This is a genomic window from Arthrobacter sp. Z5-13 (assembly GCF_056499105.1).
Map to the genome: position 1 here is coordinate 3320009 of NZ_CP096460.1, position 55773 is coordinate 3375781.

Consider the following 55773-nt stretch of genomic DNA (forward strand, 5'->3'; position numbering starts at 1 on the left):
CACTCCGCCGGCCGGAATCACCGCGATAAAACGGTCCAACGGTGAATTCTGGTTTGTCACATTGTCGTCTCTCATCACGGCCTACTTTAGCGGAAGCGCCTCAGGCCAGCCCCCGCACCCCGCTTGTGAGCCCGCGCAACCCCGTCATGATGTGGCATTTGTCTCACCATTTCCTGAAATCCGCGCTGTTACTGGCCACCAAGGAGGGCCTAAATTGAATAAGCTGTGAGCGAAGCCTAGATTTAGGCCCGAGCTACGAGTGCTCTCGCAGCAGGCGTTCCCCCCGCGTGGATCCCACGCCAGCGCCGCTGTGTTGCAGGGAGGTTTATTCAGTGCCGACAAAACCAGCTGGCACCTTGTACCGCGGCCGTGAAGGCATGTGGTCCTGGGTAGGACACCGTATTACCGGTGTTGTGATCTTTTTCTTCTTGTTGGTCCATGTCCTGGACACCTCGCTGGTGCGCGTGTCCCCCGAGGCCTACGACCACGTGATCGCTGCCTACAAGAACCCGCTGATGGCCCTGGGTGAAACGGGCCTCGTCGCAGCAATTGTGTTCCACGCCTTCAACGGTCTGCGGATCATCGCCGTCGACTTCTGGAAGAAGGGTGCCAAGTACCAGCGCCAGATGCTGTGGACTGTCCTGGCTCTCTGGGTTGTCACCATGGTGGCCTTCTCCATCCGCCACCTTTCCCTCGCCTTTGCTGGAGGTCACTAACATGTCTGCACCTGAGATCCAGAAACCGCGTAGCGGTCAGATCAGTGGCAAGCCTGCTGCCGGCGTCGTTGCCCCCCAGTACCGCCGGACAGGTGGCTCCCGTGGCAACTTTGAGATGTTCGCGTGGCTTTTCATGCGGCTCTCCGGCGTTGTCCTTGTTGTCCTGATCTTTGGCCACCTCTTCGTCAACCTACTCGTGGGCGAAGGAATCAAGGCAGTCGACTTCGGATTCGTTGCCGGTAAGTGGGCCGATCCGTTCTGGCAGGTCTGGGATCTTGCCATGCTGTGGTTGGCCATGCTTCACGGCACCAACGGCGTACGCACCATCATCAATGACTATGCCGAAAAGGACTCAACACGTTTCTGGCTGAAGATGGTCCTCTACGCTGCCACCACGGTCATCATCATTCTGGGCACCCTGGTGATCTTTACGTTCGACCCGTGCCCCATGATCGACGGCGTCCCGCTGCAGGGTGGCTACTGCCCCGCAGTCTAGGGTCCGCCCAACTGCCTGCATCGGCGCAGGCAGGGTTTCACGTTTCAGGTTTTACGGCGCAGGCTCCGCCCGCCCGTGCTTTATAGCGAATTTTGAGAGAAAGAGCGTCTGGTATGCAGGTCCATAAGTACGACGTCGTTATCGTCGGTGCCGGTGGTGCTGGCATGCGCGCAGCGATCGAATCCGGTCAGCGTGCGCGAACAGCAGTATTGACCAAGCTCTACCCCACCCGCTCGCACACCGGTGCCGCGCAGGGTGGGATGTGTGCGGCGTTGGCCAATGTCGAGGAAGACAACTGGGAGTGGCACACCTTCGACACAATCAAGGGCGGCGACTACCTCGTTGACCAGGATGCCGCCGAGGTCATGGCGAAGGAAGCGATTGACGCCGTCCTGGACCTGGAAAAAATGGGCCTGCCGTTCAACCGCACCCCTGAGGGCCGGATTGACCAGCGCAGGTTCGGCGGCCACACCCGCGATCACGGCAAGGCTCCCGTCCGCCGGGCATGCTACGCAGCTGACCGCACAGGGCACATGATCCTCCAGACCCTGTACCAGAACTGCGTCAAGCACAACGTTGAGTTCTACAACGAGTACTACGTCCTTGACCTCCTGACCGTCGAAGAGGACGCTGTCCGTGAGGACGGCACGCCGTACAAGCAGAAGCGAGTGGCCGGCGTCGTATCCTACGACCTCGCCTCCGGTGAACTGCACGTTTTCCAGGCCAAGTCCGTGGTGTTCGCCTCGGGCGGCGCCGGCAAGGTCTTCAAGACCACCTCCAACGCCCACACCCTTACCGGTGACGGCATGGGCATCGCCTTCCGCCGCGGCATCCCACTGGAGGACATGGAGTTCTTCCAATTCCATCCGACAGGCCTCGCAGGCCTTGGCATCCTCCTTTCCGAGGCTGCCCGCGGCGAAGGCGCCATCCTGCGAAACTCCGAGGGTGAGCGCTTCATGGAGCGCTACGCCCCCACTATCAAGGACCTGGCCCCGCGTGACATTGTGGCCCGATCCATGGCCAACGAGGTCAGGGAAGGCCGGGGTTGCGGCCCGAACAAGGACTATGTGCTCCTCGACCTGACGCACCTTGAGCCGGCGCACATCGATGCCAAGCTGCCGGACATCACCGAGTTCGCACGCACCTACCTCGGTGTGGAGCCCTACACCGAGCCGGTTCCGGTTTTCCCAACGGCGCACTACGCCATGGGCGGCATCCCCACCAACATCACCACTGAAGTCCTGCAGGACAACGACACCGTAGTTCCCGGGCTTTACGCAGCTGGCGAGGTGGCCTGCGTGTCCGTGCACGGCTCCAACCGCCTCGGCACCAACTCCCTGTTGGACATCAACGTCTTTGGCAAGCGTGCCGGCATCGCCGCCGCTGAATACGCCAAGACGGCAGACTTCGTTGAGCTCCCGGAGGATCCGGAAGCGTACACGATCGAGCTGCTGAACATCGCCCGCAACGGGAACGGTGACGAGAAGGTGGCTGTGATCCGCAAGGAGCTGCAGGACACCATGGACGCCAACATGCAGGTGTTCCGGACGGCCGAAACGTTGAACCAGGTCCTACGGGATATCGCATCCTTCGAGGAGCGGTACAAGCGCATCAGCGTCCAGGACAAGGGCAAGCGGTTCAACCTGGACCTCCTGGAAGCCGTAGAGCTCGGCTTCCTGCTGGAGCTCGCCAAGGTTATGACCGTGGCGGCACTGCACCGGGAAGAATCCCGTGGCGGCCACTTCCGCGAGGACTTCCCCGAGCGTGACGACGAGAAATTCATGAAGCATTCCATGGCGTACAAGGACGAGCACGCACCTGCGGACGGTACCGGTTCCGCAGAGGCAATCGCCGGCATCAGGCTTGGCACCAAGCCCGTTGTCTTCACGCGCTACGAGCCGATGGTGAGGAAGTACTAAGATGTCCGCTGAACTTGCTGAGCCAGCCTCCAAGATCGAACTGCCCGCGCACGTTGGAGGTGGCGGAGAGATCCCCACATTCGACGTCACCATGCGCGTGCGCCGCTATAACCCCGAGGTCTCTGCTGACGCCACCTGGGACGACTTCAAGGTCACCATGTACGGCACCGACCGTGTGCTGGACGCCCTGCACAAGATCAAGTGGGAAATCGACGGCAGCGTGTCTTTCCGCCGTTCTTGCGCCCACGGTGTTTGCGGCTCCGATGCCATGCGCATCAATGGCCGCAACCGCCTTGCCTGCAAAACCCTTCTGAAGGACCTGGACACGTCCAAGCCCATCACCGTGGAACCCATCAAGGGCCTCCCCGTGGAGAAGGACCTCATTGTGGACATGGAACCGTTCTTCCAGTCCTTCCGTGAGGTCATGCCGTTCCTCATCAACCGGGGCCACGAGCCCACCAAGGAACGCCTGCAGTCCGCCGAAGACCGTGAGCGGTTCGATGACACCACCAAGTGCATTCTTTGCGCCGCGTGCACGTCCTCGTGCCCCGTCTTCTGGACCGACGGCCAGTACTTCGGCCCGGCCGCGATCGTGAACGCCCACCGCTTCATCTTTGATTCACGTGATGATGCCGGCGACATGCGCCTGGAGATCCTCAACGACAAGGAAGGTGTGTGGCGTTGCCGCACCACCTTCAACTGTTCAGAGGCGTGCCCCCGCGGTATCCAGGTCACGCAGGCCATCGCTGAGGTCAAGCAAGCTATTCTGTCCCGCAAGATCTGACGCGTTCAGCACCAAGGTCTACTAGCAAGGCTCTCTAGCGACGACGGCGCCCCTCACCCCAGCGGTGGGCAGGCGCCGTCGTCGTCTCGGCAGAACTGAAAGGCAAAGCGATGTCACGGTCAGAGAAGATCAGCTTCGAGGGAACCACCGGCGAGGTACTGTCGGGGATTCTCGACGTTCCCGAGGGCCCCGTTAAAGGTTGGGGTGTGTTCTCGCACGGATTCACGCTCGGCAAGGACAGCCCTTCTGCCTCGCGGATGTGCAAAGCGCTGGCGGACAACGGCGTGGGGATGCTCCGCTTCGACAACCTCGGCCTTGGCGATTCAGCCGGGTTATGGTCTGAAGGCTCCTTTAGCCACAAGGTGGCCGACACCGTTCGTGCTGCCGAATTTATGCGCGCGCAGGGAAAAACCATTTCGATCCTGGTGGGGCACTCCTTTGGAGGTGCCGCCGTACTGGCAGCTGCGCAGCACATTCCCGAGCTCGACGCCGTCGCTACTGTCGCGGCGCCGTTCTCGCCCAAGCATGTTGCCCACGTCTTTGACGCCGCCCTGGACAAGATCCTCAGTGAAGGCAGCGCCGAGGTGGACCTCGGCGGGAAGCGCGTAGAAATCCGCCGGCACTTCGTGGAGGATCTGGAAAACGCGGACCTCACCGACTGCATCAAGCGCCTGCACAAGCCGTTGATGGTCCTCCACTCCCCCACCGACAACACTGTGGGGATCGAAAACGCCAGCACCATTTTTCAGACGGCACGGCATCCCCGCAGCTTCGTCTCCCTGGAAGGCAGCGACCACCTGCTCACAGGCAAGGGGCAGGCGGCCCGTGCCGGCAGAATTATTTCGGCTTGGGCCGATCAGTACCTCGACGCCGGGCGGTAGCCTCCAGCGCGCGCTCGGGATCGACGGGTGTTTTACCGGGCTGCACCTGCCGGGGACCCCAGCCCGTCATCGTTCCGGCGGGCGCCCTTTGGAGGTCCGTCTCGCGCACCTTGGACCAGGCGGCAGCCATCAGATAGACCTGGCTGACCAGGTTGAACCAGATCAACAAACCAATGATGATCGCGAAGGGCGCCAGAATCGGGTTCCGGCTGGCGCTTGCCAGCAACTCGGTACTGAAGATCTGCAGGACACCGGTTCCCGCCGCCGCGATAACGGTTCCTTCCAGCAGCGCCCGGCGTGAGAGCCGCAGGCCGCCTGCCAATCGGAACATGATCACGGCCGTGATCCAGGCCAGGACCAGGGGCACGCCGATCTTGATGGATGTGGTCAAGGGCCAGGAGAGCAGCGCATCGAGCCGGAACTGCTCTGTCAGCCAGCCGGCCGCAGTGCCGAAGACCAGGGAGGCACCAGCGCTGAGAACCAGGGCAGCGCCGAGCAGCAGGAGTATCCCGGCCTCTTTCAGTTTGAGGATCACTGGATTCATTGTCAGCGGAGGAAGCTCATGGATTATGCGCAACCCGCCTCGCATGCCGCCTATCCAGCGGAGCGAAGTAACCACTGTTACGACGGCGGCGATGACGGCTGTCCAGCCCAGACCGTCAGGGTTCAGGAGTTCTTCCGGAGCTACCAGTCCTTCCCTGCCATCCGTTTTCAGCAAACCCGGAGCAGCTCCGGAGACGCTGCTGACGATTCTGTCCAGGAGCGCTGGCTGACTGCGCAGCAGCAGGCCTGCGATGGAGAAGCCGGTGGTGAGCAGACCCGTGATGGAAAAGAACATGTTGAAGCCGATGCCGGCGCTCAGGAGCGGTCCGCGCTGAAGGTTGTACTGCTGCATGGCCCGGACGGGGCGAATGGCGTTGACCCGGGCCACCAGCCACTGGAGCATCGCCGTCAGGGACTTAAGGCGGCCACCGGCCGCACGGCGGGTCTTACCCCACTCGAGCTTCCTGCGGATAATCTCCAACTGCAGCTGGGCCAGGTTGGTGGGCAGTGGGCGGTCAGCGGGACCGCGCTGAGCTGTCCGCGCCCCGGGGGTGGTCAGTTTCGATACCAAAATCCAACTCTTCCCGTAGCTGCCAGATGCCGTTGGTGTCGTGCTCGTAGAGTCCCATGCTAACCACAGGGAAGGTGGCCTTGTAGTCCTTCAACACCGTTTCGGCCTCGTCGAGGCTTTCGGGGGCAACATCGTGGGCGATGGTCACATGCGGGTGGTAGGCAAAGGGAAGGTCCCGCTCAAGAGGGCCTGTCTGCAGCCTTTCATGGAGATCCACACACGCGCCGAATCCGTCCTCCACGTTGAGAAAGACCACCGGAGAGACAGGGCGGAAGGAGCCTGTTCCGGCGATGCTGATGGTGAAAGGTTCCTGATTCCTTGCGACTTCGCGGACGTGGCTTAACGTCGCTTCCCAGTCGTCCGTCAACGTGGTGGTGATCAGGGTGATGTGGGCCGGGATTACATCAGCCATAGGGTCGCCAAACGATGCCCGCCACTGCTGCAGTTCCAGTGCGATGTCTGGCGGAAAACCCAGGATGACCCCAACACTCATGCCTTGTGTCTCTCTATCAAGATCACCCTGTGCATCATGGTCGCGCTGCCTGGAAAGGCCACGCTGCGTGTTCTTTCGCGTCACAGCGTCATCAGATGACTTTCCCGCGCCACGCCCGGTGGTGTTGGAGACTTGGTGTGATGTGACTTTACTCGCAGCGGACATCGGGTTAGCGGACTCCTTTGGCTCCGGCGTAGGGCAGGAAACCCACCTTGGTGTAAACATCCTGCAGCGTGGCACTCGCGATGGCACGTGCTTTGTCGGCCCCGTGAGCCAGCAGGCGGTCGAGTTCAGCCGGATCTCCCAGCAACTCGTTGGCGCGCTCCCTGATGGGTGAGAGGTGCTCGGTCACGATCTCGGCCAGGTCGACCTTCAGGTGGCCGTACATCTTGCCCTGGTATGCCTCAACGAGGGCTTCTACACTCTGGCCGGTGATCGAGGAGTAGATGGTCAGAAGGTTTGACACGCCGGGCTTGGTCTCCCGGTCAAAGCGGATCTCGGTTTCGGTATCCGTGACTGCTGACTTGATCCGCTTGGCAATGAGCTTGGGCTCGTCCAGGAGGTTGATGAGTCCGGCCGGGGACTCAGCCGACTTGGACATCTTTGCGGTGGGGTTCTGGAGGTCATAGATCTTTGCCGAGGCCTTCTGGATGAAGGGCTCGGGCACCGTGAACGTTTCGCCGAAGCGGGTGTTGAAGCGGGTTGCGAGGTCGCGGCTGAGTTCCACGTGCTGGCGCTGGTCCTCCCCCACCGGCACGCCATGCGGCTGATAGAGGAGGATGTCCGCCGCCTGCAGGACGGGGTAGGTAAACAGCCCAACGTTGGCCTGGTCCGAGCCGTGCCGCAGCGACTTGTCCTTGAACTGCGTCATACGCGAAGCCTCACCGAAGCCCGTGATGCAATTCAGTACCCAGGCAAGCTGGGCATGTTCAGGCACCTGTGACTGGACGAACAGCGTGCACTTGTCCACATCGACGCCACCGGCAATGTACTGTGCGGCTGTAATGCGGGTCCGCTGGGCCAATTCCGCGGGGTCGTACGGGATGGTGATGGCATGCAGGTCCGGAATGAAGAATACGGCGTCGTATTCGTCCTGCATCCGGACCCAGTTCACCAGCGCACCGAGATAGTTTCCAAGGTGCAGGGAATCAGCCGAAGGCTGCATCCCTGAAAGGATGCGGTGCCGCGCAGCCGTTTTGCGTTGACCGTCGGCAGAAGGCAAGGGCTGGGCGGAGGCCGCGGGGTCGGTCACAGTGGAAGGAGAGGTCATTCGGAGAAGCCTTAGGGGTTAGAGCCGGTAGTCCACTACCAGCGGTGCATGGTCGGAGAAGCGGGTATCCCATGACGTGGCCCTGTCCACAACCGCCGAAAACGCTGCGGCGGCGAGGCCGGGAGTAGCCAGGTGGTAGTCGATGCGCCAGCCTGTGTCCGTATCAAAGGCCTTACCGCGTTGCGACCACCAGGTGTACGGGCCATCAACGTTTCCGGCCAGGCCCCTGTGGACATCCCTCCATCCGATTTCATCACCGAAAAAGCGGTCAAAATATGCGCGCTCCTCAGGCAGGAAGCCGGCACGCTTTACGTTGCCCTTCCAGTTCCTGATGTCCAGTTCGGTGTGTCCGACGTTGAGGTCGCCTACCACCAAGGCGTGGTCACTGTGCTTGGCCAGCTCCGGCAAACGGGTGCTCATGACGTCCAGAAAGCGGAACTTGTCATCCTGCTTCGGCGTGCCGGCCTCGCCCGAGTGGACATAGGCGCTGGCAACCGTCAGCTGACCGGTTTTGCCTGCAGTGTCAGTGACATAGAAGTCCGCCTCCACCCAGCGGCCGGTGGTAACGAAGTAGTCGTCACCGATACCTGAGCGCGTGCCCACAGGCTCTGACCGGGAAGCTATCGCCACGCCGGCACGGCCTTTGGCCTCGGCTTCAGCGTGGAGAATGTGCCAGCCCTCGCCCAGCAGCTCCCGCACGATGGCGTCGGGGGCCCGGACTTCCTGGAGGCAAAGGATGTCGACTTCGCGGGGCTCCAGCCAGGCGGACATGCCCTTCTTGTAGGCAGCACGTAGCCCGTTGACGTTTACTGATGCGATGCGAAGGTAATCCTTCTTCAATGCCGAGCTCACCCGCACTACTCTAGTCGATGATGGTTCCGCTGACCGGCTGGTCATTCCCGCCCGAGGACTTGATCATGTCCCTCGCGTTGGTCGCGGTGATCTCGATTGTTTCCAAAGCCCGGGCAATGGTGTCCTGGTTCGCGGCCGCACCCTTTTCCCGTTCCTTTTCCACCACACGCACCTGGACCTGGACGATCTTGAAGGAGTGATCCAGCTTCAGGTCCCGCACCTCATCGGCGTTACTGCGCTCTGCCACCAGACGGGTCCCGCCTCGGCCGGAGCTCGACGGCGAAGGTGCCAGGCCTGCGGCGGAGTTGAACGCGTTCTGCGCCTCTGTAATCTTGGCTCCCGCTTTTTTGGCAGCCCTTTGGATGCTGAGGACCACGAAGGCCGCCAAGGCCAGCCAGAAAAACGCGATGATGGCGATGACCCAGCCCACGACGTCGTTCTGGTTTGCAGCGAAAATGACAGCCACCAGGAAGGCGATGATGAAAACCGTCATCCCCAATCCGCTGATGCGGAACATACTGAACCCACGCCTGGCGGGTTTGGAGTTGCCTGGTTGGGAGGGGGAAGCGGGATTGCCCAGAGATCGCATATACCAAGTATGGCAAATATGGCACTGGCTCCATGCCCGCTTCCACCGCTGGCGAACGCCTCAGCTGCTTTATGAGCTACTTCCGCAGCTACTTCAGGAACAGCTTGCGGAGCCGTCCGGTGGTCAGGAGTACACCCAACACGATCATCACGAGGTAGTAGCCGACGTGGATGGCAGTAGCCGCGGTGAATACGCCCACACTGATCTGCCGCAGCAGCTCTACCCCATGCCATAGCGGCATCGCCTGAATAAACCACTGGATTGGCTGCGGGTAGACGCTCAGCGGATAGAACGTGGCGCTGAAGAGGAACATCGGGAGCATCACGAAGTTGATCCAGTCCATCTGCTGGAAGGTCTTCATGAAGCTGGTAATACCCATGCCGAAGCTGGCAAACCCGAAAGCTATCAGCACAGCCGCGGGAATCATCAGGAGCGCCCACGGCGTGGTGATCAGGCCCATCAGCCCCATCACGGCTGTGAAGCCTGTTGCATACATCAGCCCGCGCAGCAACGCCAGGAAGATCTCCCCCATGGCCACGTCCAGTGGACCCAACGAGGTGTAGAGCATTCCCTGGTACAGCTTGGCGAAGTTCATCTTGAAGAACACATTCCAGGTGGAGTCGTAGACCGCTCCGTTCATGGCCGATACCGCCAGCAATGCCGGGGCGATGTAGGCGCTGTAACTGATCTCCGAACCGCCCGGCCCCTGGACAGTGCCAACAATCGCGCCGAGCCCGACCCCCATGGAGATGAGGAACAGCACAGGTTCGAAGAAGCCGGAGAGCATCACCATCCAGTTGCTGCTCTTGGTAGCCATGAGGCCCCGCGCCACTACTGCCTTGACGTTGCGGGAATAGAGAGGGCCAAAAGACCTGTTGCGCACAGCCTCGGTAACGCTGTGGCCCTCGGTGAGGACGCTCATGACGCCATCCTTTTCTCGAACTGCCGTTTGGTCAGGATCCATCCGACGATGGCAAGGCCGACGAGGAACACGATATGGAAGATCGTCAGGAGCGGTGACTCCTCGTAGCCGTAGCTGAAGACCCGCCCCAGCTCAGTCCCGTGCCAGATTGGCGAGATCCACCCGATCCACCGCACCACCAGGGGCAAGGTATCCAGCGGAAAGAATGTTCCCGAGAACAGGAACAACGGCATCACTATGAAGCGCATGACCATGGCGAACTGGCCCTTGTCTTCCTTGATGGAGGCTGAATAGGCCATCAGCGGCAGCCCGAAGGACAAACCCGCGAGGGTAGCTACCAGCACGGATACCCACCCCCAGCCGCTCGGCGAGGCACCGAAGAGGGCCACAACCACAAAGTAAAGGGCGGACTGGACCACGAAACGCAAAGTGATGGCCATGACGTGCCCGCCTGCAATTTGCGAAGGAGTCAACGGGGAAGCGTGGGGACCGTAAAACACCCGGCGCCACTTGAAACCGTCCATCACAGGGAAGGTAAATTCATTGGCTGCTGTCATCACCGATGCGGAAACCAGCAGCGCAGGGGCGATGAACACCAGGTAGCTCACCCCACCGAACGCTGAAGTGCTGTTGGCATCCACAAGGGTGGCCAACCCCACGCCCATGGCGAACAGATAGGCAACGGGTTGCCCCACGCCGTACATCACGATGGTCCAGCTGTAGCCCTTCATCACCCGAAGGACTTGTTCCATGTAGTAGAAAGCACCCCAGCGGCGGGCACGGGCGGCGGAGATTTCCGGAGTATGCGCGCGCCGGAGCGTAGCTGGACCAGCCCCGCCGTCGCCTGAAACAGTTGCTGCTTGCGGTTCAGTCAACGAGGCTCCTCCCGGTGAGGCGGAGGAACACGTCTTCGAGCGATGACCTGCGGACCAGCGACGTCAGGGGATGAAGGCCGCGGGCAGTCACCTGTTCAAGGGCGGCCTCCCCGTCCTCGGCGTAAATGAGCACACGGTCTGGAAGGGTCTCGATCCGCTCACCGATACCGTCCAGCTCTACGCCGATGGACGTGTTGCGTTCGGACCCAAACCTGAGTTCCAGCACTTCCCGGGTGGAGTACTCCCTGATCAAGCTGGCCGGGGATCCTTCAGCCATGATCTTTCCCTTGTCCACCACAATCAGCCTGTCGCACAGCTGTTCAGCCTCATCCATGTAGTGCGTGGTGAGGATCAGCGTGACGCCTTGCTCCTTGAGCCGGAACAGCCGGTCCCAGAGGATGTGGCGAGCCTGGGGGTCAAGGCCTGTGGTTGGTTCGTCCAGCAACAGGATCCGCGGTTCATTGATCAGCGAGCGCGCAATGGTCAGGCGGCGCTTCATTCCCCCGGACAGGGCATCCACCTTAGACTTCGCCTTGTCTGTGAGCTGGGCAAACTCGAGGAGTTCGTCCGCCTTCGGACGCAGGTAACTCATGGGCAGGCCGAAGTAGCGTCCGTAGACCAGGAGGTTGTCGCGGACGCGCAGTTCCTCGTCCAGGTTGTCCTGCTGCGGCACAACGCCAAGGTGGGCACGCACCTCAGGTCCATGCTGGTCGGGATCGAGGCCCATGATGGTGAGCTGGCCCGATGTGCGCTGCGAGACGCCACCGATCATCTTCATGGTGGTCGACTTTCCTGCGCCGTTCGGGCCGAGCAGTCCGAAGGCTTCACCAGCCGGGACATTGAAGGAGATATCGTCGACGGCGGTGACGTCGCCGTAGGTTTTGCTGAGGTTCTGCGCGGAAATGACGTACTCGTCTGCGTCTTTGCTGTCATTACGGGGAGGGCGGGAGGATGCTTTTTCTTTCGACACGAGTTCTGGCACCCACCTAACGCTAGTACTCATATTCGAACAAAGAAAGAGTTCTCTCTCGAAAAATCCATTCGATTTGGGATATTCCCCCAGAGCATCGCCGGTTCGTTAAAGAGGAAGGGTACCCGGCCACTGAACGTCCGGGTACCCTTCCTCATTTCACAGCTTGGCGGCTATACGCGCTCCTGGCCTGACCTGGGTCAGACCAGTCCTGCTTGCCGCTCCGCTGACTCCACAACATTCTCAAGCAGCATGGCACGGGTCATCGGACCCACTCCGCCCGGGTTGGGCGACAACCAGGCAGCAACATCGGCAGCCTCGGGATGAACGTCTCCGGTGACAACGGCCTTACCGTTGCCGTCGTCCACGCGGCTCACACCGACGTCGAGCACTATGGCCCCCGGTTTGAGGTCCTGTGCCTTGATCATGTGCGGCTGGCCGGCAGCAGCGATCACGACGTCGGCCTGCCGAATTTCGGCTGGCAGGTCCGTGGTACCTGTGTGGGCAAGGATGACCGTGGCGTTCACGTCCTTACGGGTCAACAGGAGACCGACCGGGCGTCCGATGGTGACACCGCGTCCCACCACCAGCACGCGCTTGCCGCTGAGGTCGATCCCATGGCGCGCCAGCAGCTCCACGCAGCCCTTCGGAGTGCAGGGCAGCGGGGATTTCATCGGTCCGCTGACGTTGGCCACGAGCCGGCCCAGGTTCATTGGGTGCAGCCCGTCAGCGTCCTTGTCAGGGTCCATGGCCTCCAGGATGACGTCCTGGTCGATGTGCTTGGGCAACGGAAGCTGGACAATGTAGCCGGTGCAGTCCGGGTTCTCATTGAGTTCCCGGACCACCTCCAGCAGTTCCTCCTGGGTGGCGGTATCCGGAAGGTCGCGCCGGATCGACGTGATGCCAACCTCGGCGCAGTCCTTGTGCTTTCCTGCCACGTACCAGGTGCTTCCGGGATCCGAGCCCACCAGAACAGTGCCAAGTCCGGGAACCACTCCCTGAGCCCGTAGAACGGCAACGCGCTCTGTCAGTTCCGCCTTGATAGCAGCAGCCGCGGCCTTGCCATCAAGAATCCGGGCTGTTTCCTGAGAGCCAGTGGAAACCATGCTTACCACTGCTCGTGCTGAGGATACAGCGGGAAGTCGGCTGCGAGTTTGTCCACCCGGGACTGGAGCACCTGGACATCGGTGGCAGTGCCAGACTTTAGCGCGGTGGCGATGATGTCTGCAACTTCGGTGAATTCCGCAGCACCGAAGCCGCGGGTGGCCAGGGCAGGAGTGCCGATGCGCAGGCCGGAGGTGACCATCGGCGGGCGCGGATCGAACGGGACAGCGTTGCGGTTTACCGTGATACCCACCGAGTGCAGGAGGTCCTCGGCCTGCTGGCCATCGAGCTGGGAGTTGCGGAGGTCAACGAGCACCAGGTGGACATCCGTGCCACCAGTGAGCACGGAGACACCGGCCTCGGCAACGTCCGCCTGGTTGAGGCGGTCAGCAATGAGCTTGGCGCCTTCAAGGACGCGCTCCTGGCGCTCCTTGAACTCGTCGGTTCCGGCGATCTTGAACGCGACAGCCTTCGCCGCGATAACGTGCATAAGCGGACCGCCCTGCTGGCCCGGGAACACGTTGGAGTTCAGCTTCTTGGCCCACTCCTGCTTTGCCAGGATCACGCCGGAGCGGGGACCGGAAAGGGTCTTGTGAACAGTGGAGGTGACGACGTCGGAGTGCGGCACCGGGCTCGGGTGAAGGCCCGCTGCCACCAGTCCGGCGAAGTGCGCCATGTCGGTCCAGAGCAGTGCGCCCACCTCGTCCGCGATGGAGCGGAAGGCAGCGAAGTCGAGGTGGCGGGGGTAGGCCGACCAGCCCGCAATGATGACCTGGGGCTTTTCCGCAATGGCCTGTGCGCGCAGCTTGTCCATGTCGATGCGGAAGTTGTCCTCTTCCACCTGGTAGGCAGCCACGTTGTAGAGCTTGCCTGAGAAGTTCAGCTTCATGCCGTGGGTGAGGTGCCCGCCGTGAGCCAGGGACAGGCCCAGGATCTTATCGCCCGGGGTGATCATGGCCGAGAGCGCCGCGGCGTTGGCCTGTGCACCCGAGTGCGGCTGGACGTTGGCGTACTCGGCGCCAAAGAGGGTCTTGACGCGGTCGATGGCCAACTGCTCGGCAACGTCGACGTATTCACAGCCGCCGTAGTAGCGGCGTCCCGGGTAGCCTTCGGCGTACTTGTTAGTCAGGACTGAGCCCTGCGCTTCCATCACGGCGCGGGGGGCGAAGTTCTCGGAGGCAATCATTTCCAAGGTGCCGCGCTGGCGGCCGAGTTCCTGGTCCAGGACTGCTGCGATTTCGGGGTCAAGCTCGGCCAGCGATTGGTTGCTGACCACTGACGAGGTCGTGGAAGTGGAAGTAGTCACGAAGAACTCCTGGCTAGGGAACGGTTACTGCTAAAGGTCAGGCTACCGGCTGGCGAATGGCTCCGCCCATTGGTTACAGGTGCCCTTGAACACAGGGCAGCCGCTACGGAGAACCACAGCAAGAGGCGGCAGCAAAGTGCACTGCCATCCGGCAAAACATGACCCTCGGCCCAGGCGTACGATCCGTGGTCTTCGTGAGTGCCGCTCCCTGGTGGTTAGCCACCCAACGCCAGTTGCGACCGGTTAAGCGTACAACAGGAGCCACGCCCGCGCGGGTAGGCTGGTGTCCGTGACTGAAGACCTGCTGAATGACTCGTACGTTGTAACCCTCTCCTGCCCGGACCGGCCCGGAATTGTGCATGCCGTGGCGGGCGCTCTCCTGCTGGCCGGATGCAATATTACGGACTCGCAGCAATACGGCAGCCAGGCGACCGGAACGTTCTTCATGCGGGTGGAGGCCACCACCGCCGCTTCCCACGCAGAGCTGCACGCCTCGTTGGATCCCGTAGCCCGCGCCTTTGAGATGCAGTTGACGCTCAACCCGGCCGGCCGCAAGGTCCGGACGTTGCTGATGGCCAGCAAATCTGCCCACTGCCTCAATGACCTGCTGTTCCTGCAGCGCTCCGGAACACTGCCCATAGAGATCCCTGCCATCGTCTCCAACCACCGGGACCTCGAAGGCCTGGCGGAGTTCTACGGAATCCCCTTCCACCACATCCCCGTCACCCCTGAGACCAAGGTGGGCGCTGAGGACGCGTTGCGGGCCATCATGGCCGAGCACGACGTCGAACTCACGGTGCTTGCCCGCTACATGCAGGTCCTCTCAGACTCCCTGTGCACCGAGCTCACAGGGAAGGCGATCAACATCCATCACTCATTCCTGCCCTCCTTCAAGGGCGCCAAGCCGTATCACCAGGCCCACGCCCGCGGTGTGAAGCTGATTGGCGCCACGGCCCATTACGTCACTGCTGCCCTGGATGAGGGGCCCATCATTGAGCAGGAGGTCATCCGTGTGGACCACCGGAGGACCGCCGAGCAATTCGTGCAGATGGGCCGTGACGTGGAAGGCCGCACCCTGGCGCAGGCCGTGCAGTGGCACGCTGAACACCGGGTACTGCTGGACGGCAACCGGACTGTCGTCTTCAACTGACTGGTCTTTCCACCCGGAGGTTTGGCGGGGCAGGCGTCCTCTAGGCTGTACGCATGGCTCCCCTGTACTCCTTTGGCGGCAACGTCCCCGACGTCCACGACTCCGTTTTTGTCGCCCCCACGGCTTCAATCATCGGCAATGCATCACTGGCCGAAAATGCCAGTGCCTTCTTCGGGGTTTCAGTCAGGGCTGATACCGCCGCCATCACTGTGGGAGCCGGAAGCAACCTGCAGGACAACGTGGTGCTGCACGCGGATCCGGGTTTCCCCTGCACCGTCGGGGCGGGCGTCAGCGTGGGGCACAGCGCCGTCGTCCACGGCTGCACCGTTGAGGATAACTGCCTGATCGGTATGAGCGCCACCATCCTGAACGGGGCAGTGATCGGCGCCGGTTCGCTCGTGGCGGCGGGCGCCGTCGTCCTTGAGGGGACGGTAGTTCCGCCGCGTTCGCTCGTGGCCGGGGTGCCCGCGAAGGTACGGCGGGAACTGAGCGAGGAAGAGTTCGACGGCGTCCGGCGCAACGCAGAGCGGTACGTGGAGCTTGCCCGGGCCCACCGAGCGGAACAAGCCGGGCTCTAGGTAGCCTCACCAACAAATCACCCACCGTGCAGTCAATGACTCTGCAGATGGCAGACAGCGTGGAAAATCGGATCGCCCGAGCCCGGCGGCACCCGGACCGACCGCGATTGGCCACAAATCAAGTTGTGCCAGGAAAAAAGTCCCCGCATCCGGCTCCGGCAACAATCCAACCCTCTCGAGGACAGCATTGTGAACCATCCCTTCAATCAGGGGATGCGCGGCACCCCACACCATCACCTATTCGATAATTAACTCAAGGCATGACAAGCTGGCCGGTTGAGGACACGTCCCTCCCTCTCGGGTATGGTGTCTGAATGGTTCGTAGACTCGCCGATATTGGGGCCGAGGGCGTCCTGCTGGCCGGGGCCGGGCGGGCAGTGCTGCTGCAGATTGCCAATCCCTCGATCGGCCATGCCGTGGCTGAGCACAGCAATTTCGCTGAACGGCCCCTGGAACGGCTGCGTACCACCATGAGCTACGTCTATGCCGTGATCTACGGTTCACCTGAGCAACTGGCAGCCATGCGCCGCAGCGTCAACCGCGCCCACGCCCCCGTCCGCCGTTCACCGGAGGGTGCGTCAAAGGGCTACAACGCTTTCGACGCCGAGTCCCAGCTTTGGGTGGTGGCCACCCTTTACGACACCGCCGTGACTGTCTACGAACGGATCCATGGCCCGCTCGACGACGATTCCGCCGATGTCATTTACCGCGAGTACGCAAAGATCGGGACGGCCCTGCAGCTGCCCAAGGAGATGTGGCCGGCTGACCGCTCAGCGTTCCGGGAGTACTGGAACCGAAGCCTTGCCAGCTTGAAGGTTGACGAGGTGGCGGTCCGGGTGGCACATGACCTGCTGCACCCATCGGCTGTTCCATTGTGGCTGCGGCTCACCATGCCCCTTGCCCGGCTCCTGACCGCAGGCCTCCTCCCTGGTTCGCTGCGGGAAGATTTCAGGCTGCCATGGAGCAAAGCGCATCAGCGTCGTTTCGAACGGTTCATGCGTCTGCTGGCAATTGCTAATCCACTCCTGCCCCGGCGCGTCCGGCATTGGCCGAGGGACCACTACCTGGGCGAAATCGACAAGATGGCTCAGATCCCCCACCCAACTGCACCATCAGGCGGGCTCCGCAGCGCAGATGCCTAGGGCTGCTGCCGGAGGCCAGGGTATTTCCACTGAGGAATCAGAAGAATCAGGAGCCCTGCAGCCGGCCATCAGAGCTTCATTCCAGGGCGACCGGGCCCAGATCCTCTAGCAGCTCACCCGGTCCAGGATTTTCCGGAGCCGACTCCCCGCCCAGATGGTTCACCACCCCCCAGACAGCGTTCAATCCGGTGGTCACGGCGCCTTCCGCCCAGCCGGCGGTGAAGGAGACGTCGTCGCCGGCCAGGAAGATCCCCCGCTGGTGCTCTGGAAGCTTGTCCTGCTTGAAGTGCGAAAAGAGCCGCTGCTGGTAGCGGTAATGCCCGGGCAGGTTGGCCTTGAAAGCTCCCATGAAGTTGGGATCGGCTTCCCAGGAGACGGTGATGGGCTGTCCGATGATATGGCTGGCAATATCCACACCGGGATAGATCTGTTGAAGCGAATGCAGCATCAGTTCCACGCGTTGGTCGGCATCCAGTGCCAGCCACTTGAGGGCGTCGTCGTTCCAGGTGTAGGAGAGCAGGATGACAGCAGGCTTGTCCGGACCGTTGTCGAGCAGGTACGTGGCCCGGTTCAGCCTGTCCGTCAGGGTCATCGAAAGGACTTCCCGGCCGGTGTCCGGATCAATGTCCTTCCAGAACGGCCTGTCCACCATCACAAATGTCTTGGACGACTGCATGTAGTGGGAGCGTTCAATTGCCGTCCACAGCTGAGCGGGAAACAGCGCCTCCTCGGTATGGATCCTGGTGGACAGCAACCAGGACTGGCAGGTGGTGACAACAGCCGGGTAGGCAGCCTCCCGGCCCCAGCGTTCCCGGACCAGGAACTTACCGGCAGGCAAATCGCCGCTGTTTGCCCGGGCGATCCTGTCAACCGCACCACGGGGCGAACCGGAATGCAGGGAGGAAAGGGAGGTGCCGTCCGGCCAGTGGGCCATGCCCGACGGCGCGTGCTTCCACAGTGCCTCCGGCAGCCGCTGCGCACCACCGGCTATGAGGCGGTGCTGGTCGTCGGCGTCGGTGTAAACAACCCGCAGGATTTCAAGAATGGAGTTGGGGAAGTCTGTATCCCAGCCGCCGGTCCCGAACCCCACCTGCCCGAACGCCTCCCGGTGCGCAAAACCCGCGTCCTTAAAGGATTTGCTGCCCGCAATGAACCCGTAGAAAGTTTGCTCATCAAGCTCCGGGAGCAGATCGTTCCAGATTTCCTTGATCCGGGCGGTGTCCCGCGCGCGAATTGCCTGCTGCATCTCACTGAACCGGGCGCCGTCGTTCACTGCATGCTTCCACGCCTCAGCCACCTCACGGAAGAACGGCGGCAGGTCCGCTGAAGTGGCGGCGTAGTGCTTCTCCCCCGCGAGCTCAATCACCGTACTGGAGGTGCTGGGGGCAAGCGGGTTGGGGAAATCCTGCGTCTGCAGTCCAAGCAGGTCCACGTAGTGGTAGAAGGCCTTGCCGGAAACCGGGAAGCGCATGCCGCCCAGGTCTGCCACCACGTCAGGCGCCGATGGGAAGTTGGCTGTCCGCAGCCTCCCACCGATCTGGTCGGCCTCGTACACCACAGGGCGCAGCCCAAGTTTCATGAGTTCATAGGCCGTGACCAGTCCGGAAAGCCCTGCTCCAATGACAGCCACCTCGGTTCCGTACAATTCCGGCGGCACTGAACCAAGCCCGGCAGGGTGGGCCAGATAGTGGTCGTAGCTGAACGGGAAGTCCGGGTTCAGCATGGTGATGGGGCCCGGGGTGTCCAGGGTGCTTGACGGATCGGATGCCGGCAATTCAGTGGCGGTGGTCATGGGGGTCTGCCTTTGTCAGTTCAGGAGTGGACTGGAGATGCGGGGGTAGTCAGGAGGACTGATGTTCGGAGGACCGGGGACGTGTCAGTTCACGGTATTCCTCCTGGCTCAGCGCGGCTACCCGTGAGTTGCGTCGACCATAGCTGAAGTATGCTGCGATCCCCACGAGCATCCACAGTCCGAAGACCACCCAGGTATCGGCACCGAGGTTGAGCATGAGGTAACCGCACATTGCCGCGCCGAGGATCGGAGTCAGCGGAAACAGCGGGACGCGGAAGGTCCGCTCAAGTTCGGGACGGGTGCGCCGCAAGTAGATGACAGCGACGTTGACCAGGGCGAAGGCAAAGAGCGTTCCGATGCTGGTGGCGTCCGCGAGGGCCCCAAGGGGCACCAGTCCCGCCGTGAGGGCGACGGCGATGCCCACGATGAGCGTGCCGGCCACCGGCGTTCCTGTCCTGCGGGAAACGCGGCCGAAGATCCGGGGAACCAGGCCATCGCGCGACATGGAGAGCAGGATACGGGTCTGCCCGTAGAGGACCGTGAGCACGATGCTTGCGATGGCCAGGACGGCCCCCACGGAAAAGACGAGCGCGATCCAGGGCTGGCCGGTGGTTTCCTCAAGGATCCGGACCAGGGCGGCGTCGGTTCCATCGAACCAGCCCCAGGGCCTGGCACCGATGGCGGCAACGGCCACGAGGACATAGATGGTGGTGACAATGACCATGGAAAGCATGATGGCCCTCGGCAGGTCGCGCTTCGGGTTCCGGGCTTCCTCGCCTGCCGTGGAAGCGGCGTCGAAACCGATGTAGGAGAAGAAGACGCTGGAAGCGGCTGCGGAAACACCGGCTGCCCCCATGGGCAGGAGAGGCTCGAAGTTTCCGGCGTTGAAGGCAGTGAAGGCCACGGCGCAGAAGAAGACCAGGATGCCTACTTTGACGGCGACAATCGCGGTGTTGATCCAGGCGCTCTCCTTGGCGCCACGTACCAGCAGCAACATGGCAAGAACCACGATGACCATGGCGGGGATATTCATCATCCCGCCTTCACCCGGTGGCTGCGAGATTGCATCCGGAAGGACGTTGCCGAAGACAGCCAGGGTTTCGTTGACGTACTGTCCGGCCCCGACCGCTACCGCAGCGACGGAAACCGCGTATTCCAGGACAAGGCACCAGCCGCAGATCCAGGCCATGCCCTCGCCCATGGTGGCGTAGCTGTAGGAGTAACTGGAGCCCGCGACGGGCACGAGGCCGGCCATCTCGGCGTAGGAAACGGCGGACAGCAGCGCGGCGAGACCGGCAATGGCGAAGGAGATCCAGATCGCCGGGCCGGCCAGCGGCACGGATTCGCCCAGGATCACCAGGATGCCCGTCCCGAGAGTGGCTCCCACGCTGATCATGGTCAGCTGCAGCACGCCAAAGCTGCGGACCAATTTAGGGGCGCCTTCCTTACCTTCGGCCTCACTGAGCATCTGGCCGATCGGCTTCCGGCGGAGCAGCTGGGCGGTCAGGCCAGTGCGGCGTCCGCCCCCTTCCGGGGAGGCCGCGGGCTTCTGTCCTGTGATGGTTGGCAGAGTCATCGTTGACGTCCGTTCGTGAGTAGTGAGTCAGTTTCCCTCGACCAATCTTAGGCATGTGAGCCACCTCTCAGAGTTGTGCAAAATAACCTAGACTGATCAGCCATGAGACAAAATGCACAGGCGCTCGCAGCTTCGCCTGACGCCGAAGCCGAAGGGCTGAGCGCGGTTACGCTCCAACAATTCCTGGCGCAGTTGCCACCGGAGTTAAGGATCCTGCACGACGGCGGCAACCGCACCAGGACCCTGCGGTGGGTTGAACCCAGCGAGCTCGAAGACCCAACCCCCTATCTGCTGGATGGCGAGTTCCTCCTCACCGCAGGCCTTCCGTTCGTCGGCCAGGGTGGTGCCGCGGACAAAGTGGATGCCTACGTGGAGAGGCTGGTTCAGGCCAGCGTGACGGCCCTTGGCTTTGGCCTTGAACCGTATTTCCAGGCGGTTCCGGACGCCGTGGTTCAGGCCTGCATCAGCCACAACCTGACCCTTGTGGAGATTCCGCACACGGTTCCGTTCGCAGCCTTGGGACTTGAATTCTCCCAACTGCTGGAATCGGATAAAGCCAGGCTGCTGCGGGAATTGGCGGACACCAACAGGCAACTGATGAGGGCCGTACTCTCGGCCCGGCCCGAGCACGAACTCCTTGCCGCCCTTGTCCAACGAGTTCCGGTCTGGGCTCTTCTGGTTGGGGCTGATGGAAGAGCGCGGGCCCGGGCCGGTACCACCCCGGAGCTCGGCAGGCTGCAGCCACTGCTGGGGCGCCTTCTTGCCGGAAGCGGACCCCGGGTGGAGACGGACACGCTGGACTCCCCCGGCTCCTCCCAGGTATTCGGGCACCCCTTGCGCAGCACCCGGGATGCCAACCTGGGCGGCCTGGTCCTGGGCAGTGACAAGCCCCTGACGCCGGCGCAGAACAGTGTGGTGTCATCCGCCGTCGGCCTCCTGGAACTTCTGGTGCGCCAGCGGACCAGCGGTTCCCTGGCGCCAAGCCAGCTGGCGACGGCGCTGCTGCTCCATCCCGCCAGCCTGGCAAGCGGCGGAACCCGGCACCTGAACGCCCTGAAGGACCTGCTGGCGCAAAGTACGGGCTCCTCGCGCTCCGCACCTCTTCGAGTCGTTCAGGGAATCAAGATGGATTCCCCCTCTTGGCCCGCCGGCGACAGCCCCGTCAGGGAGCTGCTTCAGTGGCGGCGGATGCTGGATACCAAGCTTGTGGAGGTCACCGATTACGGTTTCACCGCGATTACACGGCTCAAGGTGGACGACGCCCTACTGGCCGACGTCGAAAGGCTCGGCTGGCGTCTTGCCATCGGAGACACTACCGAATTGACCGGGCTGGCTGACGCCTATCAGCGTGTGACCTCGCTTCGATCCCGGGTCAAAACGACCCGTAAGAGCGCCAGGGTGGACGAGGTCAGCTGGTCAGTTGAAGGCCTATTGGGGCGCGATGCCGGGACGATGCTTGCGGCCCGGTTGTTGGAGCCGGTCCTCAATCAGGACACTGAGCGCCGCACCGCACAGCTTGCAGTTCTCCGGGCGTGGCTGGGTGAAAACGGGAGCTGGGATGCCACGGCAAAGGTCTTGGGCCTGCATCGGAACAGTGTGCGCCGGCAGATCAACACCCTTGGCGACCTTTTGGACCTGGACCTCAACCAAGCGGGGGTACGCGCCGAACTCTGGTTCGCGCTTCAGTACGCCGGTGACGTGGCCGGGCTGCCGGACGCCCCCGTTTAGTCCTCTGTGGCTCATTCCTCCCAGGAACGGTAAATGTCAGGCCTTCGCTCCCGGAGGTAGGGAACGGCTGCCCTCGCGGCTTTTGCTGCCGCGGGGTCCACGTTGGCAAACAGCAATTCGTCATCAGCACCTGCGGCAGCGAGCAGGGAGCCATCCGGCCCCGCGACTACGCTTCCGCCCAGGAAAGCACAGCCATCTTCAACGCCGCTGTGATTGGCATAAGCCACCGTCAGCTGGCTTTCGAGGGCCCTCGCGCGCAGCAGCACCTGGGGTACGGCGTCGAACCCTTCATACAATGCCGTAGGGACCAGGAGCAGTTCCGCGCCACGCACAGCTGCGGCGCGCACTGGCTCCGGGAATTCGACGTCGTAACAGATCAGAAGCGACGTTGGAATGCCAAGGAAATCAACGACGCCGGGAGGCGCCTCGGCCGGTGTGAACGCCTCGCGCTCCTCAGGCCCGAACAAATGTACTTTGGCATAGCTGATCAACTCGTTCCCGTGATCATCAAGGAGGGTTGCAGTGATGTGCCACTGACCCTCGTCGGTCACTCCAGGCAAGCTGTAGACGAGCGCGATCCCATGCTTCCGGGCTGATTGGGCGAGTGCTTGCCGAATGGCAGGAAGGCTCTTTGGATCCAACTCGTTCCGTACCCTAAGGGGGGCGTAGCCGACAGGAAAGAGCTCGGAGGTCAGCAGCAGGTCGGCGCCGGCAGCGGCAGCTTTGCCTGCGGCCTCATCAAGGGCTTGGCAGTTCGCTTCAACATCCAGCACAACGGAGCTCGCCTGCATTACGGCCAACAGCACCAGCACCACATCACTTTCCCTGTGCGGATCCGCTCACTCGTCAGATCTCCCTCTTCAGACTAGCGACGCTCCGCCTGAGTGTGTGCGTGCATTTGGACCCAAAAAGACCATCTCTTGGACGCTTTATCCCCTCAAGTTGTTGACTGTAAGCGAGGATGTTTGTGTTCGGGCCGATCACCAAGCAGTTCGGTTTAGGCACCACAGATTCAGGCTGCACAGGAGCCCTGGTTCCCCCAGTTCGCTAAGGGGAACCAGGGCTGCTGCCTATAAAAAGAGGGGCCGCAATCTACGAGATCGTCCTGCTCATGGCGTAGTTGGTCATGATGACCCCATCGCGGAGGAAGCTGCGGTGTTCGCCTACGGTGAATCCGTGCTTCTCAAAGAAATCTTTGGCAGCTTCACTGGCGTTGGTGCTGAGGCTCCTGGCCCCTCGTCTGGACGCTTCAACCAAAATCCAAGACATAAGAGCTGATGCCACACCCCTCCGGCCGTACTCCGGGGCGACAAACATCATGTCGATGTATCCCTGAGCGTCCACATCACTAAAACCCGCTACTTCACCGTCGACTTCCGCGACAACACCGTTGCGCGTGACCTGCTTGCGTCCCCAGGACTCCACGTCGATGTTCTCAGGAGCCCACACCGCAATTTGCTCGGCTGAATAGCTGGAGGCTGCAGTCACATGAACAGCCCGGTAGAAGATGTCCAGGGTCGCTGCAGCGTCCCGGGATTCATAGCGGCGAAGACTGATGGTCATCCGTCCAGCATAGGGATCTCGCTCTGTACTCTCTTCCTGGCTTCCTGCGAGAGGCGCTGTCGGATCCGCAAGAGAACCGGGGAAAGGACGAGCAGAGCCGCGCAAAGTCCGGCCACGGCCAGCATCGCTCCACGAAGGCCTGCCGCTTCGGACCAAAGCCCTACATACACGGGACCCAGTAGAAACCCCAGATAGGACACCGTCGCGAGGAGGGATGTGGCCCTGCCGCGGGCTTCCTCGCTGGTGGAGCGGGATAGCATTCCCAACAGCGTGGGATAAAGAACAGCAGTGCCGCCCGCCGCGACGGCCAGTCCGATCCAGGCGACGAAGGTCGTGGGCGCAGCGGCCAGGATCGCGGCGCCCACAGTGGCAGCGGCTGCTCCAACGATCAGCGTGCCGTGGGCCTGGGAAGGTTTCAGTACTCCGGCGCCAAAACGAGTGACGGCCACCACGGCTGCGAACACAGCAGGTGCCGTGGAACTCAACCCGGGACCGGTTCCCAGTTCGTCTTCAAAGAACACCGCTGACCAGCTTTGATGGGCGTTTTCGCCCGCGAAAGCGAGAGCCCCGAGAATCCCGAGGAGCAGCACCACCAGGGTCGGCACTCCCGCTCCTGCACTGCCGCGGCGATCCTGCGCTTCAGCTGCCTCTTCCCTTAGCGGGACTCCTGATGGAGTCCGGACAGGAAGCGTGTAGAGGAGAAACAAACCGACAATAGCCGATGCAGCAACAACTACGACGAAGGGGAACACGATGGTGGCGCCCAGCGTCGTTGACAGACCCGTTCCAAGGCTGGAGGTGACCACGAGGGCGGAAAAAATACCATGGGAGCGCGTGATTACCGGTCTGGCCGATCCCTGCTCCGCAGCCCCTGCCATCGCGTTGATTGCGACGTCGGCCGCCCCACTCGCCGCACCTAGAAGCAGCAGCCCACCACACAGGCTGGTTAAGTCCGTCGCTCCAAAGGCAACAACCAGACCCGCGGCGCCCTGGCCCATAAGAGCTGTCGCCGCGGTGTAGTTGACTCCGAATCTGTCAATGATCCGGCCAATCAGCAGCATGGCCGGCACCGCCCCGCTACCAATAAATAACAGCGCCGCCCCCAACTGGCCGTCTGAAATATCAGTCTGGTTTCTGAGGCCAGGAATCGACGCACCCCAAGTGCCCCAAAAGATCCCAAACGCGGCGAACGACAAGTAAGACGCCAGGGGCAGATTTCCACTCTGAATGACAGATGACGTGTTCATCTGTGTAACGATACACAAGTATGCTGGCTGTATGCCATCTTCTGCTTCGGGTTCCCGGGTCACTCTCACTGAAGTGGCCCGCGCGGCTGGGGTTTCCGTAATGACGGCCTCATACACCTACAGCACTCCGTCGCGAGTGTCCCCTGGCTCCCGGAGGAAAGTTCAGGCCGCTGCGGAAATGCTGGGATATCCCGGGCCTGATCCCAGCGCCAGGTCGTTGCGGCGGGGAACCAGCGGGGCACTCGGAGTGGTCTTAGGCGAGAGCCTCCCCTACGCATTCGACGATCCCCAGGCAACGCGGTTCCTTGCCGGGATAGCCGATGTTTGCGCCCGGCACGGACTAGCCATGACCATCCTTCCCACCAACGGCTCCACGGAGGACGCCCAGCGCATCCGGGCTGCGGCCGCCGACGGCTTTGTGGTGTGGACGACCACGGATGATGATCCGGTCCTTGACGCCTTGGCGATGACAGGCCGCCCGGTCAGCATCCACGGCGGGCCATTGAGAAGTGAATTCAGCCTAATAGGCATCGACGATCGGGCGGCAGCACAGGCTATCGCCGCGGAAGGGCTGCGCAAAAGCCGGCGTCCGGCGATCCTGAGCTTTCCGTTTAGCAAGGCGCGGGCCGAAACGCTAACACTTGGACCTGCAGCCGATGCGCCCACCTTTCCTGTCACAAGGAATAGACTGCTGGGTTTCCAAGACGCTATCTCCGCCGCAGGAATCCCCTGGCGGCAGATCCCAGTGGCGGTCTGTTCAACTAACAGCGCCCCCGAGGCTGCACGGGCGGCCGGAAAGCTGCTCAGAGGGGGCGACCGACCGGATCTCATCCTCACGATGAGTGACGAGCAGGGCCGGGGAGTCCTCAACGCCGCCACCGACGTTGGCATCCGTGTTCCAACGGACCTTGCCGTAACCGGCTGGGATGCGTCCGAGAGCGGGCAGGACCGGGGCCTCACGACAATAGAGCAGGATCTCCGCCAGCAGGGAGCTGTCAGTGCGGAATCCGTCATCGCTGGGAATCCGGTACTCCAAACGCAACCCTGGCGTTTGGTCATCGGGCGCACCACGCGCTAACCGCTACACGGCGCGGCACCCACTGGCACGGCAGCCAGCGGCACAGCTGCGGTGGCCGCTGCCGCAAGCGTGGGTTAAATAAAAAGGGCGGCGGTCCGGGGTTCTGCCCGGACCGCCGCCCTGTCGCCGGCCTTAGAAGCGGATCGCGTCGATGACTTTGACGCGTACCGCAACCGTTGCCGGTATGGCACCCGCGAGCGCCCCGACCAGGACGGCCGCGCCCAAACCGAGCATTGCCGCCTCAATGGGGAAGGGAGGGTACTCGGTGAGGCCGGGGGCAACCATGGACTCAATCCAGGGGTTTTTCACAATGGCCACCCCCAGCATTACTCCGATCACTCCGGCGACAGCCGTGGCCACTACCGATTCCATCATGACGCCGAGGAAGATCCGCCGGGACGTGGCACCGAAGCTGCGCCGGATGCCGATCTCCCGCACCCGGTACCGCACAGTGACCATCGAGATATTCAGCATGCCGACGGCGCCCAGCAGCAGCACCAGCCCGGCTACCCCGCCAATGGCGAGTTGGGCTACAGCAAAGGGATCTCCGTAGCTCGCGTAGTCCATACGGTCCACCTGAATGTGCATCCCGGGAAACTGCTGCTGCAGATCGGAGGTGATGGCGGCTTTGAGGGGTCCGGCCTGGGCGTCCTGCACCCAGAACTTGAACTGCCCGCCTCCGCTTGCGATTCCGGCCCGCTCTGCAGCACCCACCAGCATAAAAGCCTGTGGCGGAGCCTGGGGATACTGGTCGGCAACCACACCGATCATGACCGCCGTCGTTTTCGGATCTCCGGTAAGCGTCACCTTCGGGTGAGTAGTCAGGTTGGGCCGGCCGGCCGCGCTGTAGAACGCCTCGGACACCACTACCGCCGGGGCAAGGCGCTCCTCGTCGTTGGCGGCAAACCATGCCCCAGTGCTGACATCTGTGCGGTGTATCACTCCATACCCCGGATCCACAAGCTGCATCTGAACCTGCTGCACTCCATTGGGAAACTGGAAGCCGTGCTGCGTCTGACTGAGGTGGGTATAGTACTCCACTCCGTACCGCTTGATGATGCCGTTGTACGCCTGCTCGAGTTTGTCGGGATCAGGCATCGTTGTTCCGTACACGCCCAGGCCCAGGGTGGCAGACCGGCCGCCCTGGCGCTCGGAGCTTGCCTTCATCCCCTCGCGTGCCAGATCGCCTACGCCCACTACGGACGTCAAGGCCCCTACGGACAGAGCCACGCCAATGAGGGCGAGCAGAATCCTGGTTTTGTTGATCCGCAATTCCTGCCAAGCCTCAACGAGTGCAGACACAACCCCGGTCATGCGGACACTCCCAGCGGAACCGCGGTCGGCGTCAACACACCGGAGTCGAGCCGATAGCTGGCACGCGCAAGGGCTGCCACATTGACGTCGTGCGTGATGGTCACCAGCGCAGCTCCCGTTTCGGTGGCCACTGTATCGAGAAGGGCCATAACGGCCTGGCCGGTGTCGACGTCGAGAGCCCCGGTGGGTTCGTCGGCGAGGATCAGCCGTGGTCCCCGGACCAGTGCCCGCGCGATCGCAACGCGCTGCTGTTCCCCGCCGGAAAGCATGTTGGGGAAAGTCTCCGCCCGCCCGGCCAGGCCAACCCTGTCCAGCATGTCCATGGCGAGTTCCCGGCGCTTCCAGAAGTGGGAGCGGCCGCCATACAGGAGCGGGGTGATGACGTTGTCCAAGGCGCTGCGCCCAGGCAAGAGGTTGAACTGCTGGAAGACGAAGCCTACCGAGCTCCCGCGGAGCCTGGCCCTGGCATTGCCGCGGATCTGCTCCACCGGCGTTCCCTGAAAGCGAAGTTCCCCGCTGGTCGGCGTATCCAGCAGTCCCAAAAGATTCAGCAGCGTGGACTTTCCGCACCCGGAACGCCCGACGACGGCGGTGTGGTCACCGCTGTGCACAGTCAGGTCCACACCCCGCAAGATGTGGAGTTCCTGATCGTCCGGCAGGAGAACTGTCCGCGTTACTCCGCGCAGGGAGACGAGTTCCTCCACTGCTCAGCCTCCCATCGGGCCGGGGCCGAACTGCGCTCCGGGCTGCTCCTGTGCGGGGGCGCCTGGAACAAACTCGAGCACAGACTCCCCTTCAGCCAGTCCCGAAACGATCTCCACCACGGTGCCGTCGTTGAGGCCGAGCTGAACCTTCCGCTGTTCCGGGGGCGCTGCAGGCTCTCCCGCGGGCGGACCTGCGGCAGCACCGGCGGCACCCGGTCCGGCCGGACCTCCCTCGCTGCCAGCGGCCGGGGCGCCTCCAGCAGGGGCGCCTCCGGCGGGGGCGCTTCCGGCTGGAGCGATCCAGACAATTCCATCCTTAACACTGCCCTGAACTGCTGTAAGCGGTACGGTCACGACGTTCGCGGACTCCCCCGCCGTCACAGTCATAGTGGCGCCCAAACCTGCAAACACCTCGACGCCGGACGGGATGGCGCAGCTAAGGGTCCCGGTTGGGGTGGTGTCCTGCGCAGGCGCTGCTCCTCCTCCACCAGGGCCGGCTTGGGCGTATGGCACTGAGCGCCCAACGCTTCCCCCACCTGCACTGGCGAGCCCGCCGCCGGGAGCTGCCGGGGTGTCACTGGCAGCGTTGTTTTTCAGGACAACGGTGGGACAGGTGAAAGGCGCGGGTCCACCCACAACGGAAACCTGTGCAGAACCCGGCTTGGCAAGCAGCCGGTACTGCTGAGCGGCGTTGACGGAACCGGAAACGGTGAACGTGCCAGGGTTAACTGTTCCGGTCGCTTCACCCACGCCTACCTGCTGCTTTAGCAAAACGGTTAGCGTTTCCAGGGTTCCTGATACGGGAGCCAGCACATCGGTGTAGGTGTAGAGCGGAACGCGTGCCGCTACCTGCCGGGGAGCGGAAGCGCCAGGCTCGCCGGCCGCCGTCGGGCTTTCTGCCGTTTCCGCAGTGGGTTCCGGCGGAAGCTCCGTGCGGACCTGGTAGAGACGCTCGCCGAGCGCAACCTTGGCGCCCGGTTCGAGGAAGATGTGCGACACCACCCCCGCGGCTGTGCTTCGGACGCCCGCAGCGGCGTCACTCTGAACGGTCGCCTGGATTTCCACCGAGTTGGTGACGGTAGCCCGTGCCGCCTGGACCACGGGAATAGCGACTTGGGCGCTGGGTCCGGCCACGGCGTCGTCGGGCTTCAGGCCGTCTACAAAAGCGATTTTGACCAGGGTCACGGCAATGACGGCAAACACCGCCAGCCAGGCCACGGGCAAAATGACGCGCCTGAATACTCTCATCTCTTCTCCATTCGGTGACTCCCCACAGAACCTCTCTGCGAGAGATGCCCTCAAAGCCTAACCTTCGCCGGAGAGTGCTATTGGACGCGGGGTCTCACCACGCCCAAACTTTTCTCGATGCAGTGAGAAGATGGGCACCATGACTGCCCCGATCGCGAAGCCGTGGCTCTTCAGCCAACCTGACCAGGACCCTCGTACCGCCACCGGCCAGCGATTACGATGGGGCATCGTCGCCACTGGCGGCATCGCCAATTCGGTGTCCACGGACCTGGCGCTGCTGGCCGACGCCGAACTACATGCCGTCAGCTCCCGCACGCAGGGCGCCGCCGACGCTTTCGCGGCCCAGTTCGGAATCCCGCACGCGTTCGGCGATGAAGACGGCGCCACCGGCTACCAGCGGTTACTCGCCCAGGAATCAGTGGACGTGGTGTATGTGGCCACTCCGCACGCCAATCATTTCCAGATCACCTTGGCCGCGTTGAACGCGGGCAAACATGTGCTTGTGGAGAAGGCACTGACCATCAACGCCAGGGAAGCTGCCGAACTTATCGCCCTGGCAAGGTCCCGGAACCTCTTCCTGATGGAGGCTGTCTGGAGCCGTTTCCTGCCCAGCATGCAACGCGCCTTCGAGATTGCCGCGTCGGGAGAGCTCGGGCAGATCCAGTGGGTGACAGCCGATCTTGGTTTCCCTGCCGAATACTCCCCCACCGCGCGCCTCTGGGCCCTGAAGGATGGCGGCGGTGCGCTCCTGGATCTCACTGTTTACCCCCTGCTTTGGGCATTGGGCACTTTGGGCTTCCCGCAAACGGTAAGCGCCACCGGTTCAGTGAACGACGACGGCGTGGACGCCCAGAACGCGCTGACCCTTGGCTACCACCATGGTGCCCAGGCCCAGCTCACCTCATCGCTTTTGGCACATGGGCCGCGCGCCGCCACGGTAGCGGGAAGCCTGGGCTACCTTCGCACCATTGGATCCATCAACAACCCGCGGGAGCTCACAGTAAAGATCGGTTTCGAGGCTCCCCGGACTGAACACTTCGACGTCGTCGGGCGGGGCTACTCGTACGAGCTCCGGGAAGTTACGCGGTGCATCCAACAAGGCCTGACGGAAAGCCCCGTGATGCCGCTCGATGATTCTCTGAACGTAATGAGGCTTTTTGACGGTGTGCGGGCGCAGTTGGGCATCACCTACCCTAACGACGCGCATTAAGCGCTTTGTGACGTAGATTCTTCCATTCGCCTGATTTGTACCGTTTGCTATGGACTCTGGTAGGCGTACCGGCTTACGCTGTTGCCAAGTCGTCATATATGGGAGGGGGGCGACCATCCTATGGGTAGTTTCGGGCCTGCATGGCGTGCGCCCCGTTCCCTGCGTTCGCTGCTCCTTGGAGGAGCAGCCGCTGTGGCTTGGCTCGCCCTTTCTTCGACTGCGGCCAGCGCCGAGAGCGGTTCCCGTTCAGACCCAATCTTGGGCGGACTCACGTCGTCTGTTTCTGCACCTTTGCCCGTGTCATCTCCTACATCCGGCTCGAACGGCTTGCTGCAGCCGCTTGTAGGCAGCTTGACCGGGCCTGTTGATAATCTTGCGGCCACCGTTCCAGTCGTCAACCAAGTGGTCCCAAACCACACAGTTACCAACGTCATTTCGCCTGTGAGTTCCGCTGTGGATGATGCAGCCGGCAATCTTGCTGAAGCCGTCATCCCGCCCGCGAGCGAAACAATTCCGGCCCTGGAACCCGTCCTGAACCCCATCGCCGACGTCATTTCCGGTGGCGAACTGACCTTGCCGGAACCGGTGGCAGGTGTGGTATCGGAGCTTGTTGGCGAACACACTGAATCCGGCCCAAATCTCCTTGATTCTGTAGCAGTACCGGCAGCGGCTTCGGCCTTGGCGGACCCTGCTGACTCGGTTTCTGCCGCTGGCTCCTCGAAGGCGACGGCGGCCTCCGCCGCTGGGTTTATTGGCACCTTGTGGCAGCCATCCGTGTCGCTGGGACATACCTCCTCCGAAGCCGGCATTTCGGCCGAAACCGCTCCATATGGCGGGGACAACGGCCCTCACGGGCCAGAGGCGATTCCAGCTGTCCCAGGATCGGGATCAAGCAGCGGCCAATCATCCGGTGCATCTTCCGGCGGCGCTGCTTGCCTGACTGACGTCTTCCTAAATCTTCCGCAGCCTGGAAACACTCCAGCCAGCGAGTCCCTTCAGCATGCTCCTGCTCCGGTGTCTTTTGACCCCGGTTCTTCTCCTGACTAGTTGGTGCCCTCCTGCCTTTTTTCGGGCAGAAACGGCCATCAGGGCAGCCACAGGCTCCCCTCCACCAACTCTTCAGGAGAACTTCTTATGCATGCACATCTTCGTAGAGGGTTGCTAAGCACCCTCTTTGCCGGCGGGCTACTTGCCCTCGGCGCCACCGCTGCCAACGCGGACACCGCCAGCGGAGCGGACGATTCCCTCACCGCTTCGGTCTCAGCGGCTGTAGCCGCAAACACGTCGTCGTTGGGCCTGCTGGGTGGCTCAACGCCGTCAACCTCCACTGCACTGAACGCCACGGTTGATCTGACGCTGGGTTCGGTTGCTCCTGCTACTAGCGGCTCAACGGCTGTCGTCGCTGACGTTGCAGCCGACGTAAACCTCGGCACGGGAACCGGAACGGGCATCCTCAACGACACCACTGTTGCCGCCGACGCCGCCGTCAACCTGGGCCTGGGCACAGGAACCCCCGTCGCTGACAACACGGCCGTCGTCGCTGACGTTGCAGCCGACGTAAACCTCGGCACCGGAACAGGAACCGGCATCCTCAACGACACCACTGTTGCCGCCGACGCCGCCGTCAACCTGGGCCTCGGCACAGGAACCCCCGTCGCTGACAACACGGCCGTCGTCGCTGACGTTGCAGCCGACGTAAACCTCGGCACCGGAACAGGACCCGGCATCCTCAACGACACCACGGTCGCCGCCGACGCCGCCGTCAACGTCGGTTTGAACGCCGGTACCGGTAACACGGGCGTAGGCACCGACGCGGCTCTGGATGTGTGCCTGCGTCTTGGCCTCGGCTCCGCTGCTGATTGCGGCGGCACTGCCCCCGGCACCGCTCCCGGTACGGGCACAGGAACGGGCATCCTGGACGGCACCACTGCCGCCGTTGACGCCGCCGTTGACCTCGGTGTGAACGCGGGTTCGGGCAACACGGGCGTGGGCACCGACGTCGCTCTGGATGTGTGCCTGCGTCTTGGCCTCGGTTCCGCTGCTGATTGCGGCGGCGCTGCTCCCGGCACCGACCCCGGCACCGATCCAGGTACCGACCCCGGAACAGATGACGGCACAACCGGCGGTACCGGAACCACTCCCGGCGGCAACACCGGCACTACCCCCGGCGGCAACACCGGCACCACAACAGGTACTACCGGCACAACGGGCACTACGGGCACCACAACGGTCACTGTTCCCGTTGGGTCGGGTTCAGGGCTGGTCCTGAACAGCGCGGGCCTGGTGAAGGCGCCTGCAGCAGCCGCTGCGGGTGCCGGTTCGGCTACAACAAGCCAGCCGACGTTGGCCAAGACCGGTGTTGACGCAACGCTGCTTCCGGTAGCACTGCTTCTTTTGTTCGCCGGCCTGCTGATGGTCCTTCGGCGCAAGAAGGCCTAACGGATCATTCACTCGTATTTCTTAGAAGGAAACCGAGGTAGGAAAGGGGGCGCCTAGAAGTCAGAAACGCACCTACGTCCTTGTTGCATCGACGGTTCGGTCGTGAAGGGTCCAGGACTCTTCACGGTCGGACCATCGGTATGCCCGGTTTGTTCCAGAAGATGGTCTTTAGGACCCTTCGGCAATGGGCTGAAAGCCATCACCGTATTATTCTTGAAGTACGGCGCGACATTGTGCCCAGTAGGAGATGGGGACGACGGTGGTGGATTCGCCAAGCGACACCAAGAGCGAGGTTGTCCGCGGACGCTACAGACTGGGAGACGTGATCGGGCGCGGCGGAATGGCCTCCGTCTACAACGCCCGCGACGAGAATCTTGGCCGTGATGTGGCCCTCAAACTGTTCGCCCCGCAGGCTCCGGACGCCGAAGAGCTCAAGCGTCAGGAAGCGGAAATAACACTGCTGGCAACCCTTAACCACCCCGGTCTGGTCACCTTGTTCGACGCCGGAATTGATAACCGGATTCCGGACGAACCAAGGCCGTTCCTCACCATGGAACTCATCGAGGGCGAGGACCTCCGGACGAGGATCCGCCGCGGCCCGGTACCGCTGGAGGAACTTGCCGTTATCGGAGCGGGCATTGCTGATGCCCTTGCCTACGTCCATGGCCTTGGCATCATCCACCGCGATATTAAGCCGGCAAACATCCTCCTGGTTCCCGGTCGTGCTGGTGAGCCAGACCGGCCGAAGCTCACGGATTTCGGCATTGCCCGCATCGTCGACGGCACACGTCTGACTGCCACCGGGACCATGGTAGGTACCGCCGCATACCTCAGTCCCGAGCAAGCAAGGGGCGCCGAGATGGGACCGCCCAGTGATATCTACTCCCTGGGCCTGGTCCTCCTGGAATCCATTAAAGGCACCGTCGAGTACCCAGGCAGCGCTGTGGAGTCCGCTGTAGCGCGGCTCCACCGTGCACCGGAAATCCCGCCGGATGTCACCAGCGAATGGGCCGACCTCCTGACGGCCATGACCGCACTCGATCCCCTGGAGCGGCCCACTGCCGCCGATATTGAAGTCGCCCTGCGGCAGGCCGTCTTCTCGCCAGAGTCCGTTCCTGGACAGTTGGTGGAAGAACATACACGCATGCTCCCCGCCATTCCGTCCCACGCTCCACTGTCCTTGCAGTCAGAGTCGCAGGACTACGCCTCGAGTATTTCACCGGACCCCGCGTCAACAACGGCCAGCGAGGACCATGAAGCTCGTAAATCGTGGATCCGGCACATGGGACAGCGAGGGCGGATTGCCCTGGTTTTGCTCGTCCTGGCAGTCATCGCTGCGGTGTCCGCCGTCGGCCTTTCCCTCGCCGCACCGAAGGACCCCGACGTCGTGCCCTACCCGACCGTCACCGGAACCTTGGGCGAACACCTCGAACAGCTGCAGAAGAGCGTGGAACCTTGAGCCCCAAAGCAATTCGGCGCGTGTGCGCCGCCGTCACAGGCGGTCTCCTGGTGTTCTCGCTGGCGGCCTGCGGACCCGCAGAGCCTGAGCTGGGGCACGACGCGTCCAAACGGCTCCAGTCCCGGGTCCTCACCGTGACCGATCTGGCGGCAGCGAACGATCCCGCTGGTGCCCTGGTCGCCTTGGCGGAGCTGGAAGAGCAACTCGAGGCGGCCGGGGCAAACGGCGAGGTGTCCTTTAAGCGGCATCAAAGCATCATGACGGCCATTGAGGCTGTGCGGACTGACCTGCTTGCCGCCCAGTCAGCCGCTCAAGCCAAGGCAGCGGCCGAAGCAGCAGCTGCTGCCGCATCCGCCTCCGCCACCCCGCCCCCTACCCAGGACGTGAAAATTGAGGAGTCTAAGAAAGACGAAGGTGGCAAGGACGACAAGGGCGGCGACGGGGAAAAGGGCAAGGGCAAGGACGACTAGCCATTCCTTCCGGTGACCCCCAAAGCGCTTTTGGTCAGCTAGCTTACTATTTTTTCTCATTCCGGCTACGTTGGTTAAGCAGGCCCATGAAGTCTGCAGAATCAGAACCGCGGACCGCATGTCCGCCAGCTGAAGGAGTGAACTACGCATGGCAACAGTTCAGGAATCCATCAACGTCAACGTCCCGATCACCCAGGCTTACAACCAATGGACGCAGTTTGAGGACTTCCCTCATTTCATGAGCGGCGTCGATTCTGTGACACAGATTGACGACACCACCGTCCATTTCAAGACCAGCATCGCCGGCGTCAAGCGGGAATACGATGCCGCCATCACGCTCCAGGAACCCGACAACCGCATCACCTGGGAAAGCCTGGACCAGCCAAGGAACGCCGGAACCGTCTGGTTCGAGGCGATTGGCCCTACCGAAACCCAGGTGACTGTTGAGCTCGTCTGGGAACCTGATTCAGCCGCCGAGAACATCGGCGCCGCTATCGGGCTGGATTCCCGCCAGGTAGCAGCCGACCTCAAGCGTTTCAAGAAGTTCATCGAGGAACGGGAAGTGGAAACCGGTGCATGGCGTGAAAGTGTGAGCGGTGGCGAGGTGAGCGGTGGCTCGGCTTCCGGCATGACATCGGCATCGGGCACATCAGGAACCACCGTACCCATGGAGGAAGAGATGGGCTACGGCGCCGTCCCAACCGAGCGTCCCGTGAACACTGATCCGGATATGGCTCCGGACGCACCATACGGCCGGCCAACCGACCGTTAAAAGTCGCTAAGACAACAAAACGCCTCGCTGCTCCCAGGAGCAGCGAGGCGTTTTTCGTTATTAACCCAGCCGGGCTACTTGAGCGCGGCAAGGACTTCGTTGAACTTTGCAGACGGACGCATTACGGCCGCTACCTTCTCAACATCGGGACGGTAGTAGCCGCCGATGTCTACGGGTGAACCCTGCACAGCGAGCAGCTCGCCTACGATGGCGTCCTCGTTGGACGTCAGCGCCTCGGCGATCGAGATGAAGGACTCGGCGAGCTCGGCGTCGTCGGTCTGCCTTGCCAGTTCACGGGCCCAGTACTGGGCCAGGAAGAAGTGGCTTCCACGGTTGTCGATTTCGCCGACGCGTCGGCTCGGGGACTTGTTTTCCAGCAGGAAGCTACCGGTGGCCCTGTCCAGGGTGTCGGCCAGCACCTGAGCGCGGGCATTGCCTGTGCTCGTGGCAAGGTGCTCGAAGCTGACGGCGAGGGCCAGGAATTCACCGAGGCTGTCCCACCGAAGGTGGTTTTCCTTCAGGAGCTGCTGCACGTGCTTGGGGGCAGACCCGCCTGCTCCGGTCTCGAAGAGGCCACCACCGTTGATCAGGGGAACGATGGACAGCATTTTGGCGCTCGTCCCAAGTTCGAGAATCGGGAACAGGTCCGTGAGGTAGTCGCGGAGGACGTTTCCGGTGACGGAGATGGTGTCCTCACCCTTGCGGATGCGCTCCAGGGTGAAGGCGGTTGCCTTCTCCGGGGACATGATTTCGATCTGCAGGCCTTCAGTGTCGAAGTCCTTCAGGTATTCCCGGACCTTGGCGATCAGGTTCGCATCGTGGGCGCGGGTTTCGTCCAGCCAGAACACTGCGGGCGTCTGTGAAGCACGGGCCCGGGTAACTGCCAACTTGACCCAGTCACGGATCGGCACGTCCTTGGTCTGGCAGGCACGCCAGATGTCGCCGGGGAATACCTGGTGCTCGATCAGGACGGTGCCTTCGCCGTCCACGAGCTGCATGGTTCCGGCAGCCTGGACTTCGAAGGTTTTGTCGTGGCTGCCGTATTCCTCGGCCGCCTGGGCCATGAGGCCAACGTTGGGAACGGTGCCCATGGTGGTGGGATCGAAGGCGCCGTGTGCGCGGCAGTCGTCCAGGACAACCTGGTAAATGCCCGCGTAGGAGCTGTCCGGCAAGACTGCAAGGGTGTCTGCTTCCTTGCCGTCCGGGCCCCACATGTGGCCGGAGGAGCGGATCATGGCCGGCATGGAGGCGTCCACGATGATGTCGCTGGGAACGTGGAGGCTGGTGATGCCCTTGTCAGAATCAACCATGGCCAGCGCGGGGCCTTCGTCCAGGCCCTTCTTGATGGCAGCCTGAACACCTTCACGGACGTCCTCGGGGAGGTTTTCGAGCCCATTCAGGATAGCTGCGAGGCCGTTGTTGGGGTTGATGCCTGCGGCGGTGAGCTGCTTGCCGTACGTCTCGAACAGCTCAGAGAAGTACGCCTTCACTACGTGGCCGAAGATGATGGGATCGGAGACCTTCATCATGGTGGCCTTCAAGTGAGCGGAGAAGAGCACGCCCTCTTCCTTGGCCCGGGCAACCTGGGCAGCAAGGAACTCATCCAGGGCCGCGGCACGCATGACCGTTCCGTCGATGACCTCGCCCGCAAGGACGGGGAATGCCTTCTTGAGTACCTTGACGGTGCCGTCTTCACGAACCTGCTGGATCTGGATGGTGCCGTCTGCAGGGATAACCACAGACTTCTCGTTGGAGCGGAAATCGTCCGCTTCCATGTGAGCCACATTGGTCTTCGAGTCCGGGCTCCAGGCACCCATGGAGTGAGGGTTCTGGCGGGCGTAGTTCTTCACCGAGAGCGGAGCACGACGGTCCGAGTTGCCTTCGCGCAGGACGGGGTTCACGGCCGAACCCTTGATCTTGTCATAGCGGGACCGGATGTCAGTCTCTTCGTCCGAGGTGGGGTTGTCCGGATAGTCCGGCAACTGGTAGCCCTTGCCCTGCAGCTCAGCGATAGCGGCCTTGAGCTGCGGCAGGGACGCGCTGATGTTCGGGAGCTTGATGATGTTTGCTTCGGGCGTCTTTGCCAGCGCGCCGAGTTCGGCGAGGTCATCGTTGATGCGCTGCTCGTCAGTGAGGAAGTCCCCGAATGCTGCGATGATACGGCCAGAGAGCGAAATGTCCCTGGTCTCCACTTCCACACCGGCAGTCGAAGCGAACGCTTCAATCACAGGCAAGAACGAATAGGTGGCCAGCATGGGCGCTTCGTCAGTGTGGGTATAGATAATCTTGGCCATTCAGGTGTCTCCCTGGTGTATGCGTATAGCTGGAGTCGTGTGTTATTTCAACAGGTCTAACTTACCCGAGGAGGCAAGGTTGGCGTCTACGCCTGTGTCCAAAAGCACTTGCGTTACCGTCAACGGCCGCCCCGGAGCGGCTGAGCGGTAAACGTTCTGGAGCGGGAAACAGCTGGACCTAGAAAGCAATCCGCCGCAACAGGTCCCTGAGCTGGGCACGTTCGGCTGAGCTGAGATTGCCCATTGCCTGGTCTTCCGCCTGCTGGGTGGCAAGGGCCGCCTGGGCAAGCAGCCGCTTCCCTTTGGCAGTGCCTTTGATGACCTTGGAGCGGCGGTCCTGAGGATCCGTTTCGCGTTTCACCAGCCCCCGCTGCTCCAACCCGTCAACCAGTGCCACGATCTGGCTCGGATCCAGCAGCAGGAATTCCGCGAGTTCGCGCTGCGACGGGGCTTCGCCACTGCAGGCCAGCGAGAGCACGGCGTACGACCTGATCTTCAGGTCCAGTGGCGCCAGCAGGGCGTTGGCCTTGGCACTTCCCAGCGCCCGTGCACGCGCTGTCAGGAATTCGATCTCGGCGACGAGGGGGCTTCCCAACAGCCGCTCAAGGCCTTCGGGCGGCGGGATCTCCGTGGTGCGGGGCTGGGTCATTGCTCAATCCTATAGTTGATGGCCGCCATCATCACGGAGTTACCGGAAAAATATAACTATTGACATTTTCAACTATTCGGGCTGACATGGATACATCCACTGTGGCGCAGCTCACTCGGATATCAAGCCAGTCATGGAACTCAAGGAAGAGTCAAAGAAAATGAAAAGGCAACTCGCTAAACTGCTCGCCGCCAGCGCCTTCGCTGCCCTGGCCCTGACGGGCTGCGGTTCCGGCTCGCTCTCTACTCCCGCCGGCTCCGCAGGCACTGCCCCGAGCGGAGCGCCCGCCGCAGGCGGGGACCTTAAGAAGGTCACCGTCGGCGTCCTTTCCATCGCACCCTCCGTGGCCCTTCAGTACGGCATCGACGAAGGCATCTTCGCTGACCACGGCCTCGCCGTCGAACTCCAGACCGGACAGGGCGGAGCAGCGATGCTGCCGGCCGTCTCCACCGGAACCATGAACTTCTCAGTCGGAAATCCGCTCTCGGTGATGCTCGCCGTGAACAAGGGCCTGGACATGAAGATCGTTACGGGCTTCAGCAATTCCAAGGCCGAGGGCGAGGACATCAACGGCGTTGTCACAGCTAAGACTTCCGGCATCACCTCCTTCGCAGACCTGGAGGGCAAGACCGTCGCCGTTAACACGCTGAAGACCCAAGGTGACCTGACCATCATGGAGAGTGCGGCTAAGGCAGGTGCGGATCCGGCCAAAATCAAGTTTGTTGAAATGCCGTTCCCGGACATGCAGGCCCAGCTCGATCGCGGTTCAGTGGACGCGGCCTGGCTGCCCCAGCCTTTCCTTGGCAAGGCACTCGCGGATACCAAGAACGCACTGGTCGGCTACCCCAACCAGACGGCCCTTCCCGGGCTGCCCACCATGGTCAGCTTCACCAGCGGAAACTTCGCCCAGCAGAATGCCGACACCGTGAAGTCCTTCAAGGAAGCCATGGAAGAGACCCTGAAAAAGGCTGAACAGAACCCGGACCAGGTCCGTGCGCTCCTGCCGAAGTTCATGAACATGGACGCCGCAGTGGCCCAGAAGCTGAAGATGGAAAAGTTCGACGGCGAAGTTCCCGCCGCTGTGCTGTCAGACCTCGGTTCCCTGATGGTGAAGTACAACTACGTGGACAAGGAACCCGACGTCGCCGCGATGACCGTCAAATGACAGCCCCAATGACGGTTCAAATGACCGGCAGACTGGCCGCTCAGTCGAGGCGCACCTGGCCGGCCCAGAAGTTCCTGGGTATCGCAGGCATCCTCGGGTTCCTGCTGACGTGGGAACTGATCCCGCGGGCGGGAATCATTGAAGCAAGGTTCCTGCCCCCTGCGAGTGAGGTTATGGCGGCGCTTTTCCGGGCCTTCGGGCTGACCGCCTTTTGGGTGAGCGTGGGGGAAACGATGATTGCCTGGTTCCTGGGCTTGCTGATGGCCGTCATTTCAGCCCTTGTTCTCGGCTTTCTGATCGGCTCATCCGCTTTCCTGGCAAGGGCTACGAGCTCCAGCGTGGAGTTCCTGCGGCCCATCCCGTCAGTGGCGCTTATCCCGCTGGCAGTGCTGATGTTCGGTGTGAAAATCGAGTCCTCGCTCATGCTGATCGTCTATGCATCCTTCTGGCAGGTCTTCATCCAGGTCCTCTACGGGGTTGCGGATATCGACATGGTGGCCAACAACACGGCGAAGTCTTATGGACTGGGCCGAATGGCGAGGATCCGCTACGTGGTGTTTCCCACCGCACTGCCGTACCTGATGACAGGCGTCCGCCTGGCTGCCTCTGTTGCGCTGATCCTGGCTATCACGGCGGAGCTCGTCATCGGGTCCCCGGGACTGGGCAGGGAAATCGCCTTGGCCCAGTCAGGCGGCGCAATTTCCGGTATGTACGCCCTGGTGCTGGCAACAGGGCTGATCGGTGTCCTCATCAACATGCTGATGCGGTTCATCGAAAAGAAGACGTTGTCCTGGCACTCATCGGTCCGTTCGGAGGTGGTGGTATGACCTGGGTGAAGTCACTGGCTTATCTGGTGGGGCTGCCGCTCCTGCTGATACTCATTTGGTGGGCAGCCACCCTTGGCCGGGCAAACTTTTTCTTCCCCGCGCCCGCGGTCCTGATGGAGACGTTCGGTGAAGTCTGGTTCGGGGAACGGATCCTCTCCGATGTCCTCCCCAGCCTGGGACGGCTCCTCACCGGAGTTGCAGCAGCCATCGGGATCGGCATAGCGGCAGGACTGCTGATCGGATCGGTTAAGTGGCTCCGTGCACTGCTGGAACCGACTCTCGAATTCTTCCGGGCCGTCCCTCCGCCCGTGCTGGTTCCAGTGCTGATGCTGCTGATGGGAATCACCGACTCCATGAAGGTGGTGGTGATCATCTCCGGCTGCATCTGGCCCGTGCTCCTGAACACCATCGAAGGAGTGCGTGCCGTTGACGGGGTGCTTTCGGATTCTGCACGAACGTACGGCGTTGCCGGCTGGGCCAGGGTGAGGTACCTCGTGCTTCCTTCGGCCAGCCCCCAGATCATGGCCGGCGTCCGCCAGTGCCTGTCCATCGGCCTGATCCTGATGGTCATTTCCGAAATGTTCGCCTCGTCCTCAGGACTGGGCTTCACCATCGTCCAGTTCCAGCGTTCCTTCGCCATCCCGGAAATGTGGTCCGGCATCATCATCCTTGGTCTGATCGGTGTGGCCATGTCATTCATCTTCAAGTGGACTGAAAGGCGTGTGCTGCGCTGGTACCACGGTCAGAAAGAGGTAGAAAATGCTGGTTAACGAAAAGCCTGTTGTGAAGGACCAGCCGATGCTGTCCGTCCGGGGTTTGAAGAAGGTCTACAAGACCGACGGCGGCGACGTTGAGGCGGTCCGGAACCTCACCTTCGATCTCCGGCCCGGCGAGCTCGCCTGCCTGGTGGGCCCCTCCGGCTCCGGCAAAACCACACTCCTCAAGTGCATTTCCGGACTCATGGCTCCCACCGAAGGCGAAGTCCTCCTGGACGGCACGCGGGTTGTTGGTCCGCCGAAGAAAATGGCGGTGGTGTTCCAGGAGTATGGCCGCTCGCTCTTCCCCTGGATGCGCGTCCGCCAAAACGTCGAGTTGCCGCTGAAAAACCAGGGCGTCCCCAAAGCCGAGCGTGACAGGCTCGTGGACGAAGCCCTCGAAGCCGTAGGTTTGGCCCACGTCCCGCACTCCTACCCCTGGCAGCTCTCCGGCGGCATGCAGCAACGTGTAGCGATCGCCCGGGCCGTTGCGTACCAACCCGAAGTGCTCCTCATGGACGAACCCTTCGCCGCCGTAGACGCCCAGACCAGGGCAGACCTCGAAGACCTCATCCGCACGGTCTGGAAGAAGCTCCGCGTGACCGTCCTCTTCGTCACGCACGATATTGACGAATCCGTCTACCTCGGCGAGCGCGTCATCATCCTTTCCAGCTCCCCCACCGTCATCCAGGAAGACATCATCATCGACCTCCCTGAAGACCGCGACCAGCTCAACACCCGTGCGCTGCCCCGCTTCACCGAACTCCGCCACCACGTCTATGAACAAATCCAACTCGCCAAGAAAGGCCACCGCCCCGCTGCCGCCGTAGTCTCCTGACCAAACCAAGCCTCCTGAACCGAAGACCCTGCAACGACGCAGGAATGGAAGGAACCACATGTTTGCATTGAAGTCCTTGGGCATTGCTACCACCCTGGCCATGGCTGCCGCTCCGGCCGGGGCAGCCGTGGCGCAGGTCCCCGCCGCACCTCTAAACGGAGGCACAGTTACAGGAGGAACACTGGCCAGTGGGGCCCAATGGGCTGCGGAGGTACCCGCGGACTGGAACGGTGCAGTGGTGCTGTACAGCCATGGCTTCCGTCCGGGTCCAGCCAATCCTGCCTGGGATGCCGGGTTCGAACCAACGGCCGATGCTCTCAAGGACCGGGGCTACGCTGTTGCGTCATCGTCCTATGCCAGCGCTGGCTGGGCTCTGGAAACCGCCGTCGACGATCAACTGGAGACGCTAAAGGCTTTCTCCGAGGAGGTGGGGACACCGAGGAGAACCATAGCTTTCGGAACCTCAATGGGCGGTCTGGTGAGCAGCCTCATTGCGGAGGTTCCGGATTCCGGCGTCAGCGGCGTGGTAAGCACCTGCGGGCTTCTGGGCGGCGGCGTGAACCTGAACAACTATCAGCTCGACGGATTGCATGCCCTGGCCCAACTGCTGCTCCCGGGCCAGGAGGTCCAGTTGACCGGTTTCCGCAGCGGCGCCGAGTCGGGTGTCACCATCAACAAGCTCACCGCGGCAATTCAGCAGGCGCAACAGACGCCGGAGGGACGGGCCCGCATTGCATTAGGCGCCGCATTTATGAACACTCCCACCTGGTTCGAGGGCGCTGCCCCGGGAAATAAGGACTACCAGGCAAAGCAGGTCGCCCAGTACAACTGGCTGCTGGGCACCATTCCGTTCGTCGTCGGGGCACGTTCCTTTATTGTTAACGCCGCCGACGGGGACAGCGGTTGGAATGCAGGCGTGGATTACGGCAGGCTGTTCCAGCATTCGGCGATGAAGGCACAGATTGATTCCCTGTACCGCGAAACGGCGCTGGACCTTTCAGCAGATCTTTCCCTCCTGACACAAAACGCCGACATTGAACCTGACCCCGAGGCCTTGGAATGGATGCAAAGCACGTCCACCCCTCATGGCGATCTGCAGGTTCCGGTACTCACCATGCACACCCTGGCCGACATCCTGGCTCCTGTGGAGTACATGGAGGAGTACGCGGAGACGGTGCGCGATGCCCAGGCCACCCCGCTGCTCCGGCAGACGTATGTGGAGCGCACAGGGCACTGTTCCTTCACTGTGGCGGAAACGGTGGCGGCTGTAGAGACAATGAATGAACGGCTCGACGACGGGCACTGGGGAAACCTCGCCGAAGCTTCCGTCATCGACCAGCGCGGCGAATCCCTGGGCCTCGGCGTGGCGGACTTCATCCAGTACCGCCCGGACGAGTTCATCAACGACCGCAGCTAGCTCCGGCGCCGCAGATTGTATGCGGCCGGATCCCACAAGTCCCGTATTTTTCATTTACAAACGTGTCATATCTGGATAGGTTCATCCTCACCACATGGGAGCGGCCCTCAATAGGGGGCCGCTCTTCCCAACGGATTAGGAACATTATGAAAACATCCAGGTCTCTCGCCACGAGTCTGCTCAGCCTTTCGGCTGCAGCGCTCCTCGTCATGTCGGCCGGAGGCGTGGCCACGGCCGCGCCAGCCGCACCGGATGAAGGCGGTTCGCGCGGTGTAACAAGCAAGGCCGTGAATGCAACAGGCGCCGCCGAATACTGGACGGCTGAGCGGATGCGTAGTGCCATTTCTGGCGACGTTCTGGCGAACAAGGCCCTGGCCCGGGGCAACAAGTCCAGCGCGGACACTGTGGAGAGGGGCTCGAGCACCAAAATTTCCGGCCAGGCCGCTCCGAGCAAGCCCAGCCTGCACACTGATGAAGCCCCGGTATCCCACATCGGCAAGGTCTTCTTCACCCTTCCCGGTGGGAACTACGTCTGTTCAGGCAACTCCGTAGCGTCCGCGAACGAAAGCACAGTGTCCACCGCCGGCCACTGCCTCAACGAAGGCCCCGGCGCCTTCGCCACCAACTTCGTCTTCGTTCCCGCCTATCTGGATGGAGCTGCCCCGTACGGCAAGTTCGCGGCCACCTCGCTGCACACGCCCACCCAGTGGAGCTCTGCAGGCGACATGCAGTATGACACCGGGTTCGCCGTCGTCGCCCCTGTTAACGGCAAGACCCTGGCGGACACCGTTGGCGCATCGGGCGTCCAGTTCAACGCCGCACGCGGCCTGAGCTACACGTCCTACGGCTACCCCGCCGGCAAGCCCTTCGACGGCACTTCCCTTGTAAGCTGCACCGGAACCGCCAGCGACGATCCTTTCAACCCGCAGTTCAACTCCCAAGGCATTTCCTGTGACATGACAGGCGGCTCCTCAGGCGGTCCCTGGTTCATCGGCTCAGGGTCCGGCGGGGTCCAAAACTCCGTCAACAGCTACGGCTACGGCAAGAAGTACCCCATCATGTACGGCCCGTACTGGGGATCAGTCATCCAGCAGGCGTACTCGGATGCCTCATCAGCCAGGTGAAGCCAACTCCGGACATCCTGAGGTAACTTCCCATGAGGTAGAAAAAACGCCTGAGGAAATCCTGGAGTACTGGACTCCCGAACGGATGGCGCAGGCCAATCCCCGGGAGCTGATTCTTCCGCCGGATGATCCGGAAGAGGACAACTGAATGAAGATACGACGACGGCGACTGTCCCGCGAAGGGGCAGTCGCCGTCGTTCTGTTCCCGGGTTGTGCCCCGGTGCTGGGCCCACGCCGCCCGGGTTCCCTAGCCGAGCGCAGCGAGGCTAGGGAGGCGGTGGGGATTAGTGGAAGAAGTGGCGGGCACCGGTGAAGTACATGGTGATGCCGGCGGCGTTGGCTGCGGCGATGACTTCCTCGTCGCGGACAGAACCGCCGGGCTGGACCACGGCGCGGACGCCGGCGTCGATCAGGATCTGCAGGCCGTCAGCGAAGGGGAAGAACGCATCCGAGGCAGCCACGGCGCCGCGGGCACGTTCCGGCGCTCCGGTTGCGTCGGCGTTTGATGCGCCTCCGGGGGCATCGCCCCCAACAGCACCGTCGGATTCCACTGAAACACCCAAGGTGTTTGCCCGCTCGACGGCGAGGCGGCAGGAATCGAGCCGGTTGACCTGGCCCATGCCGATTCCGACGGCGGCACCGTCAGCGGCGAGCAGGATGGCGTTGGACTTGGCTGCGCGGCAGGCGGTCCAGGCGAAGGCGAGGTCTGCCAGGGTCTTCTCGTCGGCTGCTTCACCGGCGGCGAGGGTCCAGTTGGCGGGGTTGTCGCCGTCGGCATCCACCTTGTCGGTGACCTGGACGAGGACGCCGCCGGAGACCTGGCGGATTTCGCTCGGGTAGCGGCCATAGCCCTCCGGCAGGGCGAGCAGGCGGATGTTCTTCTTCTTAGAGAGGATTTCCACGGCTTCCGGCTCGAAGCCCGGAGCGATGACAACCTCGGTGAAGATGCCCGCGACAGTCTTGGCCATGCCGGCGGTTACGGTGCGGTTGGCGGCGATCACGCCACCGAAAGCGGACACGGGATCGCACGCGTGGGCCTTGGCGTGGGCATCGGCCAGGGGGTCAGCCGAATCGGCGGAACCGACGGCGACACCGCACGGGTTGGCGTGCTTGATGATCGCAACAGCCGGCTCAGCGAAATCGTAGGCGGCGCGGAGGGCGGCGTCGGCGTCGACGAAGTTGTTGTAGCTCATTGCCTTGCCGTGCAGCTGGTCTGCCTGGGCGATGCCGGCGGGAGCTGCTTTGTCCACGTAGAGTGCGGCCTGCTGGTGCGGGTTTTCGCCGTAGCGCAGAACTTCTGAGCGCTCCAGGGAAAGGCCGGCGTAGGCGGGCCAGTCGATCACACCGTCGCCGTCTTCATCCAGGAACTGGCTGGCGGTCCAGATGGCCACCGCATTGTCGTAGGAGGCCGTGTGCGCGAAGGCCTTGGCGGCCAGCCGGCGTCGGGTCTTGAGGTCAAAACCGCCGTCGGCCGCAGCGGCAACGACGTCACCGTAGAAATTGGGATCAACCACGATGGTGACAGCGGCATGGTTCTTCGCGGCGGAGCGCACCATGGCGGGGCCGCCGATGTCGATCTGCTCCACGACGTCGTCCGGTGCTGCACCTGACTTGACGGTCTCCACGAAGGGATAGAGGTTCACCACCACGAGGTCGAAGGTTTCGATTTCCATGCCCGCGAGAGTTTCCATGTGGGCCGGAACCCGGCGGTCGGCGAGGATGCCGCCGTGCACGCGCGGGTGCAGGGTCTTGACGCGGCCGTCCAGCATTTCCGGCGAACCGGTGACTTCTTCAACTTCCTGCACCGGGATGCCTGCGGCGGCGATCTTCTTGGCGGTGGAGCCGGTGGAAACGAGGGTGACGCCTGCTGCGTGCAGGCCCTGTGCGAGCTCCTCCAGACCGGTTTTGTCGTAGACCGAGATGAGGGCTCGGCGGATGGGAACACGGTCAAGCTGCGTGAAGCTCACAAAAGTCTCCGTCGTATGTGGGTGGGATGAAGCCAGTTTATCGTGTTGCGGGCGCTGCGCTGCGTGGCCGCCGGAGTGTGAACAAACGCACTGCCGGCGCCTCAGCGGGATGGCTCATGGCAGTCTTCAGCGCAACGTAAAGTTCTCCTTGGAGGAGGCCCGAGAGATGAATACTTACACCACTGTGCCCAGCGGCGAACAGGTGGTCCAGGAACTGCCGTGGCGTTGGAAAGTGCAGGGCCGGATCTTCCTGATTGGCGGCCTGGGCTTTATGTTCGACGCCTGGGATGTGACCCTCAACGGAATCCTCATTCCGCTCCTCTCCACCCACTGGGCGCTGGCTCCTGGTGAAGCCGCGTGGATCGGCACCGCCAACCTCATCGGCATGGCCCTGGGCGCTTTCGCGTGGGGCACCATCGCGGACACGATCGGCCGCAAGAAGGCCTTCACCGCCACCCTCCTGATCTTCTCGCTGTTTACCGTCCTGGGCGCCTTCTCCCCCGACTTCGTGTGGTTCTGCGTGTTCCGGTTCATGGCCGGCTTCGGCCTGGGCGGCTGCATTCCGGTGGACTACGCGCTGGTGGGTGAGTTCACGCCCCGGAAGCAGCGCGGCAGGGTCCTCACAGCCATGGACGGCTGGTGGCCCATCGGTGCTGCGCTGTGCGGCTTTGTCTCTGCAGGCCTGATCGCGCTCTTCGCCGACTGGCGCCTCACCATGCTCGTGATGGTGCTGCCGGCGCTCCTTGTGTTCTGGGTCCGCCGCAGTGTCCCCGAATCCCCGCTGTTCCTGATCCGCAAGGGCAGGCGCGAGGAAGCCGCAAAGGTCATTGACGATCTGGTGCTCGCCACCGGTGCGGAACAGCGTGCCTACAGCCTTCCGGATGCCCAGGCAGCTCCACGGCTTTCCGCAGGCAGCGCCTGGCAGCAGTTGCGCCTCGTGTGGCAGTTCAACTGGAAAATCACGACGGCGGCCTGGGCTCTGTTCTTCAGCATCCTCCTCGTGTACTACCTGTCGCTGACATGGATGCCCCGGATCCTGATCAGTGCCGGTTTCGAAGAGTACAAGGCGTTCCTGACGACGGCGGGAATGGCCGCCGTCGGACTTCTGGGTGTAGTGGTGGCGGCAGTGCTGGTGGAGCAGGTGGGCCGCAAATGGATTCTCGCCATCACCGGGCCGTTGTCGGCGCTGATCCTGGTGATTGTGGCGTTTGTGGTGGATATTCCCTCGGCGGCGGTGTTCTGGCTGCTGGCCTTCGGTTTTGTGGTGCAGGTGGCCATCCCGGTCCTGTACGCCTACGTGTCCGAGCTCTACCCGACGCATCTGCGCGGGAGCGGGTTCGGCTGGGCATCCACGTTCTCACGGGTGGGTGCAGGCCTGGGCCCGTTGGTCTTCGCGAGCTACTTCTGGCCGGAGCTGGGGCTGGCTTCTTCCTTCGCCCTGGCCGGCGGCCTGGTGGTCCTGGCCGTGCTGTGGATGGTGTTCTTCTCCCCCGAGACGAAGCAGCGCCGGCTCGACTAAGCGCCTCCCGTCCCCTCCCCCGTCACACCAATTCGGACCTGACCCCATTTTCGGACCTGAGCGAGGCGCACGATGTACCCCTTGAGCGAACCCTTCGACCATGGCCTGCTGGATGTCGGTGACAACAACCGGATCTATTGGGAGCTCTGCGGCAATCCCGCGGGCAAGCCTGCGGTGGTCCTTCATGGTGGGCCCGGCTCCGGATGCTCCGCTGGCTGGCGGCAGTTCTTCGACCCCGCGATGTACAAGATGGTCCTGTTCGACCAGCGCGGCTGCGGCCGGAGCACACCGAACGCCGGAGAGTACGGCGTCGACGTGAGTGTGAACACCACCCATCACCTGATCCGGGATATCGAACAGTTGCGCGAGCATCTCGGCATCGACAAGTGGCTGGTGCTGGGCGGCTCATGGGGTGCAACTCTCGGCCTGGCTTATGCCGAGACCCATCCGGACCACGTGTCCGAGATGGTGCTCTTTAGCGTCACCAACACCTCGCGTCGTGAGGTGGACTGGGTCACGCGGGATATGGGCCGCATCTTTCCCGCCGAGTGGGCGCTGTTCCGCAACGGCGTTCCGGCTGAAGACCGCAACGGCAGCCTCGTTGATGCCTACAGCAGGCTGCTGGAGGACTCCGACCCTCTGGTCCGCGAACAGGCGGCCAGAAACTGGTGCCGCTGGGAAGACACGCATGTCGCAACCCACCCGAACTACCGACCGGACGCGCGGTATGAGGATCCCCATTTCCGGATGGTATTCGCCCGTTTAGTCACTCACTACTGGCGCCACGCTGCCTGGCTTGAGGATGGCGTCCTGATCCGGGAGGCGGCGAAACTGGCCGGCATTCCCGGTGCACTGGTGCATGGCCGGTTGGATATCAGCGGCCCGGCAGATATCGCTTGGCACGTAGCCCAGGCATGGCCGGACGCAGAACTCCATCTGATCGACGAGGCAGGTCACGGTACCGGTCACCCAGCCATGGGTGACACGGTGGTGGAAGTCCTGGATCGCTTCGCCCGCCCGGGCTCGGCCTCATGAGTGGGAACCCGATTATTTAGCTGCGGGGCGCCAGTTGCCCGGCGCCAGTTGCCCGGCCCTGTGCTCGGCTGCGAGCATGGCCAGGGTGGACACCAGGAGCCTGCGCTCCACCACCTTGATGCGCTCGTGGAGGCTCTCCTCGGTGTCGTCTTCCTCGATGGCCACAGCTTCCTGGGCGATGATGGGGCCTGTGTCCACTCCTGCGTCGGCCCAGTGCACGGTGCATCCCGTAACCTTCACGCCGTAGGCCATGGCATCGCGCACGCCGTGGGCACCCGGGAAAGCGGGCAGCAGCGCAGGGTGGGTGTTGAGGTATTTGCCCTCGAACGCCTCGATGAACCCGGGGCTCACAATACGCATAAAGCCCGAGGACACCACAACATCAGGGTTGTAGGCGGCAACGGCGTCGGTCAGTGCCGCGTTCCATTCAGCGCGGTCCGGGAAGGCCTTGAAATCGACCACGAAGGTATCGATGCCCGCTGCGGCTGACCGTTCCACGCCGTAGGTCCCGGGACGGTCCGCACCCACAGCCGCGATTTCGACATCCAGCTCGCCTGCCTTGACGGCGTCGATGACTGCCTGGAGGTTGGAGCCAGTGCCGGAAACGAGGACTACGATGCGCATGGCTCTAGCTTAGGGGCCGCTCGCGTAGGCTTGAAAACATGAACCCCACACAGGATCCCGGCAGCATGCAGCGCGCCCGGCAGCCGCTCAGCGAGGCAGCCCAGGCCTCACTCGCCAAGACGCACACCCTCTTCCGCCTTTTTATCGTGGTGGTCCTGGGATCCCTCTTCGTGATCCAGCTGGACATCGCCTACGTTTGGTTGTCCGCCATCCTCACTGCGGCCAGCCTCGCGCTGGGGATCATTGTGTTGATCCGTGCCATCACGCGGAAGGAGTCCAAGCTGGTGCTGTTCGGGGTCATCACCGGGCTGCTGGTTTCCGGTGTCATGGTTCTGGTGCTCCTCGTGATGGGCGCATTCTTCAACCAGTTCAGCGACTTCCAGCAGTGCCAGCGTGAAGCCCTGACCCAACGCGCCACCTCTGAGTGCCGCACGGACCTGGAGAACAAGATTCCCGGAATGTCAGGGCGCTAAACGGCGTTTTGCAGGTCTTCTTCCGGCACGTTCTGCTGCCGTTCCAGCCAGGGCCCCGCCGCGTAACCAATTACGACGCCGGTGCCCACTTCCGCTGCCAGCCAGACTGCCGTCCACATCGGGTCGGGGCCGATGTCCGTAAGGCGTCCGATTCCCGCTGAACCCCGCGCAAGCCAGGCCAGTACGCCTGCCAGGACTCCGGCCACCGCACCGATCATGATTCCCAGGGCGAGCGTGGAAACCGTCGCAGTAAACCAGCGGGCCCGGATCTTGATGGCCAGCCACTCATCGAAGTGGTTCTCCCCTGCCCGCAGGAACCACCATCCGCCCAGGGTTCCCGCGAGGACCGGCACCACCAGGGCTACAAACCCGTACTCGAGGGAACCCGAGGGCAGGGCGGCGAAAACGGGGATCGACGGCAGCGGACCGACGGCGGTGGCGAGCGGCCCGGCCTGAGATCCCGCCCCGAGGGCGAAGCCCGAGCCGGAGGTCCAGGCGAGCGCATAAATGGCGAGGTTGGGCAGGTATCCAAGTTGCGCAATGGTGAGCACCGCACCGCCCACCGCACCGGCGTCGAGCCCTTCATACACGGCGATGATCAGATCCCAATGGATCAGCAGATTCACGGCCAGCAGCGCCGAGGACAGCGCGAAGGCCGCAATAACTGCCACTGTGGCGGCCTTGACGACTGATGCCACGTATGAGCCGGCCCAGCGGGAATGCTGGCTGGTCCGGGAGATCCAGGCCACGGCGTCAACGCCGATCAGCCGGCTCCACGAGCCTGCTTCCCGGCGTGCGCCCACCACCATGCCAAGGGCGAACGGCACCAGCGGTATCAGGGCGGCGAACCAAAGGTTGATGGCGACGTCGGCGGTGCGGCACACGAACCCGGTTGCGGCTCCAAACGCTCCGTACACCAGCAAGGATCCCAGCAGTGCCTGCCACAACTGGTCCGTGTAGGAGGCCCTGGCGAGGCGGCGTCCTGCGCGCCAGGCAAGCAGGAACGGAATAAGGGTCAGCCCCAGGGGAATTAAGGAGAGAGTGCCGGCGTCGGCCTGGCTTGCCACAGAGCCCTCGATGGTGGTGAGATGCAGCGGCACTCCGTGGATCAACAACCACGCTTGGCCGGCCAGGCGGGCAAGCGCCTCGAAGCCGGAGTTTTTGAAGCCGGACGTAGCCCAGACAGCAACGATCGGTGCAATCACCACCAGTGCTGAAATGATGGCTGCCTGCGCCGATTCGAGCGCTCCCTGCAGCCACAAGGGCATAGGAAGGCCACGTTCTCCGGTCTGATCAGCGCGCAGTTTCATCGTGTTCCATCGTGCCATGCACGGGCCCCTTCCCCCTGTTTCGACAGGCACCTCAGGGAACTGCCAGAGGAACTACCAGAGTTCGTAATTGTCCATGCTGATCAGGAATCCATGGCCGGTCCCCAGGTGGGCGCACGTGACGGAGCCGGGTGTCCGCTCACACACCATATTGCCCACACGGACCGCCTGGCCGTCCTGCAGCCACGGCCCGGGAAAGGCAGGGCCCGCTACGTTCTCGGCCTCCATGGGCGAGATCCCGTCACCGCAGAGTCCGTACCGTGCGCCGGCGTCCACCGTCACCGCGGCATACCCTCCGTGGTACTTACTGTCCCGGGGCAGTGGCCGCGCACATCGTCCGCCCTGGGTGCCACATCGCTCAGCAGATGGCACGCGGCGGCGTCGGTACTGATGGAACACTGCATGTCCTTGTTGTCCGACTGCACCACCACCGGCATGTCCTTCTGCCAGGGCTGCAGGTTCACCTTTTGCAGGAGCTGCTGCGCCCGGTTAGCCGACGGCGACTTGACCGACGGCGACTTAGCCGACGGCGCCGCAGTGCTTCGGGCGGGGCTGCCATCAACGACCCGGAGGGCACCCAGTTCGGGAGCCCGGCTTTCCGGCACCGCAACGCTGCATCCGGCAGTGAGCAGCAGCACGGCTGCTGTGAGGATGATCTTTGCGAGGCGGTGTCGGGGGTTCATGGTGTCCCCAGTCCAGCAGAGGTGGCCGGATCTGTCGCTGGGCAGAAGTACCCATCAGGGGTTCCCGACAGGGCGCCATCCAGCGCTTTTTACGACTACCCGCCGTAAAATTGGAATGTCCGCAAGTCAGTGGTTGGAGGCAGAAAATGACTACCGCATCCCCACATGCTCACGGTATGCATTTTGGACGAACAGACGTCCAGAACGTGGGCATGGGTGTTGGTATCCTCTTGATCGTGGTCGGCATCCTGGGCTTTGTCCCGGGTATCACCACGCAGTACGACGAACTAAGGTTCTTTGGACCTGATTCGAATGCGATGTTCCTTAACCTGTTCCAGGTTTCCATGTTGCTCAATATCATGCACCTGGTTATCGGCGGAATTGGATTGGGAATGTGCCGCAGCGGAATGGGCGCCCGGAACTTCCTGCTGGGATTTGGTGCGTTGTACATTGTTCTCAGCATTTACGGGCTAAGTGTCGGAGTAGATTCGGCGGCCAATTTCCTGTCGCTGAACACCCCTGACAACTGGACCTTCATGGTGTTTGGTCTTTTAATGATTGGCGCCGGCTGGATTCTCTCCCGGCATCTGGCCGAGGACCGCAGGTAACCCGGATATTTCGTAAGCCGGGAATAAGGAGCCGCGAATGAGGAAAGATTCATAGCAATCTGAAATGTTCGTAACTACCGGTTGGTGCAGTTGTTCTGCGATTCCCGCAGGCAGCTGCACCGACTTTTTGTATGTCCTTGGATAGACTTCCGCATAAGTCACCATGAGGGTTAAGCAGGCCATAAAGTCCGCAGGTACCGAATACAGATCGAATCCAAGGAGCAAGCCATGATTCCAGAGATCAACTTTTGGGCCGTGCTGTTGGCCACGCTTTCCAGCATGGTGGTTGGCTCCATCTGGTACACCCCTAAGGTGTTCGGCAATTACTGGATGAAGACGGCCAATGTCACCCCCAGCGGGAACTCCCGGGACGCCATCCGGCCCATAGCGATAACCCTGGTGGTCAGCTTCGTGACAGCCTGGGTGCTGGCCGGTTCGGTGGCCATTGCCCAGGATTTCTACGGCGGCAGCTTCCTGGCCAATTCCCTCATCACGGGTGCCATCCTGTGGGCCGGTTTCACCGCTGCCCGTTTCATCACCCACGATGCCTTCGACAACCGGCCAGCCGGGCTGACGGTATTGAACTGCGCCCACGAACTGGTAACCATCCTGGTCATGGCCCTCATCATCGGACTCTTCGGCATCAGCGGCGCCTGACCGTTCGCCTGCACGGGTGGCCAGCCATCGTGTCCCCCTGCCCGTAACCGTGGTGCAGCCGTAAGCTCGTGCCATGGCCAGATTCTTTGATGTTCATCCTGAGGACCCCCAGCCGCGCGCGATCAACCAGGTGGTGGACATGCTGCGGGACGGCGGGCTCATCGCCTACCCCACGGATTCCTGCTACGCCCTCGGCGCACAGCTGGGCAATAAAGAGGCATTGGACCGGATCCGCACCATTCGCCAACTGGACAACAAACACCACTTCACCCTGGTCTGCAGCGACTTCGCGCAGCTGGGGCAGTTCGTGAACATCGGCAATGACGTCTTCCGCCAAATCAAGGCCGTGACGCCGGGCAGCTTCACCTTCATTCTTCCCGCCACCAGGGAGGTTCCCCGCCGTCTCCTGCACCCCAAAAAGAAGACCGTGGGCGTCCGGATACCGAACCACAGGTTTGTCCACGCTCTCCTGGCCGAACTGGGGGAACCTTTGCTGACCAGCACGCTGCTGCTGCCGGACCAGGAGGAGCCGCTCACCCAGGGGTGGGAAATCAAGGAACGCCTGGACAACGAAGTTGATGCGGTCATAGATTCCGGCGACTGCGGAACGGAGCCGACGACGGTCGTGGACTTTTCGGGAGGAACCGCGGAAGTTGTGCGGCGCGGAGCCGGCGACCCCTCACGGTTCGAATAATTCCTGGTCGAGTAGAGGCAGTCTTCGAGTCGGGGCACAGTTGAATCAGAGGCAGCGGAGAGTTGAACCATGACAGCCGCCATCCTGGCCTGGAATCCGGATCGCTGGCACGACTGGGATTATGAGGCCGTCCGGAACCAAGTGAGCGAAACCGGTCAGTTCCTGCGCAGCTGGAGTGTGGGCGGGCACCAAGACATCCCCCTGGGAGCGGACGCCTGGCTTTTTCTGCAGGGCCGTCTGGGCACGGGGCTCATCGGTCACGGCAGAATTCTCTCGGAGCCCTACGCCACGGAAGGCGAAGCGTCCCTGCACATCGACGTCGCCTTCGATGCCTTCCTGCCTTTCGGTGAACAGATCGCCCCCGAGACACTCATGGACGCCATCCCGGGAGTGCGCTGGGAGGCCGTTCCCGCTTCCGGGCTCACCATAGATCCGTCCGAGGAGCTGAAAATCCGTCTGCTGTGGAGCGAGTTGGGACCGGCGCCCATGGCCGACCCCACCCTTCCCGCGCCCGGGACCTATCCGGAAGAGGCCCTCAGCAGGGTCGAGGTGAACCGCTATGAGAGGAACCCGGAAGCCCGGCGGGCCTGCCTGGCCCATCACGGCACCGCCTGTGCCGCCTGTGGATTCTCCTTCGAAATCAAATACGGCGAGATCGGGAAGGACTTTATCCACGTCCATCACATCGTTCCGGTCTCGCAGCTCGGGGCGGACTACCAGCTGGACCCGGTGACTGATCTGGTTCCGCTCTGCGCCAATTGCCATGCCATGGCCCATCACGGTGTAAGCATCCCCCGTACCGTGGCCGAGCTGCGAAGGATCATCTCCGGCGCCGGTTTCCTGGCCGGCCAAACCCTTACCCCCGAGGAAGTGGAGGCGCAGAACGAAGCCCGGCGGATCCTCGGCCCGCCTTAACTCGGTCTGAGGTCAGTGTGCGCAGCAGGAGTCCCCGCGCCAGGCTTCACGGCCTTCCTTGATCGCAACTCCGGCAATGACCAGGGCTGCGATGGGGTCCGCCCAGGTCCAGCCGAGGGTGCTGTTCAGGACCAGGCCGGCCAGCAGGACCGCCGAGAGGTAAGTGCACAGCAGTGTTTGTTTGGAATCGGCCACAGCGGATCTGGATCCCAGTTCGCGTCCTGCCCGGCGCTGGGCCCAGGAAAGCACAGGCATGACAGCCAGGCTCACGGCCGCCAGGACGATGCCAACTGGCGAGTGCTGCGGTTCGGCGAAGCCCAGGAGGCTCCGGAATGAGTCGATCGCCACGATGACGGCAAGCCCGAAGAATGAGAAGGCCACGAGCCTTAGTGCTGTCTTCTCCCTGGCCTCAGGGTCGGGGCCAGCGAACTGCCAGGCAA

57 protein-coding genes and 1 pseudogene (2 of these 58 only partly in view) are annotated in these 55773 nt (G+C 62.6%); 30 read left to right on the forward strand and 28 right to left on the reverse strand.

The annotated features are described in order from the left end of the window. Positions 1-75, reverse strand: the start of a protein-coding gene (locus M1E02_RS15445) for a mannose-1-phosphate guanylyltransferase (RefSeq protein WP_479375099.1). 1059 nt of this gene lie to the left of the window's left edge; 75 of the gene's 1134 nt are visible here — the first part of the coding sequence; it begins with the start codon at positions 73-75; its stop codon lies off the left edge, out of view. Between the two features lie 302 nt (positions 76-377). Between M1E02_RS15445 and sdhC the strand changes: the two genes are divergently transcribed. From sdhC to M1E02_RS15470, 5 genes are all read left to right on the forward strand, one after another. After that, positions 378-716, forward strand: coding sequence for a succinate dehydrogenase, cytochrome b556 subunit (gene sdhC, locus M1E02_RS15450; RefSeq protein WP_479378184.1), 339 nt, complete (start codon positions 378-380; stop codon positions 714-716). A 1-nt stretch (position 717) separates the two neighbouring features. Next, positions 718-1212 carry a succinate dehydrogenase hydrophobic membrane anchor subunit gene (locus tag M1E02_RS15455; protein WP_479375100.1) on the forward strand — a complete coding sequence of 165 codons (495 nt, stop codon included), beginning with the start codon at positions 718-720 and terminating at the stop codon, positions 1210-1212. Positions 1213-1325: 113 nt separating this feature from the next. After that, positions 1326-3131: a succinate dehydrogenase flavoprotein subunit gene (sdhA, locus tag M1E02_RS15460; RefSeq protein WP_479375101.1), complete on the forward strand. Its 1806-nt coding sequence runs from the start codon at positions 1326-1328 to the stop codon at positions 3129-3131. A 1-nt stretch (position 3132) separates the two neighbouring features. After that, complete coding sequence (locus M1E02_RS15465) at positions 3133-3915, forward strand: succinate dehydrogenase iron-sulfur subunit (RefSeq protein ID WP_309106174.1); 783 nt, start codon at positions 3133-3135, stop codon at positions 3913-3915. A gap of 110 nt (positions 3916-4025) precedes the next feature. Beyond that, positions 4026-4796 (forward strand): alpha/beta hydrolase family protein, encoded by a 771-nt coding sequence (locus M1E02_RS15470; RefSeq protein WP_479375102.1) that lies wholly within the window; start codon positions 4026-4028, stop codon positions 4794-4796. Here the strand turns inward: M1E02_RS15470 and M1E02_RS15475 are convergent. The 10 genes from M1E02_RS15475 to glyA all read right to left on the reverse strand — a co-directional run bounded on the left by M1E02_RS15475 (position 4753) and on the right by glyA (position 14291). Further along, a complete protein-coding gene (locus tag M1E02_RS15475; RefSeq protein ID WP_479375103.1) occupies positions 4753-5910 on the reverse strand; it encodes a YihY/virulence factor BrkB family protein in 1158 nt (385 codons plus the stop codon). The genes M1E02_RS15470 and M1E02_RS15475 overlap by 44 nt on opposite strands. Further along, a complete protein-coding gene (locus M1E02_RS15480; RefSeq protein WP_479375104.1) occupies positions 5855-6403 on the reverse strand; it encodes a 2'-5' RNA ligase family protein in 549 nt (182 codons plus the stop codon). The genes M1E02_RS15475 and M1E02_RS15480 overlap by 56 nt, the downstream gene beginning before the upstream one ends. A gap of 169 nt (positions 6404-6572) precedes the next feature. Beyond that, entirely contained in the window at positions 6573-7568 is a 996-nt protein-coding gene (gene trpS / locus M1E02_RS15485; protein ID WP_479378185.1) for a tryptophan--tRNA ligase, read from the reverse strand. A 123-nt stretch (positions 7569-7691) separates the two neighbouring features. Then, complete coding sequence (locus tag M1E02_RS15490) at positions 7692-8525, reverse strand: exodeoxyribonuclease III (RefSeq protein ID WP_479375105.1); 834 nt, start codon at positions 8523-8525, stop codon at positions 7692-7694. 10 nt (positions 8526-8535) lie between these two features. Then, positions 8536-9114: a hypothetical protein gene (locus M1E02_RS15495; protein WP_479375106.1), complete on the reverse strand. Its 579-nt coding sequence runs from the start codon at positions 9112-9114 to the stop codon at positions 8536-8538. 88 nt (positions 9115-9202) lie between these two features. Then, a complete protein-coding gene (locus tag M1E02_RS15500) occupies positions 9203-10036 on the reverse strand; it encodes an ABC transporter permease (protein ID WP_479375107.1) in 834 nt (277 codons plus the stop codon). Then, entirely contained in the window at positions 10033-10911 is an 879-nt protein-coding gene (locus M1E02_RS15505; protein WP_479375108.1) for an ABC transporter permease, read from the reverse strand. The genes M1E02_RS15500 and M1E02_RS15505 overlap by 4 nt, the downstream gene beginning before the upstream one ends. Next, positions 10904-11893 (reverse strand): ABC transporter ATP-binding protein, encoded by a 990-nt coding sequence (locus M1E02_RS15510; protein ID WP_479375109.1) that lies wholly within the window; start codon positions 11891-11893, stop codon positions 10904-10906. The genes M1E02_RS15505 and M1E02_RS15510 overlap by 8 nt, the downstream gene beginning before the upstream one ends. Before the next feature lie 188 nt (positions 11894-12081). Continuing rightward, the gene (locus tag M1E02_RS15515; protein ID WP_479375110.1) at positions 12082-12987 is read right to left on the reverse strand and encodes a bifunctional methylenetetrahydrofolate dehydrogenase/methenyltetrahydrofolate cyclohydrolase; all 906 of its coding nucleotides are present in this window, start codon (positions 12985-12987) and stop codon (positions 12082-12084) included. Between the two features lie 2 nt (positions 12988-12989). Then, entirely contained in the window at positions 12990-14291 is a 1302-nt protein-coding gene (gene glyA, locus M1E02_RS15520) for a serine hydroxymethyltransferase (RefSeq protein ID WP_479375111.1), read from the reverse strand. Between the two features lie 289 nt (positions 14292-14580). Here glyA and purU point away from each other — a divergent pair, with 289 nt between their 5' ends. Then, positions 14581-15441 (forward strand): formyltetrahydrofolate deformylase, encoded by an 861-nt coding sequence (gene purU, locus M1E02_RS15525; RefSeq protein WP_479375112.1) that lies wholly within the window; start codon positions 14581-14583, stop codon positions 15439-15441. A gap of 53 nt (positions 15442-15494) precedes the next feature. Beyond that, on the forward strand, positions 15495-16019 hold the full coding sequence (locus M1E02_RS15530) for a gamma carbonic anhydrase family protein (RefSeq protein ID WP_479375113.1): 525 nt from the start codon (positions 15495-15497) through the stop codon (positions 16017-16019). Between the two features lie 4 nt (positions 16020-16023). Here the strand turns inward: M1E02_RS15530 and M1E02_RS15535 are convergent. Next, positions 16024-16104 (reverse strand): annotated as a pseudogene (locus M1E02_RS15535) (helix-turn-helix domain-containing protein); the annotation flags it as partial. 229 nt (positions 16105-16333) lie between these two features. Here M1E02_RS15535 and M1E02_RS15540 point away from each other — a divergent pair. Continuing rightward, on the forward strand, positions 16334-17161 hold the full coding sequence (locus tag M1E02_RS15540) for an oxygenase MpaB family protein (RefSeq protein ID WP_479375114.1): 828 nt from the start codon (positions 16334-16336) through the stop codon (positions 17159-17161). Between the two features lie 76 nt (positions 17162-17237). On the opposite strand, the gene M1E02_RS15545 is transcribed toward M1E02_RS15540, so the two are convergent. Together M1E02_RS15545 and M1E02_RS15550 are read right to left on the reverse strand one after the other, a co-directional pair. Then, positions 17238-18953: a flavin monoamine oxidase family protein gene (locus M1E02_RS15545; protein WP_479375115.1), complete on the reverse strand. Its 1716-nt coding sequence runs from the start codon at positions 18951-18953 to the stop codon at positions 17238-17240. A gap of 49 nt (positions 18954-19002) precedes the next feature. After that, the gene (locus M1E02_RS15550) at positions 19003-20529 is read right to left on the reverse strand and encodes an amino acid permease (RefSeq protein ID WP_479375116.1); all 1527 of its coding nucleotides are present in this window, start codon (positions 20527-20529) and stop codon (positions 19003-19005) included. Positions 20530-20631: 102 nt separating this feature from the next. Here M1E02_RS15550 and M1E02_RS15555 point away from each other — a divergent pair, with 102 nt between their 5' ends. Beyond that, positions 20632-22257 carry a PucR family transcriptional regulator ligand-binding domain-containing protein gene (locus M1E02_RS15555; RefSeq protein ID WP_479375117.1) on the forward strand — a complete coding sequence of 542 codons (1626 nt, stop codon included), beginning with the start codon at positions 20632-20634 and terminating at the stop codon, positions 22255-22257. An 11-nt stretch (positions 22258-22268) separates the two neighbouring features. Here the strand turns inward: M1E02_RS15555 and M1E02_RS15560 are convergent, their stop codons facing one another. From M1E02_RS15560 to M1E02_RS15570, 3 genes are all read right to left on the reverse strand, one after another. Next, a complete protein-coding gene (locus M1E02_RS15560; RefSeq protein WP_479378186.1) occupies positions 22269-23063 on the reverse strand; it encodes a carbon-nitrogen hydrolase family protein in 795 nt (264 codons plus the stop codon). Between the two features lie 286 nt (positions 23064-23349). After that, entirely contained in the window at positions 23350-23820 is a 471-nt protein-coding gene (locus M1E02_RS15565) for a GNAT family N-acetyltransferase (protein ID WP_479375118.1), read from the reverse strand. Then, positions 23817-25067 (reverse strand): MFS transporter, encoded by a 1251-nt coding sequence (locus tag M1E02_RS15570; RefSeq protein WP_479375119.1) that lies wholly within the window; start codon positions 25065-25067, stop codon positions 23817-23819. Before M1E02_RS15570 ends, M1E02_RS15565 begins: the two co-directional genes overlap by 4 nt. Before the next feature lie 31 nt (positions 25068-25098). Between M1E02_RS15570 and M1E02_RS15575 the strand changes: the two genes are divergently transcribed. Then, positions 25099-26145 (forward strand): LacI family DNA-binding transcriptional regulator, encoded by a 1047-nt coding sequence (locus tag M1E02_RS15575; RefSeq protein ID WP_479375120.1) that lies wholly within the window; start codon positions 25099-25101, stop codon positions 26143-26145. 132 nt (positions 26146-26277) lie between these two features. On the opposite strand, the gene M1E02_RS15580 is transcribed toward M1E02_RS15575, so the two are convergent. The 3 genes from M1E02_RS15580 to M1E02_RS15590 are packed head-to-tail and all read right to left on the reverse strand — an operon-like array spanning position 26278 to position 29411. Next, on the reverse strand, positions 26278-27459 hold the full coding sequence (locus M1E02_RS15580) for an ABC transporter permease (RefSeq protein ID WP_479375121.1): 1182 nt from the start codon (positions 27457-27459) through the stop codon (positions 26278-26280). After that, positions 27456-28163 carry an ABC transporter ATP-binding protein gene (locus tag M1E02_RS15585; RefSeq protein ID WP_479375122.1) on the reverse strand — a complete coding sequence of 236 codons (708 nt, stop codon included), beginning with the start codon at positions 28161-28163 and terminating at the stop codon, positions 27456-27458. Before M1E02_RS15585 ends, M1E02_RS15580 begins: the two co-directional genes overlap by 4 nt. A 3-nt stretch (positions 28164-28166) precedes the next feature. Beyond that, positions 28167-29411 carry an efflux RND transporter periplasmic adaptor subunit gene (locus M1E02_RS15590; RefSeq protein WP_479375123.1) on the reverse strand — a complete coding sequence of 415 codons (1245 nt, stop codon included), beginning with the start codon at positions 29409-29411 and terminating at the stop codon, positions 28167-28169. A gap of 139 nt (positions 29412-29550) precedes the next feature. On the opposite strand from M1E02_RS15590, the gene M1E02_RS15595 reads away from it, so the two are divergent. The 6 genes from M1E02_RS15595 (at position 29551) to M1E02_RS15620 (ending at position 35761) form a co-directional block, all read left to right on the forward strand. After that, positions 29551-30621, forward strand: a complete 1071-nt coding sequence (locus M1E02_RS15595; protein ID WP_479375124.1) for a Gfo/Idh/MocA family protein — start codon at positions 29551-29553, stop codon at positions 30619-30621. 441 nt (positions 30622-31062) lie between these two features. Continuing rightward, positions 31063-31668, forward strand: a complete 606-nt coding sequence (locus M1E02_RS15600) for a hypothetical protein (protein WP_479375125.1) — start codon at positions 31063-31065, stop codon at positions 31666-31668. An 87-nt stretch (positions 31669-31755) separates the two neighbouring features. Next, on the forward strand, positions 31756-33060 hold the full coding sequence (locus M1E02_RS15605) for a hypothetical protein (RefSeq protein WP_479375126.1): 1305 nt from the start codon (positions 31756-31758) through the stop codon (positions 33058-33060). A gap of 247 nt (positions 33061-33307) precedes the next feature. After that, on the forward strand, positions 33308-34519 hold the full coding sequence (locus M1E02_RS15610) for a serine/threonine-protein kinase (protein ID WP_479375127.1): 1212 nt from the start codon (positions 33308-33310) through the stop codon (positions 34517-34519). Continuing rightward, positions 34516-34989, forward strand: coding sequence for a mucin-associated surface protein (locus tag M1E02_RS15615; RefSeq protein ID WP_479375128.1), 474 nt, complete (start codon positions 34516-34518; stop codon positions 34987-34989). The genes M1E02_RS15610 and M1E02_RS15615 overlap by 4 nt, the downstream gene beginning before the upstream one ends. A 148-nt stretch (positions 34990-35137) precedes the next feature. Then, positions 35138-35761 (forward strand): SRPBCC family protein, encoded by a 624-nt coding sequence (locus tag M1E02_RS15620; RefSeq protein ID WP_479375129.1) that lies wholly within the window; start codon positions 35138-35140, stop codon positions 35759-35761. A 74-nt stretch (positions 35762-35835) separates the two neighbouring features. Here the strand turns inward: M1E02_RS15620 and M1E02_RS15625 are convergent, their stop codons facing one another. Beyond that, positions 35836-38055 carry an NADP-dependent isocitrate dehydrogenase gene (locus tag M1E02_RS15625; RefSeq protein ID WP_479375130.1) on the reverse strand — a complete coding sequence of 740 codons (2220 nt, stop codon included), beginning with the start codon at positions 38053-38055 and terminating at the stop codon, positions 35836-35838. A gap of 178 nt (positions 38056-38233) precedes the next feature. After that, positions 38234-38704 (reverse strand): MarR family winged helix-turn-helix transcriptional regulator, encoded by a 471-nt coding sequence (locus M1E02_RS15630; RefSeq protein ID WP_479375131.1) that lies wholly within the window; start codon positions 38702-38704, stop codon positions 38234-38236. 160 nt (positions 38705-38864) lie between these two features. Between M1E02_RS15630 and M1E02_RS15635 the strand changes: the two genes are divergently transcribed. The 7 genes from M1E02_RS15635 to M1E02_RS15665 all read left to right on the forward strand — a co-directional run bounded on the left by M1E02_RS15635 (position 38865) and on the right by M1E02_RS15665 (position 44978). After that, on the forward strand, positions 38865-39869 hold the full coding sequence (locus M1E02_RS15635) for an ABC transporter substrate-binding protein (RefSeq protein WP_479375132.1): 1005 nt from the start codon (positions 38865-38867) through the stop codon (positions 39867-39869). A 20-nt stretch (positions 39870-39889) separates the two neighbouring features. Then, positions 39890-40696, forward strand: a complete 807-nt coding sequence (locus M1E02_RS15640) for an ABC transporter permease (protein ID WP_479375133.1) — start codon at positions 39890-39892, stop codon at positions 40694-40696. Next, positions 40693-41466, forward strand: a complete 774-nt coding sequence (locus M1E02_RS15645) for an ABC transporter permease (RefSeq protein WP_479375134.1) — start codon at positions 40693-40695, stop codon at positions 41464-41466. The genes M1E02_RS15640 and M1E02_RS15645 overlap by 4 nt, the downstream gene beginning before the upstream one ends. Next, positions 41456-42289: an ABC transporter ATP-binding protein gene (locus M1E02_RS15650; protein WP_479375135.1), complete on the forward strand. Its 834-nt coding sequence runs from the start codon at positions 41456-41458 to the stop codon at positions 42287-42289. Before M1E02_RS15645 ends, M1E02_RS15650 begins: the two co-directional genes overlap by 11 nt. Positions 42290-42347: 58 nt before the next feature. Next, entirely contained in the window at positions 42348-43706 is a 1359-nt protein-coding gene (locus M1E02_RS15655; protein ID WP_479375136.1) for an alpha/beta hydrolase, read from the forward strand. A gap of 146 nt (positions 43707-43852) precedes the next feature. Further along, positions 43853-44830: a trypsin-like serine peptidase gene (locus tag M1E02_RS15660; RefSeq protein WP_479375137.1), complete on the forward strand. Its 978-nt coding sequence runs from the start codon at positions 43853-43855 to the stop codon at positions 44828-44830. Beyond that, positions 44811-44978: a hypothetical protein gene (locus M1E02_RS15665; protein ID WP_479375138.1), complete on the forward strand. Its 168-nt coding sequence runs from the start codon at positions 44811-44813 to the stop codon at positions 44976-44978. The genes M1E02_RS15660 and M1E02_RS15665 overlap by 20 nt, the downstream gene beginning before the upstream one ends. A gap of 136 nt (positions 44979-45114) precedes the next feature. Here M1E02_RS15665 and purH read toward each other — a convergent pair whose 3' ends face one another. Beyond that, positions 45115-46797, reverse strand: a complete 1683-nt coding sequence (gene purH, locus M1E02_RS15670; protein WP_479375139.1) for a bifunctional phosphoribosylaminoimidazolecarboxamide formyltransferase/IMP cyclohydrolase — start codon at positions 46795-46797, stop codon at positions 45115-45117. 166 nt (positions 46798-46963) lie between these two features. On the opposite strand from purH, the gene M1E02_RS15675 reads away from it, so the two are divergent. Together M1E02_RS15675 and pip are read left to right on the forward strand one after the other, a co-directional pair. Further along, complete coding sequence (locus tag M1E02_RS15675; RefSeq protein WP_479375140.1) at positions 46964-48316, forward strand: MFS transporter; 1353 nt, start codon at positions 46964-46966, stop codon at positions 48314-48316. A gap of 72 nt (positions 48317-48388) precedes the next feature. Continuing rightward, positions 48389-49351, forward strand: coding sequence for a prolyl aminopeptidase (gene pip / locus M1E02_RS15680; RefSeq protein ID WP_479375141.1), 963 nt, complete (start codon positions 48389-48391; stop codon positions 49349-49351). Between the two features lie 12 nt (positions 49352-49363). Here pip and purN read toward each other — a convergent pair whose 3' ends face one another. Then, complete coding sequence (gene purN / locus M1E02_RS15685; protein ID WP_479375142.1) at positions 49364-49975, reverse strand: phosphoribosylglycinamide formyltransferase; 612 nt, start codon at positions 49973-49975, stop codon at positions 49364-49366. Positions 49976-50013: 38 nt separating this feature from the next. On the opposite strand from purN, the gene M1E02_RS15690 reads away from it, so the two are divergent. Next, positions 50014-50448 carry a hypothetical protein gene (locus M1E02_RS15690; protein WP_479375143.1) on the forward strand — a complete coding sequence of 145 codons (435 nt, stop codon included), beginning with the start codon at positions 50014-50016 and terminating at the stop codon, positions 50446-50448. Here M1E02_RS15690 and M1E02_RS15695 read toward each other — a convergent pair. The 3 genes from M1E02_RS15695 to M1E02_RS15705 form a co-directional block, all read right to left on the reverse strand. Further along, complete coding sequence (locus tag M1E02_RS15695) at positions 50445-51758, reverse strand: cell division protein PerM (protein WP_479378187.1); 1314 nt, start codon at positions 51756-51758, stop codon at positions 50445-50447. The genes M1E02_RS15690 and M1E02_RS15695 overlap by 4 nt on opposite strands. Positions 51759-51830: 72 nt before the next feature. Next, positions 51831-52058: a hypothetical protein gene (locus M1E02_RS15700; protein ID WP_479375144.1), complete on the reverse strand. Its 228-nt coding sequence runs from the start codon at positions 52056-52058 to the stop codon at positions 51831-51833. Then, positions 52055-52459 carry a hypothetical protein gene (locus M1E02_RS15705; RefSeq protein ID WP_479375145.1) on the reverse strand — a complete coding sequence of 135 codons (405 nt, stop codon included), beginning with the start codon at positions 52457-52459 and terminating at the stop codon, positions 52055-52057. Before M1E02_RS15705 ends, M1E02_RS15700 begins: the two co-directional genes overlap by 4 nt. Before the next feature lie 146 nt (positions 52460-52605). Between M1E02_RS15705 and M1E02_RS15710 the strand changes: the two genes are divergently transcribed. The 4 genes from M1E02_RS15710 (at position 52606) to M1E02_RS15725 (ending at position 55333) form a co-directional block, all read left to right on the forward strand. Then, positions 52606-53067, forward strand: a complete 462-nt coding sequence (locus M1E02_RS15710; protein WP_479375146.1) for a DUF4383 domain-containing protein — start codon at positions 52606-52608, stop codon at positions 53065-53067. Positions 53068-53295: 228 nt separating this feature from the next. Then, positions 53296-53724 carry a DUF1761 domain-containing protein gene (locus tag M1E02_RS15715; RefSeq protein ID WP_479375147.1) on the forward strand — a complete coding sequence of 143 codons (429 nt, stop codon included), beginning with the start codon at positions 53296-53298 and terminating at the stop codon, positions 53722-53724. Positions 53725-53797: 73 nt separating this feature from the next. Then, positions 53798-54418 carry an L-threonylcarbamoyladenylate synthase gene (locus tag M1E02_RS15720; protein ID WP_479375148.1) on the forward strand — a complete coding sequence of 207 codons (621 nt, stop codon included), beginning with the start codon at positions 53798-53800 and terminating at the stop codon, positions 54416-54418. A 69-nt stretch (positions 54419-54487) separates the two neighbouring features. Beyond that, positions 54488-55333, forward strand: coding sequence for an HNH endonuclease (locus M1E02_RS15725; protein ID WP_479375149.1), 846 nt, complete (start codon positions 54488-54490; stop codon positions 55331-55333). A gap of 12 nt (positions 55334-55345) precedes the next feature. Here M1E02_RS15725 and M1E02_RS15730 read toward each other — a convergent pair whose 3' ends face one another. Then, positions 55346-55773 carry the 3' portion of a cation diffusion facilitator family transporter gene (locus tag M1E02_RS15730; RefSeq protein WP_479378188.1) on the reverse strand. 208 nt of this gene lie beyond the right edge of the window, so 428 of the gene's 636 nt are visible here — the last part of the coding sequence; the start codon falls outside the window, past its right edge; it ends in the stop codon at positions 55346-55348.

Excerpts from the sequence above, each read along its gene's own strand:
- sdhC (WP_479378184.1), top strand. The coding sequence starts at position 378 with ATGTGGTCCTGGGTAGGACACCGTATTACCGGTGTTGTGATCTTTTTC.
- M1E02_RS15455 (WP_479375100.1), top strand. The coding sequence starts at position 718 with ATGTCTGCACCTGAGATCCAGAAACCGCGTAGCGGTCAGATCAGTGGC.
- sdhA (WP_479375101.1), top strand. The coding sequence starts at position 1,326 with ATGCAGGTCCATAAGTACGACGTCGTTATCGTCGGTGCCGGTGGTGCT.
- M1E02_RS15465 (WP_309106174.1), top strand. The coding sequence starts at position 3,133 with ATGTCCGCTGAACTTGCTGAGCCAGCCTCCAAGATCGAACTGCCCGCG.
- M1E02_RS15470 (WP_479375102.1), top strand. The coding sequence starts at position 4,026 with ATGTCACGGTCAGAGAAGATCAGCTTCGAGGGAACCACCGGCGAGGTA.
- M1E02_RS15480 (WP_479375104.1), bottom strand. The coding sequence starts at position 6,403 with ATGAGTGTTGGGGTCATCCTGGGTTTTCCGCCAGACATCGCACTGGAA.
- trpS (WP_479378185.1), bottom strand. The coding sequence starts at position 7,568 with ATGCAGCCTTCGGCTGATTCCCTGCACCTTGGAAACTATCTCGGTGCG.
- M1E02_RS15495 (WP_479375106.1), bottom strand. The coding sequence starts at position 9,114 with ATGCGATCTCTGGGCAATCCCGCTTCCCCCTCCCAACCAGGCAACTCC.
- M1E02_RS15500 (WP_479375107.1), bottom strand. The coding sequence starts at position 10,036 with ATGAGCGTCCTCACCGAGGGCCACAGCGTTACCGAGGCTGTGCGCAAC.
- M1E02_RS15515 (WP_479375110.1), bottom strand. The coding sequence starts at position 12,987 with ATGGTTTCCACTGGCTCTCAGGAAACAGCCCGGATTCTTGATGGCAAG.
- M1E02_RS15530 (WP_479375113.1), top strand. The coding sequence starts at position 15,495 with ATGGCTCCCCTGTACTCCTTTGGCGGCAACGTCCCCGACGTCCACGAC.
- M1E02_RS15540 (WP_479375114.1), top strand. The coding sequence starts at position 16,334 with ATGGTTCGTAGACTCGCCGATATTGGGGCCGAGGGCGTCCTGCTGGCC.
- M1E02_RS15545 (WP_479375115.1), bottom strand. The coding sequence starts at position 18,953 with ATGACCACCGCCACTGAATTGCCGGCATCCGATCCGTCAAGCACCCTG.
- M1E02_RS15550 (WP_479375116.1), bottom strand. The coding sequence starts at position 20,529 with ATGACTCTGCCAACCATCACAGGACAGAAGCCCGCGGCCTCCCCGGAA.
- M1E02_RS15555 (WP_479375117.1), top strand. The coding sequence starts at position 20,632 with ATGAGACAAAATGCACAGGCGCTCGCAGCTTCGCCTGACGCCGAAGCC.
- M1E02_RS15565 (WP_479375118.1), bottom strand. The coding sequence starts at position 23,820 with ATGACCATCAGTCTTCGCCGCTATGAATCCCGGGACGCTGCAGCGACC.
- M1E02_RS15570 (WP_479375119.1), bottom strand. The coding sequence starts at position 25,067 with ATGAACACGTCATCTGTCATTCAGAGTGGAAATCTGCCCCTGGCGTCT.
- M1E02_RS15575 (WP_479375120.1), top strand. The coding sequence starts at position 25,099 with ATGCCATCTTCTGCTTCGGGTTCCCGGGTCACTCTCACTGAAGTGGCC.
- M1E02_RS15580 (WP_479375121.1), bottom strand. The coding sequence starts at position 27,459 with ATGACCGGGGTTGTGTCTGCACTCGTTGAGGCTTGGCAGGAATTGCGG.
- M1E02_RS15590 (WP_479375123.1), bottom strand. The coding sequence starts at position 29,411 with ATGAGAGTATTCAGGCGCGTCATTTTGCCCGTGGCCTGGCTGGCGGTG.
- M1E02_RS15595 (WP_479375124.1), top strand. The coding sequence starts at position 29,551 with ATGACTGCCCCGATCGCGAAGCCGTGGCTCTTCAGCCAACCTGACCAG.
- M1E02_RS15605 (WP_479375126.1), top strand. The coding sequence starts at position 31,756 with ATGCATGCACATCTTCGTAGAGGGTTGCTAAGCACCCTCTTTGCCGGC.
- M1E02_RS15610 (WP_479375127.1), top strand. The coding sequence starts at position 33,308 with ATGGGGACGACGGTGGTGGATTCGCCAAGCGACACCAAGAGCGAGGTT.
- M1E02_RS15620 (WP_479375129.1), top strand. The coding sequence starts at position 35,138 with ATGGCAACAGTTCAGGAATCCATCAACGTCAACGTCCCGATCACCCAG.
- M1E02_RS15625 (WP_479375130.1), bottom strand. The coding sequence starts at position 38,055 with ATGGCCAAGATTATCTATACCCACACTGACGAAGCGCCCATGCTGGCC.
- M1E02_RS15630 (WP_479375131.1), bottom strand. The coding sequence starts at position 38,704 with ATGACCCAGCCCCGCACCACGGAGATCCCGCCGCCCGAAGGCCTTGAG.
- M1E02_RS15635 (WP_479375132.1), top strand. The coding sequence starts at position 38,865 with ATGAAAAGGCAACTCGCTAAACTGCTCGCCGCCAGCGCCTTCGCTGCC.
- M1E02_RS15640 (WP_479375133.1), top strand. The coding sequence starts at position 39,890 with ATGACCGGCAGACTGGCCGCTCAGTCGAGGCGCACCTGGCCGGCCCAG.
- M1E02_RS15645 (WP_479375134.1), top strand. The coding sequence starts at position 40,693 with ATGACCTGGGTGAAGTCACTGGCTTATCTGGTGGGGCTGCCGCTCCTG.
- M1E02_RS15650 (WP_479375135.1), top strand. The coding sequence starts at position 41,456 with ATGCTGGTTAACGAAAAGCCTGTTGTGAAGGACCAGCCGATGCTGTCC.
- M1E02_RS15655 (WP_479375136.1), top strand. The coding sequence starts at position 42,348 with ATGTTTGCATTGAAGTCCTTGGGCATTGCTACCACCCTGGCCATGGCT.
- M1E02_RS15660 (WP_479375137.1), top strand. The coding sequence starts at position 43,853 with ATGAAAACATCCAGGTCTCTCGCCACGAGTCTGCTCAGCCTTTCGGCT.
- M1E02_RS15665 (WP_479375138.1), top strand. The coding sequence starts at position 44,811 with ATGCCTCATCAGCCAGGTGAAGCCAACTCCGGACATCCTGAGGTAACT.
- M1E02_RS15675 (WP_479375140.1), top strand. The coding sequence starts at position 46,964 with ATGAATACTTACACCACTGTGCCCAGCGGCGAACAGGTGGTCCAGGAA.
- pip (WP_479375141.1), top strand. The coding sequence starts at position 48,389 with ATGTACCCCTTGAGCGAACCCTTCGACCATGGCCTGCTGGATGTCGGT.
- purN (WP_479375142.1), bottom strand. The coding sequence starts at position 49,975 with ATGCGCATCGTAGTCCTCGTTTCCGGCACTGGCTCCAACCTCCAGGCA.
- M1E02_RS15690 (WP_479375143.1), top strand. The coding sequence starts at position 50,014 with ATGAACCCCACACAGGATCCCGGCAGCATGCAGCGCGCCCGGCAGCCG.
- M1E02_RS15695 (WP_479378187.1), bottom strand. The coding sequence starts at position 51,758 with ATGAAACTGCGCGCTGATCAGACCGGAGAACGTGGCCTTCCTATGCCC.
- M1E02_RS15705 (WP_479375145.1), bottom strand. The coding sequence starts at position 52,459 with ATGAACCCCCGACACCGCCTCGCAAAGATCATCCTCACAGCAGCCGTG.
- M1E02_RS15710 (WP_479375146.1), top strand. The coding sequence starts at position 52,606 with ATGACTACCGCATCCCCACATGCTCACGGTATGCATTTTGGACGAACA.
- M1E02_RS15715 (WP_479375147.1), top strand. The coding sequence starts at position 53,296 with ATGATTCCAGAGATCAACTTTTGGGCCGTGCTGTTGGCCACGCTTTCC.
- M1E02_RS15720 (WP_479375148.1), top strand. The coding sequence starts at position 53,798 with ATGGCCAGATTCTTTGATGTTCATCCTGAGGACCCCCAGCCGCGCGCG.
- M1E02_RS15725 (WP_479375149.1), top strand. The coding sequence starts at position 54,488 with ATGACAGCCGCCATCCTGGCCTGGAATCCGGATCGCTGGCACGACTGG.